This window comes from Micromonospora acroterricola (assembly GCF_003172955.1).
In the GTDB taxonomy this organism is placed as follows: domain Bacteria; phylum Actinomycetota; class Actinomycetes; order Mycobacteriales; family Micromonosporaceae; genus Micromonospora; species Micromonospora acroterricola.
Map to the genome: position 1 here is coordinate 1 of NZ_QGKR01000182.1, position 56103 is coordinate 56103.

General features: G+C 73.3%; 54 protein-coding genes and 1 riboswitch (1 of these 55 only partly in view). Of the genes, 28 read left to right on the forward strand and 26 right to left on the reverse strand.

Features of this window, described 5'->3' with window-relative positions:
• On the forward strand, positions 1–209 hold a 209-nt coding region (locus DKT68_RS31165; RefSeq protein WP_236646859.1), incomplete at its 5' end, for a hypothetical protein.
• A gap of 103 nt (positions 210–312) precedes the next feature.
• On the opposite strand, the gene mycP is transcribed toward DKT68_RS31165, so the two are convergent.
• Both mycP and DKT68_RS12735 read right to left on the reverse strand, forming a co-directional pair.
• Entirely contained in the window at positions 313–1557 is a 1245-nt protein-coding gene (gene mycP, locus DKT68_RS12730; protein WP_236646860.1) for a type VII secretion-associated serine protease mycosin, read from the reverse strand.
• A 52-nt stretch (positions 1558–1609) separates the two neighbouring features.
• A complete protein-coding gene (locus DKT68_RS12735) occupies positions 1610–1948 on the reverse strand; it encodes a helix-turn-helix transcriptional regulator (RefSeq protein ID WP_109817626.1) in 339 nt (112 codons plus the stop codon).
• 202 nt (positions 1949–2150) lie between these two features.
• Here DKT68_RS12735 and DKT68_RS12740 point away from each other — a divergent pair, with 202 nt between their 5' ends.
• Positions 2151–2876 (forward strand): carbonic anhydrase, encoded by a 726-nt coding sequence (locus tag DKT68_RS12740; RefSeq protein ID WP_109817627.1) that lies wholly within the window; start codon positions 2151–2153, stop codon positions 2874–2876.
• Positions 2877–2933: 57 nt separating this feature from the next.
• On the opposite strand, the gene DKT68_RS12745 is transcribed toward DKT68_RS12740, so the two are convergent.
• Both DKT68_RS12745 and DKT68_RS12750 read right to left on the reverse strand, forming a co-directional pair.
• Positions 2934–3953: a coiled-coil domain-containing protein gene (locus tag DKT68_RS12745; protein ID WP_109817628.1), complete on the reverse strand. Its 1020-nt coding sequence runs from the start codon at positions 3951–3953 to the stop codon at positions 2934–2936.
• A gap of 4 nt (positions 3954–3957) precedes the next feature.
• Positions 3958–4088, reverse strand: a riboswitch (cyclic di-AMP (ydaO/yuaA leader).
• Between the two features lie 166 nt (positions 4089–4254).
• Entirely contained in the window at positions 4255–5628 is a 1374-nt protein-coding gene (locus DKT68_RS12750) for a YibE/F family protein (RefSeq protein ID WP_109817629.1), read from the reverse strand.
• 311 nt (positions 5629–5939) lie between these two features.
• On the opposite strand from DKT68_RS12750, the gene DKT68_RS12755 reads away from it, so the two are divergent.
• Entirely contained in the window at positions 5940–8078 is a 2139-nt protein-coding gene (locus DKT68_RS12755) for a heavy metal translocating P-type ATPase (RefSeq protein ID WP_109817630.1), read from the forward strand.
• Between the two features lie 17 nt (positions 8079–8095).
• Here the strand turns inward: DKT68_RS12755 and DKT68_RS12760 are convergent, their stop codons facing one another.
• A complete protein-coding gene (locus DKT68_RS12760; RefSeq protein ID WP_030329541.1) occupies positions 8096–8392 on the reverse strand; it encodes a metal-sensitive transcriptional regulator in 297 nt (98 codons plus the stop codon).
• Between the two features lie 153 nt (positions 8393–8545).
• On the opposite strand from DKT68_RS12760, the gene DKT68_RS12765 reads away from it, so the two are divergent.
• The 7 genes from DKT68_RS12765 to DKT68_RS12795 all read left to right on the forward strand — a co-directional run bounded on the left by DKT68_RS12765 (position 8546) and on the right by DKT68_RS12795 (position 14673).
• Positions 8546–8773, forward strand: coding sequence for a heavy-metal-associated domain-containing protein (locus DKT68_RS12765; RefSeq protein ID WP_109817631.1), 228 nt, complete (start codon positions 8546–8548; stop codon positions 8771–8773).
• Entirely contained in the window at positions 8770–9747 is a 978-nt protein-coding gene (locus DKT68_RS12770; RefSeq protein ID WP_109817632.1) for a hypothetical protein, read from the forward strand. Before DKT68_RS12765 ends, DKT68_RS12770 begins: the two co-directional genes overlap by 4 nt.
• 12 nt (positions 9748–9759) lie before the next feature.
• On the forward strand, positions 9760–12000 hold the full coding sequence (locus DKT68_RS12775) for a heavy metal translocating P-type ATPase (RefSeq protein ID WP_109817691.1): 2241 nt from the start codon (positions 9760–9762) through the stop codon (positions 11998–12000).
• A gap of 119 nt (positions 12001–12119) precedes the next feature.
• On the forward strand, positions 12120–12293 hold the full coding sequence (locus DKT68_RS12780; RefSeq protein ID WP_109817633.1) for a CsbD family protein: 174 nt from the start codon (positions 12120–12122) through the stop codon (positions 12291–12293).
• 159 nt (positions 12294–12452) lie between these two features.
• The gene (locus DKT68_RS12785; protein WP_074316342.1) at positions 12453–12800 is read left to right on the forward strand and encodes an ArsR/SmtB family transcription factor; all 348 of its coding nucleotides are present in this window, start codon (positions 12453–12455) and stop codon (positions 12798–12800) included.
• The gene (locus tag DKT68_RS12790) at positions 12797–13075 is read left to right on the forward strand and encodes a hypothetical protein (protein ID WP_201749006.1); all 279 of its coding nucleotides are present in this window, start codon (positions 12797–12799) and stop codon (positions 13073–13075) included. Before DKT68_RS12785 ends, DKT68_RS12790 begins: the two co-directional genes overlap by 4 nt.
• Positions 13076–13197: 122 nt before the next feature.
• Complete coding sequence (locus DKT68_RS12795) at positions 13198–14673, forward strand: alpha/beta hydrolase (protein WP_109817634.1); 1476 nt, start codon at positions 13198–13200, stop codon at positions 14671–14673.
• Positions 14674–14833: 160 nt separating this feature from the next.
• Here the strand turns inward: DKT68_RS12795 and DKT68_RS12800 are convergent, their stop codons facing one another.
• The 3 genes from DKT68_RS12800 to DKT68_RS12810 all read right to left on the reverse strand — a co-directional run bounded on the left by DKT68_RS12800 (position 14834) and on the right by DKT68_RS12810 (position 17840).
• Complete coding sequence (locus tag DKT68_RS12800; RefSeq protein ID WP_109817635.1) at positions 14834–16087, reverse strand: RNA polymerase sigma factor; 1254 nt, start codon at positions 16085–16087, stop codon at positions 14834–14836.
• Complete coding sequence (locus DKT68_RS12805) at positions 16084–16440, reverse strand: YciI family protein (protein ID WP_236646865.1); 357 nt, start codon at positions 16438–16440, stop codon at positions 16084–16086. Before DKT68_RS12805 ends, DKT68_RS12800 begins: the two co-directional genes overlap by 4 nt.
• Before the next feature lie 146 nt (positions 16441–16586).
• Positions 16587–17840: a DUF2786 domain-containing protein gene (locus DKT68_RS12810; RefSeq protein WP_109817637.1), complete on the reverse strand. Its 1254-nt coding sequence runs from the start codon at positions 17838–17840 to the stop codon at positions 16587–16589.
• Positions 17841–18049: 209 nt separating this feature from the next.
• On the opposite strand from DKT68_RS12810, the gene DKT68_RS12815 reads away from it, so the two are divergent.
• Positions 18050–18532: a DUF2243 domain-containing protein gene (locus DKT68_RS12815; RefSeq protein ID WP_201749007.1), complete on the forward strand. Its 483-nt coding sequence runs from the start codon at positions 18050–18052 to the stop codon at positions 18530–18532.
• Positions 18529–19395 carry a cytochrome c oxidase assembly protein gene (locus DKT68_RS12820; protein WP_201749008.1) on the forward strand — a complete coding sequence of 289 codons (867 nt, stop codon included), beginning with the start codon at positions 18529–18531 and terminating at the stop codon, positions 19393–19395. Before DKT68_RS12815 ends, DKT68_RS12820 begins: the two co-directional genes overlap by 4 nt.
• A 34-nt stretch (positions 19396–19429) precedes the next feature.
• Here the strand turns inward: DKT68_RS12820 and DKT68_RS12825 are convergent, their stop codons facing one another.
• The 6 genes from DKT68_RS12825 to DKT68_RS12850 all read right to left on the reverse strand — a co-directional run bounded on the left by DKT68_RS12825 (position 19430) and on the right by DKT68_RS12850 (position 24096).
• The gene (locus tag DKT68_RS12825; protein ID WP_109817639.1) at positions 19430–19699 is read right to left on the reverse strand and encodes a hypothetical protein; all 270 of its coding nucleotides are present in this window, start codon (positions 19697–19699) and stop codon (positions 19430–19432) included.
• A gap of 15 nt (positions 19700–19714) precedes the next feature.
• Positions 19715–20794: a WXG100-like domain-containing protein gene (locus DKT68_RS12830; RefSeq protein WP_109817640.1), complete on the reverse strand. Its 1080-nt coding sequence runs from the start codon at positions 20792–20794 to the stop codon at positions 19715–19717.
• On the reverse strand, positions 20778–21119 hold the full coding sequence (locus DKT68_RS12835; RefSeq protein ID WP_109817641.1) for a WXG100 family type VII secretion target: 342 nt from the start codon (positions 21117–21119) through the stop codon (positions 20778–20780). The genes DKT68_RS12830 and DKT68_RS12835 overlap by 17 nt, the downstream gene beginning before the upstream one ends.
• Before the next feature lie 4 nt (positions 21120–21123).
• On the reverse strand, positions 21124–21573 hold the full coding sequence (locus DKT68_RS12840) for a YbaB/EbfC family nucleoid-associated protein (protein WP_146218348.1): 450 nt from the start codon (positions 21571–21573) through the stop codon (positions 21124–21126).
• 155 nt (positions 21574–21728) lie between these two features.
• On the reverse strand, positions 21729–22880 hold the full coding sequence (locus tag DKT68_RS12845; protein WP_109817643.1) for a CaiB/BaiF CoA transferase family protein: 1152 nt from the start codon (positions 22878–22880) through the stop codon (positions 21729–21731).
• A 49-nt stretch (positions 22881–22929) separates the two neighbouring features.
• On the reverse strand, positions 22930–24096 hold the full coding sequence (locus tag DKT68_RS12850) for an acyl-CoA dehydrogenase family protein (RefSeq protein WP_109817694.1): 1167 nt from the start codon (positions 24094–24096) through the stop codon (positions 22930–22932).
• Between the two features lie 443 nt (positions 24097–24539).
• Between DKT68_RS12850 and DKT68_RS12855 the strand changes: the two genes are divergently transcribed.
• Positions 24540–25202 carry a TetR/AcrR family transcriptional regulator gene (locus tag DKT68_RS12855; RefSeq protein WP_109817644.1) on the forward strand — a complete coding sequence of 221 codons (663 nt, stop codon included), beginning with the start codon at positions 24540–24542 and terminating at the stop codon, positions 25200–25202.
• Here the strand turns inward: DKT68_RS12855 and DKT68_RS12860 are convergent.
• Complete coding sequence (locus tag DKT68_RS12860; protein ID WP_109817645.1) at positions 25166–25930, reverse strand: zf-HC2 domain-containing protein; 765 nt, start codon at positions 25928–25930, stop codon at positions 25166–25168. The genes DKT68_RS12855 and DKT68_RS12860 overlap by 37 nt on opposite strands.
• Positions 25931–26002: 72 nt before the next feature.
• Between DKT68_RS12860 and DKT68_RS12865 the strand changes: the two genes are divergently transcribed.
• The 9 genes from DKT68_RS12865 (at position 26003) to DKT68_RS12910 (ending at position 38520) form a co-directional block, all read left to right on the forward strand.
• Positions 26003–27043 carry a TRM11 family SAM-dependent methyltransferase gene (locus DKT68_RS12865; protein ID WP_109817646.1) on the forward strand — a complete coding sequence of 347 codons (1041 nt, stop codon included), beginning with the start codon at positions 26003–26005 and terminating at the stop codon, positions 27041–27043.
• A gap of 323 nt (positions 27044–27366) precedes the next feature.
• Positions 27367–27456 (forward strand): K(+)-transporting ATPase subunit F, encoded by a 90-nt coding sequence (kdpF, locus tag DKT68_RS12875; protein ID WP_089017935.1) that lies wholly within the window; start codon positions 27367–27369, stop codon positions 27454–27456.
• Complete coding sequence (gene kdpA / locus DKT68_RS12880; RefSeq protein WP_109817648.1) at positions 27456–29111, forward strand: potassium-transporting ATPase subunit KdpA; 1656 nt, start codon at positions 27456–27458, stop codon at positions 29109–29111. The genes kdpF and kdpA overlap by 1 nt, the downstream gene beginning before the upstream one ends.
• Before the next feature lie 20 nt (positions 29112–29131).
• Positions 29132–31339: a potassium-transporting ATPase subunit KdpB gene (gene kdpB / locus DKT68_RS12885; RefSeq protein ID WP_109817695.1), complete on the forward strand. Its 2208-nt coding sequence runs from the start codon at positions 29132–29134 to the stop codon at positions 31337–31339.
• A complete protein-coding gene (locus tag DKT68_RS12890) occupies positions 31339–32220 on the forward strand; it encodes a potassium-transporting ATPase subunit C (RefSeq protein ID WP_109817649.1) in 882 nt (293 codons plus the stop codon). Before kdpB ends, DKT68_RS12890 begins: the two co-directional genes overlap by 1 nt.
• 71 nt (positions 32221–32291) lie before the next feature.
• Complete coding sequence (locus DKT68_RS12895) at positions 32292–34844, forward strand: sensor histidine kinase (protein WP_109817650.1); 2553 nt, start codon at positions 32292–32294, stop codon at positions 34842–34844.
• Positions 34841–35521 carry a response regulator gene (locus DKT68_RS12900; RefSeq protein ID WP_109817651.1) on the forward strand — a complete coding sequence of 227 codons (681 nt, stop codon included), beginning with the start codon at positions 34841–34843 and terminating at the stop codon, positions 35519–35521. Before DKT68_RS12895 ends, DKT68_RS12900 begins: the two co-directional genes overlap by 4 nt.
• Before the next feature lie 116 nt (positions 35522–35637).
• Entirely contained in the window at positions 35638–37647 is a 2010-nt protein-coding gene (locus DKT68_RS12905) for an FAD-dependent oxidoreductase (protein WP_201749009.1), read from the forward strand.
• A 117-nt stretch (positions 37648–37764) separates the two neighbouring features.
• Positions 37765–38520, forward strand: a complete 756-nt coding sequence (locus tag DKT68_RS12910) for a dienelactone hydrolase family protein (protein ID WP_109817652.1) — start codon at positions 37765–37767, stop codon at positions 38518–38520.
• A 26-nt stretch (positions 38521–38546) separates the two neighbouring features.
• On the opposite strand, the gene DKT68_RS12915 is transcribed toward DKT68_RS12910, so the two are convergent.
• The 3 genes from DKT68_RS12915 to DKT68_RS12925 form a co-directional block, all read right to left on the reverse strand.
• On the reverse strand, positions 38547–39074 hold the full coding sequence (locus tag DKT68_RS12915) for a DUF421 domain-containing protein (RefSeq protein WP_109817653.1): 528 nt from the start codon (positions 39072–39074) through the stop codon (positions 38547–38549).
• Positions 39075–39142: 68 nt separating this feature from the next.
• Positions 39143–40246 carry an L-dopachrome tautomerase-related protein gene (locus tag DKT68_RS12920; protein WP_109817654.1) on the reverse strand — a complete coding sequence of 368 codons (1104 nt, stop codon included), beginning with the start codon at positions 40244–40246 and terminating at the stop codon, positions 39143–39145.
• 64 nt (positions 40247–40310) lie between these two features.
• Positions 40311–41096 carry a GAF and ANTAR domain-containing protein gene (locus tag DKT68_RS12925; RefSeq protein ID WP_109817655.1) on the reverse strand — a complete coding sequence of 262 codons (786 nt, stop codon included), beginning with the start codon at positions 41094–41096 and terminating at the stop codon, positions 40311–40313.
• 459 nt (positions 41097–41555) lie between these two features.
• Between DKT68_RS12925 and DKT68_RS12930 the strand changes: the two genes are divergently transcribed.
• Positions 41556–41942: an ATP-binding protein gene (locus DKT68_RS12930; RefSeq protein WP_161556652.1), complete on the forward strand. Its 387-nt coding sequence runs from the start codon at positions 41556–41558 to the stop codon at positions 41940–41942.
• A 14-nt stretch (positions 41943–41956) separates the two neighbouring features.
• On the opposite strand, the gene DKT68_RS12935 is transcribed toward DKT68_RS12930, so the two are convergent.
• The 8 genes from DKT68_RS12935 to DKT68_RS12970 form a co-directional block, all read right to left on the reverse strand.
• Entirely contained in the window at positions 41957–42496 is a 540-nt protein-coding gene (locus DKT68_RS12935) for an STAS domain-containing protein (RefSeq protein WP_109817657.1), read from the reverse strand.
• A gap of 161 nt (positions 42497–42657) precedes the next feature.
• Positions 42658–43536: an SMP-30/gluconolactonase/LRE family protein gene (locus DKT68_RS12940; protein ID WP_109817658.1), complete on the reverse strand. Its 879-nt coding sequence runs from the start codon at positions 43534–43536 to the stop codon at positions 42658–42660.
• Between the two features lie 45 nt (positions 43537–43581).
• Positions 43582–44523 (reverse strand): sugar kinase, encoded by a 942-nt coding sequence (locus DKT68_RS12945; RefSeq protein ID WP_109817659.1) that lies wholly within the window; start codon positions 44521–44523, stop codon positions 43582–43584.
• Positions 44520–45140 (reverse strand): bifunctional 4-hydroxy-2-oxoglutarate aldolase/2-dehydro-3-deoxy-phosphogluconate aldolase, encoded by a 621-nt coding sequence (locus tag DKT68_RS12950; protein WP_109817660.1) that lies wholly within the window; start codon positions 45138–45140, stop codon positions 44520–44522. The genes DKT68_RS12945 and DKT68_RS12950 overlap by 4 nt, the downstream gene beginning before the upstream one ends.
• The gene (locus DKT68_RS12955) at positions 45137–46000 is read right to left on the reverse strand and encodes a hypothetical protein (protein ID WP_109817661.1); all 864 of its coding nucleotides are present in this window, start codon (positions 45998–46000) and stop codon (positions 45137–45139) included. Before DKT68_RS12955 ends, DKT68_RS12950 begins: the two co-directional genes overlap by 4 nt.
• Complete coding sequence (gene dgoD, locus DKT68_RS12960) at positions 45994–47139, reverse strand: galactonate dehydratase (RefSeq protein WP_109817662.1); 1146 nt, start codon at positions 47137–47139, stop codon at positions 45994–45996. Before dgoD ends, DKT68_RS12955 begins: the two co-directional genes overlap by 7 nt.
• Entirely contained in the window at positions 47136–47846 is a 711-nt protein-coding gene (locus DKT68_RS12965) for a FadR/GntR family transcriptional regulator (protein WP_109817663.1), read from the reverse strand. The genes dgoD and DKT68_RS12965 overlap by 4 nt, the downstream gene beginning before the upstream one ends.
• 37 nt (positions 47847–47883) lie before the next feature.
• Positions 47884–48630, reverse strand: coding sequence for an SDR family NAD(P)-dependent oxidoreductase (locus DKT68_RS12970; RefSeq protein WP_109817664.1), 747 nt, complete (start codon positions 48628–48630; stop codon positions 47884–47886).
• A gap of 158 nt (positions 48631–48788) precedes the next feature.
• On the opposite strand from DKT68_RS12970, the gene DKT68_RS12975 reads away from it, so the two are divergent.
• The 5 genes in view from DKT68_RS12975 to DKT68_RS12995 are tightly spaced (at most 48 nt apart) and all read left to right on the forward strand, a layout consistent with a single transcriptional unit that may run on beyond the window.
• Positions 48789–50084, forward strand: a complete 1296-nt coding sequence (locus DKT68_RS12975) for an ABC transporter substrate-binding protein (RefSeq protein ID WP_109817665.1) — start codon at positions 48789–48791, stop codon at positions 50082–50084.
• A gap of 1 nt (position 50085) precedes the next feature.
• On the forward strand, positions 50086–51003 hold the full coding sequence (locus DKT68_RS12980; RefSeq protein WP_109817666.1) for a carbohydrate ABC transporter permease: 918 nt from the start codon (positions 50086–50088) through the stop codon (positions 51001–51003).
• Positions 51003–51824 (forward strand): carbohydrate ABC transporter permease, encoded by an 822-nt coding sequence (locus DKT68_RS12985; protein WP_109817667.1) that lies wholly within the window; start codon positions 51003–51005, stop codon positions 51822–51824. Before DKT68_RS12980 ends, DKT68_RS12985 begins: the two co-directional genes overlap by 1 nt.
• A complete protein-coding gene (locus DKT68_RS12990; RefSeq protein WP_109817668.1) occupies positions 51821–53914 on the forward strand; it encodes an alpha-galactosidase in 2094 nt (697 codons plus the stop codon). The genes DKT68_RS12985 and DKT68_RS12990 overlap by 4 nt, the downstream gene beginning before the upstream one ends.
• 48 nt (positions 53915–53962) lie before the next feature.
• Positions 53963–56103, forward strand: partial view of a glycoside hydrolase family 27 protein gene (locus DKT68_RS12995; protein WP_109817669.1) — the 5' portion only. The gene runs 76 nt beyond the window's last position; only the first 2141 of its 2217 coding nucleotides appear in the window; the start codon lies at positions 53963–53965; the stop codon falls past the right edge of the window.

Here is a 56103-nt window from a genome sequence, read left to right on the forward strand (position 1 = left end):
AATACGGCATACGAGATTACTACGCGTCTCGTGGGCTCGGAGATGTGTATAAGGGACAGGGTGCGCGAGGCGCCGGCGGGATGGCCGGGATGGGCGCCGGCGCCGGCGCCGGCTACGGCGAGGAGGAAACTCCCCGCAACACGTGGCTGGAGGAGGACGAGGACGTGTGGGGCGCGGACGGCGGCGGCACCTCCGGCGTCCTGCGCTGAACGTGAGCACACCACGGCGCCGACGGGTCGACCCCGTCGGCGCCGTGGTGTACGACCACTGAGGCTGTGCCCGGCGGGACCAACCGGTGCCGCGCGGTGCCGCTCAGCCGGTGATCGGTGAGTCGGTGCGCCGGCCCGGCCGCCAGCCACGACGGCGACCCCGGATGAGGATCGGCCGGGCTGCGAGCAGCAACGCGGCGAGCAGCCCACCGACGGCGGCCGCCCAGACCGCGGCGGTGCGTTGCCAGCTCAGGGGGTCTTCCGACGCGGCGCGCGCGGGGAGGGCGCCGGCGGGCGGGTCGGTGCGGGTGCCCAGCAGGCTCGACACCGCACGGTACGGGTTGACCACGCCGTAGCCGACGTCCGCGTTGTGCCCGTCCGGAGGGTTGTCCGCCGTCCGTTCCAGCCGCTCGGCGACCTGCGCGGGGTCCAGGTTCGGGTAGGCGGCCCGGACCAGTGCGGCGACTCCCGAGACGTACGCGGCGGCGAAGCTCGTGCCGCCGGTCGGCTCGGCGCGGTAGCCGCTTCCGCCCGGGGCCGGGCCGACGATGTCCAGCCCCGGCGCGGCGACGTCGACGTAGGCCCCACTGACCGAGGTGCCGACGTGGCCGCCCTGCTCGTCCACGCCAGCGACCGCGATCACGCCCGGGTACGCGGCCGGGTAGCCGACCTTCTCCTGCTGCTGCTCCTGCCGGTTGCCGGCGGCGGCAACGAGCACGACCCGCTTCGCGAGCGCGTTCTTGACCGCCGCCTCCAGCTCGGGGCGGGGCAGGGTCACCAGGGACAGGTTGATGACGTCGGCACCGCTGTCCACCGCGTAGTTGATGGCCGCCGCGATCTGTCCGGGCAGCCCCTCGTCATTGGTGCCCTTCTCGTTGGGCAGCACCCGGATGGGCAGGATGCGGGCCGCCGGTGCGATGCCGGTGAACGGTACGCCCGTGCCCTCCTTGCCGGCGATGATGCCGGCCACCATCGTGCCGTGCCCGGCCAGGTCGCACTGGCCCTGGTTGGCCGGCAGCCCGTTGAAGTCGCGACCCTCGACCACCTGGCCCTTGAGCAGCGGGTGGATCGCGGACACCCCGGAGTCGATCACCGCCACGGTCACCCCGGCGCCCCGGGACAGCGGCCAGGCCGAGGCCGGGTCCAGCCGGCGCAGCGCCCACGGCATCTCGACCAGACCGTCCTCGCCAGCGGGGCCGCAGGTGGGCGCCGCCGCGACCGCCGGGGAGGGGACGACCACCAGGGCGGTGCCGAGCAGGATCGCCAGAGCTCCACTGAGGACGCCACGGACGGCGCGCCCGGCGCGGCGGGATGGCTCGGTCGCGCTCAACGGCAGGTATTCGCGCACCCGCAGAGATTACCGCTGCGTTCGGTCCGGCAGCTGTCCGGAGATGGCACGGTCAGGGGCGGCGCGTGGCCTCCGGGGCGCGCGTCTCGGCGAAGAGCGCGAGCAGATCGCCGACCTGGCGGTAGGCCTCGGCGGGGTGCCGGAACCGGCCGGCCGGGTTGAGGGTGTACTCGTTGCGCCGCCCGACGCGGGTGCGGTGCAGGTAGCCGCCGGCCTCCAGGTCGGCGACGATCGCCTGGGCGGCCCGCTCGGTCACGCCGACCTCGGCCGCCACGTCTCGCAGCCGTGCGGTGGGGTCGCGGGCGATGGACAGCAGGACATGCCCGTGGTTGGTGAGGAACGTCCAGTTCCGGCCGCCGGTGCCGCCGGCCGCTGTCGCCGTGCCCGCCATCGTGGGACCGCCTCTCCCGTTGTCGACCCCGCCCTCGGAGCGTCGCCCGATGACCGGCCCGGGGCAACGTATGAAATCTATATCACGCATATCTTGACGCATCTTGTGGTGCGTGTGACCGTGGAGCCCGAGCCAGCGCCCGTCGCCGGCCCCGGTGAAGAGCCGGTTGAGCAGGCCAAACGCGTGGAGACGAGGTGCGGGGATGAGCAGTCCCGGTACGCCCGGCGGGCAGCCGGGTCCGCAGCGGACCACCGACCGGGTCCCGGTGCCCGTCGAGCCCGCCCAGGCATACGCCGAACTGGCCGCCGGCAACCGCCGCTTCGTCAGCGGCGCCCCGCGCCACCCCAACCAGGACGCCGGGCACCGCGCCGCGGTGGCCGACGGGCAGCACCCGTTCGCGGTGATCGTCGGCTGCTCGGACTCCCGGTTGGCCGCCGAGATCATCTTCGATCGGGGGCTTGGCGACCTCTTCGTGGTCCGCACCGCCGGCCACACCGCCGGCCCCGAGGTGCTGGGCAGCGTGGAGTACGCGGTGACCGTGCTCGGCACCCCGCTGGTGGTGGTGCTCGGTCACGACTCGTGCGGCGCGGTGCAGGCGGCCCGGGAGGTGGTCACCACCGGCGCCCCGCCCGTGGGGCACCTGGGCGCCGTCGTCGACGCCGTGCTGCCGAGCCTGCGTCGTGCCGAGGCCGAGGGGGTCGACGACATCGACGGCATCGTGGACATCCACATCGCACAGACCGTCGAGACGCTGCTCGGGCAGTCACCCGTGCTGGCCGCCGCGGTGGCGCAGGGGCGGTGCGCGGTGGTGGGGGTGTCCTACCGGCTCGCCGCCGGAGTGGTGCGCCCGGTGACCGCCGTGCCGACCGGCGCCGCGACGCTCGACGTGCCGACCGGTCCCGGCGCGCCCGCACCCGCCGCCGCCTGACGCGACGAGGGCCGCCCCGCGTGACGCGGAACGGCCCTCGGACGGTGAGCGTGCGGGTCAGAGCAGCGACATGTGGACGTGGTCGGTGTGGTTCGACGGCCCGCTGTACGACTTCCAGCCGGTCGCCGGGAACCAGATCTGCCGGTTCCAGATCACGTAGTAGATGCCGAGCCGGTCGGCGTTGCGGATGAGGAATGCGGCGACGTTGTTGCCGTACGTCCGGGTGTCCTCGTTGTGCCACGGGCTGAACCCGCTCTTCTGCAGCGACCAGTCGCAGGCGCGGCCCTTCGGGTGCTCCCACGGCCCGCCCGGGCGGTAGCAGCCGACGAACCGGGTGAAGCCGGCCCGCCTAACCTCCTTGTAGGCGTGCAGCGTGCGCGGGGTGATGCAACCCGAGGTGGTCGGGTCGTCCGCGCTGCACGACTCGGACTTCCAGTCGCCGTCGGCGGTCCGCCCCGGGGCGAGCCGGGCGACCGGCGAGGTGGCCGACACCAGCCCGCCGGTGAAGCCCTTTCCACCGACGAGAGCGAGCGCCTTGTCCGCGTCGCGCTTCTCCTTCGCCATCAGGGCGGCCTGCTTCTGCTGCTCCCGGACCTCCGCGTCGAGGGCCAGCTTGGCCTGCTCGGCGCGGGCCTTCACGGCGTTGACCTCGGCGAGCTTCTTCTCGTTGACCATGTTCATCTCGTCGAGCGCCGCGGCCCGCCGGACGAACGAGTCGGGGGCGCCGCTCTCCAGCAGCATCGCCATCGGGCCGATCCGGCCGGTGCGGTACGACTGGGCGGCGATCTGCCCGACCTGGGGGGCCAGTGCGTCCAGGTCGGCCTTGGCGCGGTCGACCTCCAGCGCCAGCTCCAGCTGCTTCTTCTTGGACTTGTCCAACTTGGACTTGGCCGCCGAGTATTTGCGGTTGGTCTGCTCGATGACGTCGTTGAGGAGCTGGGGCTCGCCGTCCTCCTCGTGCCCGGACGGTGTGGGGTTGGCTGGGGCGGCCTGCGCCGGGAGGGGCCCGGCGAGCACGGTCAGTGCGGCGATCACGGCCACCACGGGTGTCAACCAGCGGCGTAGGGGTGCCGTCACGATGTTCCCTTCCGTCGACCGCCGACCGGGTTAGCTGACGGGTTCGGGGCGGAAGTGGCCCCTACCGCTGACGCGGATTCACCCCACGAACCTGGGTTCCCGGCTCGCCGGTTGGCGATTGGGCGGTGGCACCGCAGGCGCCGCTTCGCGCCTTCGTCGGTGACCGGCAGCGAGGTTACCCGAGAGCCCACCGGCAGAGCTACGTCCAGATGCCGACTAAAAGCGTCATTTCGCCATGGCGTTGAGTGACCAGTGACGCGGTTCTCAGGGCGGGGGCCCCACCTGGTCACGCTGAGGAGTGTCACCATGCCGTATCCGTGCTCCTGTCCGGCTCCGGCCACCGGTCGGTGGCGGTGGATGGGGGTGTGGCGCGCGCCGGGTCGGGCGACGTGCTGTCGGGTCGACCCGTGCGTGGGGAGATCAGTGCGGCCAGTGCCTCCGCCCGGTCCGGCTGCGGTCGTGGGCCGGACGCGTCGGACGTGGACCCCCCGCCCTGACGGCCGGCCGCGGTCACCAGCGCGGCCAGCCCGGTGGTCAGGGGGACGGCGGCGATCAGCCCGAGCGTGGCGACCGCGCTGCGGACGATCTCCTGAGCGAGGAACTCGCTGGTCAGGATCTGCCCGATCGGCCGCGAGTCGGCGGTGAGCAGGAGCAGCAGCGGCAGGGAGGCGCCCGCGTACGCCAGCACGATCGTGTTGACGGTGGAGGCGATGTGCGCCCGGCCGACCCGGGTCGCCGCCCGGTAGAGCTGCAACCGGGTCAGCCCGGGGTTGGCGTTGGCCAGCTCGGTGACGGTGGCCGCCTGGGTGACGGTCACGTCGTCGAGCACCCCGAGCGAGCCGATGATGATCCCGGCGAGCAACAGGCCGTGCAGGTCCACGTTGGCCTGGAACATCGACAGCGTGGTGGCGTCCTCGCTGCCGAACCCGGTGAGGTGGGTGGCGGCGGTGGCGATGGTGGCGAGCACGCCGGTGAGCACCAGGCTGCCCAGTGTGCCGAGCACCGCGACCGAGGTCTGCGCGGTGACCCCGTGCGTCAGGTAGAGCACCACGAACATGATCAGGGCGGCGCCGACCACCGCCACCAGCAGCGGTGAGCGACCGGCGGCGATCCCCGGCAGCACGAACGTGAGCAGGATGGCGAAGCTGGCGGCCAGCCCGGCCAGCGCGGCCAGGCCCCGCCACCGGCCGAACGCGACGATCGCGGCGGCGAAGACCACCGCCAGCCACAGCAGCGGGGTGCCGCGCTGGTGCTCGGCGATGTTCCAGCTGCTGGCGGCCGGATCGGTCGGATCGGTCAGCTCGACCAGGATGACCTCGTCGTCGACCTCCACCCGGGGGGCGCCGGGGCCGGCCGGCACCGGCGTCTGGACCTGCTGGCCGGAGGCCGGCCCGTCGTGCACCCGGACGTCCACCGTGCCGCACGGCCCGTCCGCGGCGCCCGGCGTGCCCTCCGGGCTCTGCGTGGGTGGGCAGGGTTCGGTCACCACCCGGGTCACCGTGCCGTGGTAGCGCGCCAGGTTCGCGCCGCCGTCGGTCTGCGGCGAGCCGTCGCGCGGCCAGAGCACCAGAGCGGCCACGACGGTGGCGACGAAGAGCGGCACCACCGTCGCGACGAGGATCCGTCGCACCCGGGGCGGGGCGGACGGAGCGGAGCGGGTGTGGTCGGAACCCAATGCGAGAACTCCCAACGATCCGATGCGGGATACGTGCCGGCGGGCCGGTCGGTTCAGCGCCGTCGCGGGAATGCGGCGACGGGCGCGCCAGATCGCTGGATCGCGACTGCGCGATCGCAGACGGTGAGTGATCGGCCGATTCGGCCGGAGGCGACGCCACACCGTGGCGGCGCCGGTGCCGGACTGGGCAGCGGGATCCGGAGGGCCATCGTCGGAATGCTAACGACCCCGACTGGGGGATGCAGGTCGTGCCGGAGTGTCGGGTGGTCGAACGACCCGCGTGGCGGTCTCCGGACCGGCATGTTGGAGTCATGTCCGCTCCGTCACCGCCCGGCCCCGACCGCCCTGCCGGGGACCAGCGCCACGCCGGGCCCGCCGACCACCAGCGGCAGCCCGGCGACCGCCCGGACCCGGACGCCGGGCACGCCGGGCACGACAGGCACGACAGGCACGCCCGGCACGACAAGCACGCCGGGCACCACCCGGCGATGTTCCGCCGCCGGTTCTGGGTCTGCCTGGTGCTCACCGTGCCGGTGGTGCTGACCAGCCACCTGGTGTGGGACCGGCTCGGCCTCCGGCTGGACGCCCCGGGACGGTCCTGGGTCGGGCCGGTGCTCGGCTCGGTGGTGTTCTGGTGGGGCGGCTGGCCGTTCCTGGTCGGCGCGGTCCGGGAGGTCCGCGACCGTGCACCGGGCATGATGCTGCTGGTCGCGATGGCCATCACCGTCGCGTACACCGCGTCGCTGGCAACCAGCGTGGGCGCCTTCGACCTGGACTTCTGGTGGGAGCTGGCCGCGCTGGTCACCATCATGCTGCTCGGGCACTGGCAGGAGATGAAGGCCATCGGGCAGGCCAGGGGCGCGCTGGCGGCGCTGGCGGCGTTGCTGCCCGACGAGGCCGAGCGGGTGACGAGCGACGGGCGGGTCGAGCCGGTGCCGGTGACCGGGCTGCGGCTCGGCGACGTGGTGCTGGTGCGGCCGGGTGGCCGCGTTCCGGCGGACGGCCGGATCGTCGATGGCGACGCCGCGCTGGACGAATCCATGATCACCGGCGAGTCGCGACCGGTCGCCCGCTCGGCGGGGGAACCGGTGGTCGCCGGCACCGTCGCCACCGACTCGGCGATCCGGGTCCGCGTCGAGGCGCTGGGCGAGCAGACCGCGCTCGCCGGCATCCAGCGGATGGTCGCCCAGGCGCAGCGCACCGGAGGGCGGGCCCAGCTGCTGGCCGACCGGTTCGCCGCCGCGCTGTTCTACCTGGCCACCGGCACCGCCGTGCTGACCGTGCTGGTCTGGACCGCGCTCGGCCGGCCCGACGAGGCGGTGGTCCGCGCGGTCACCGTCCTGGTGATCGCCTGCCCGCACGCGCTTGGTCTGGCCATCCCGCTGGTCGTCGCGCTCTCCACCGCGCTGGCCGCGCGGTCGGGAATCCTGGTGAAGGACCGGTTGGCGCTGGAGCGGATGCGGACCGTCGACGCGGTGCTCTTTGACAAAACCGGCACCCTGACCCGGGGCGAGCACGCGGTCACGGACCTGGTGACCGCACCCGGCGTACAACGGGACGAGGTGCTGCGGCTCGCCGCCGGCGTGGAGTCCGACAGTGAGCATCCGCTGGCCCGGGCGATCGTGGCGGCGGCCGGGAACGCCGGGCCGGCACCGGCCGGCGGGTTCCGGTCGCTGCCGGGCCGCGGGGCGCAGGCCACCATCGACGGTACGGAGTACGCGGTGGGCGGGCCGGCGCTGCTGCGGGAGCTGGGGCTGTCGCCCCCGGCCGAGCTGGACGCGGCGATCGAGAAGTGGTCGGCGCGGGGCGCCGCGGTGCTGTTCCTGGTGCGGCCGCCGGACGGCGTGCTCGGCGCGTTCGCGCTGAGCGACGAGGTGCGACCGGAGGCCCGGAGGGCCGTCGTCGAGTTGCGCGCCGAGGGCGTCCGGACGATCGCCATGATCACCGGTGACGCCCGGCCGGTGGCCGAGGCCGTCGCCGCGGAACTCGGCTTCCGGCCCGGCGTCGACGAGGTCTTCGCCGAGGTGCTGCCGGCGGACAAGGACGGCCGGGTGGCGGAGCTCCAGCGGCGGGGGCTGACCGTGGCGATGGTTGGCGACGGCGTGAACGACGCGCCGGCGTTGGCACGCGCCGACGTCGGCATCGCGATCGGTGCGGGCACCGACGTGGCGATCGAGTCGGCCGGGGTGGTGCTGGCCTCGTCGGACCCGCGCGGGGTTGGTGCCGTGGTCCGGCTCTCCCGGGCGTCGTACCGGAAGATGCGGCAGAACCTGGCCTGGGCGGCGGGCTACAACGTGGTGGCGCTGCCGCTGGCGGCCGGCGTGCTGGCCTGGGCCGGGGTGGCGTTGAGCCCGGCGCTGGCCGCTGTGCTGATGTCCGCGTCCACCATCGTGGTGGCGCTCAACGCCCAGTTGCTGCGCCGGGTGCGCCTCGACCCAGAGCCCGACTGACGGGCCGACGATCGTGCTCAGCCGCGCTTCATGAGCCGCCCGACCGCCGCCATCATCTCGGTGGCCATCTCGTCGGCCCGGCCCTCGGCCGCGCCCTCGTGCATGCAGTGCCGGGCGTGCCCGTCGAGCAGCCCGAGCGCCACCTTGTCCAGCGCGGCCTGGATCGCCGAGATCTGGGTGAGCACGTCGATGCAGTAGCGGTCGTCGTCGACCATCTTCTCGATGCCCCGGACCTGCCCTTCCACGCGGCGAAGCCGCGCGAGCAGCTGGTCCTTGCTGGCGGTGTATCCGCGGATCGGAGTGGGTGCGGTCATGCCGACCAGGATAGCGTACCCCTAGGGGGTATGGTACTGTCCCCTTCTGTCGGGATACCCCCACCGGGTACCGGTAGAAGACAAGGGCAGAGGTCCGCCTTCGAACTACCCCTGGGGGGTATACGCTCGGAGGCGGCGGAGGGAGACGGTCTGATGATCAACACGACGTACCAGGTGCAGGGCATGACCTGTGGGCACTGCGTCAGCTCGGTCAGCGCCGAGGTGGGCGCCATCGCCGGCGTGCGCGACGTCCAGGTCGACCTCGCCACCGGCCAGGTCACCGTCAGCAGCGACCAGCCGCTGGCCGTGGAGGTCGTCCGGGCCGCCGTCGACGAGGCCGGCTACGACCTCGTCGATGCCGGATCGGAGGGATCGGTGTGAACACGGTGACCAGGCTCGGCGGCTTCGCACTCGGTCTCGTGGCGGTCTTCGGCGCGGCGTACGGGGTCGGTCAGGTGGCCGACCCCGCCGCCCCGGCGGCCGAGAGCGGGCACGACGGCGGCGCCGCCCACGAGTCGAGCCCGACCGGCGACGGGGAGCACGACGAGGCGGTCGACCGGCTCCCCGGCGGTCTGCTCGTCTCCGACCGCGGCTACACCCTCGAACCGGTCGCGGCACCCGCCGGTGAGTTCGCCTTCCGGATCGGCGGCCCGGACGGGCAACCGGTGACCCGGTACGACGTGGCGCACGACAAGCGGATGCACCTCATCGTCGCCCGGCGCGACCTCTCCGGGTTCCGCCACGTGCACCCCGACCTGTCCCCGGACGGCACCTGGCGGGTCGCCACCCCGCTGGCCGGCCCCGGGCAGTGGCGGGCGTTCGCCGACTTCGCCCCGACCGGGGGAGAGCCGCTGACCCTCGGTGTGGACGTGACCGTCCCCGGCCCGCTGACCGAGCGGCCGCTGCCCGCACCGGCGACCAGCACGACCGTCGACGGCTACACGGTCACCCTGACCGGCGAAGTGCAGCCCGGCGGCACCTCACCGCTCACCCTGACCGTCAGCCGGGACGGGCAGCCGGTCACCGACCTGGAGCCCTACCTGGGCGCGTACGGCCATCTCGTGGCGCTGCGCCGGGGCGACCTGGCGTACCTGCACGTGCACCCGGAGGGCACACCCGGCGACGGGCGCACCCCACCCGGTCCGGCCGTCACCTTCCTCGCCGAGGTGCCCTCGGCCGGCAGCTACCGGCTCTACCTCGACTTCCGGCACGGCGGCGCCGTGCACACCGCAGAGTTCACCGTCGTCGCCGGCGCGCCGCCGGCCGGAGCACCGGAGACCGACGACCCCACCCCGAGCGGACCCGCACCGACCGGGGGCGCCGACCACGGCACCCCCGGGCACGGGCACAACTGACGGGACCAGATGATGACCACCACCAGCAGAGCCCTGCCCGAGGCGCCGAACCGGATCGAGTTGGCGATCAGCGGAATGACCTGCGCCGCCTGTGCCGCCCGGATCGAGAAGAAGCTGAACCGGATGGACGGGGTCAGCGCGACCGTCAACTACGCCACCGAGAAGGCCACCGTCCGGTACGTCGACGGCGTCACGCCGGACGACCTGATCGACACGGTGCAGAAGACCGGCTACACGGCCGCTCTGCCGTCCCCGCCGGCCACCACCGAGGAGCCGGTGGACCCGCTGCGCGGCCCGCGTACCCGGCTCTGGGTGTCGGTGGCGCTCAGCGTGCCGGTGATCCTGCTGGCCATGGTGCCGGCCTGGCAGTTCGACTACTGGCAGTGGCTGTCGTTGACCCTGGCCGCCCCGGTGGTGATCTGGGGCGGGCTGCCGTTCCACCGGGCCGCCTGGACCAACCTGCGGCACGGCGCGGCGACCATGGACACCCTGGTCTCGCTCGGCACCCTCGCCGCGTTCGGGTGGTCACTCTGGGCGCTCTTCCTCGGCGACGCCGGGATGCCGGGGATGACGCACCCGTTCCGTTTCGACATCACCCGCAGTGACGGTGCCGGCAACATCTACCTGGAGGCGGCCGCCGGGGTGACGGTCTTCATCCTCGCCGGCCGCTACTTCGAGGCCCGCTCCAAGCGGACCGCCGGCGCGGCCCTGCGCGCCCTGCTGGAACTGGGCGCCAAGGAGGTGGCGGTGCTCCGCGACGGGGTGGAGACCCGGATCCCGGTGGACCGGCTCACCGTCGGCGACCGGTTCGTGGTCCGTCCCGGCGAGAAGATCGCGACCGACGGCGTCGTGGACGAGGGCACCTCGGCCGTCGACGCGAGCATGCTCACCGGCGAGTCGGTGCCCGTCGAGGTCGGTCCGGGCGACGGCGTCGTCGGCGCCACGATCAACGCGGGCGGCCGGCTCGTCGTCACCGCCACCCGGGTCGGCGGGGACACCCAGCTCGCCCGGATGGCCGACCTGGTCGAGCAGGCGCAGAGCGGCAAGGCGGCCGTGCAGCGGCTGGCGGACCGGATCTCCGGCGTGTTCGTGCCGATCGTCATCACGCTCGCGGTGGGCACCCTCGGCTGGTGGCTCGGCAGCGGTGCAGGACCGACGGCCGCGTTCACCGCCGCGGTCGCCGTGCTGATCATCGCCTGCCCCTGCGCGCTCGGTCTGGCCACGCCGACCGCGCTCCTGGTCGGCACGGGCCGGGGCGCCCAGCTCGGCGTGCTGATCAAGGGGCCGGAGGTGCTGGAGTCGACCCGGCGGGTGGACACCGTGGTGCTGGACAAGACCGGCACCGTGACGACCGGCCGGATGACCCTGGTGGACGTGGTGCCGGCCGCCGGTGCGGACCGCGCGGAGCTGCTCCGGCTCGCCGGGGCGGTCGAGGCCGCCTCCGAGCACCCGATCGCCCGGGCGGTCGCCGCCGGCGCCGCCGAGGCCGGGTCCCTGCCCGCGGTGACCGGCTTCGTCAACGTCGAGGGGCTGGGCGTCACCGCCACGGTCGACGGGCGGGCCGTGCTGGTCGGTCGGCTCCGGCTGCTGCGCGAGCGCGGGCTCGACGTACCCCCGGAGGTCCAGCAGGCGGTCACCGACGCGGAGGCTGCCGGCCGGACGGCGATCGTCGCCGGCTGGGAGGGGCGGGCCCGGGGTGTGCTCGCGGTCGCCGACGTGGTCCGGCCGACCAGCCGGGCGGCGGTGGCCCGGCTGCGCGCCCTGGGGCTCACCCCGGTCCTGCTGACCGGGGACAACGCCACCGTGGCCAGGGCCGTCGCGGCCGAGGTGGGCGTGGACGAGGTGATCTCCGAGGTGCTGCCGGCGGGCAAGGTCGAGGTGGTCAAGCGGCTCCAGGCCGAGGGGCGGTCGGTCGCGATGGTCGGTGACGGGGTCAACGACGCACCGGCACTGGCGCAGGCCGACCTGGGCCTGGCCATGGGCACCGGCACCGACGTGGCGATCGAGGCGTCCGACCTCACCCTGGTCCGGGGTGACCTGGACGCGGCCGTGGACGCCATCCGGCTGTCCCGGCGCACGTTGGGCATCATCCGGGGCAACCTGTTCTGGGCCTTCGGGTACAACGTGGCGGCCCTGCCGCTGGCCGCCGCCGGCCTGCTCAACCCGATGATCGCCGGTGCCACGATGGCCCTCTCGTCGGTCTTCGTGGTGGCGAACAGTCTGCGCCTGCGGCGGTTCCGCTCGGCCGTCTGACGTTCCGTACCCGGCCGGCATGGTGACCCTCGGTGAGAGGGGCCGTGACGAGATGGTTGGAGGGCCGACTGTGGGGGTACTGCTGAGGACGTAGCGACGCTCGCAATGGAGGTTGGCACATGGGTATCGACGACAAGCTCAACAACGCCACCGAGGACGCGACCGGCAAGCTGAAGGAAGGCGCCGGTCGGGCCACCGACAACGAGCAGCTCGAGGCTGAGGGCCGCAACGACCAGGCCGGGGCCAAGCTCAAGCAGGCGGGCGAGAAGATCAAGGACGCCTTCAAGAGCTGACGTACGACGCACTCCGCACGCCGGGCCGGTGATCTCACCGGCCCGGCGTGCTGTCTGTCCGGCCCTCCGGAGACCCTGAGATCCCCCTGATTCCGCTCCCGATCCGGTCGCCGCGCACCGGAACCTGCTAACTTCTCTTGGCATGTGCAAGGGCTGCTTATGAGTGCCGCTCCGCCGCCGACCGGCGACGACCTGGTCCGGGTGCTGGCCACCCTGGCCAACCCGCACCGGCTGCGGGTCGTCGCCGCTCTGGCCCGGGAGCGCGCCTACGTGAGCCGGCTGGCCCGGCAACTGGGCATCAGCCGGGCGCTGTTGCAGGTCCACCTACGGAAGCTGGCGGCGGCCGGGCTGGTCACCGCCCGCCTGGAGTTGTCGGAGGACGGGAAGGCCATGAACTACTACGAGGTGGAGCCGTTCGTGCTCACACTCACCCCCGAGATCATCGCGGCGGCGGTCGAGACGCTGACCGTGCCCGAGTCGGCCGAGCAGCCCGGAGCGGAGCGATGACCGGGATGAGCGACCACGACTGGACCGAGGTGGTCGGTGCGATCGGCATCTTCGCCCTGCTGATCACCGTGTTCGCGGTGACCGTCGTCCAGATCGCCAAGACCCGGCGGGCCCGGTACGACGGGGCCCGCTCGGACGACTACCGCCGGCTGGCGGAGACGGCCGCCCGCGCCCAGGAGGAGAACGCCCGCCTGCTGGCCTCGCTCGACGGCCGGCTGGGCGGAATGGAGACCCGGATGGGCGCGCTGGAACGCGTCCTGCGCGAGGTCGACTGAACCCGGTGGACGAAAGGCCCGGGCCGTCGAGCGGCTACTCGACGGCCCGGTGAAAGCAGCACCACCTCGCCCGATGGGCGAGTTTCTCCCGTGACGCTCCTTCGAGGAGAGGACAGCACTCCATGCTGCGCGTACGCAAATCGGCCGTCGGTTGGGCGGTCGCCCTGGCCCTCACGGCCACCGGCCTGGCCCCGGTCAGCCCGGCCGCCGCTCGACCACAACCAGGCCCCGCCATCGACTGGCGGCCCTGCCCCAGGGACGCCACCGCCGAGTGCGGCACGCTGTCCCTGCCGGTGGACTGGCGCCGCCCCGGGGGCGAGCGGTTCGACCTGGCGTTGGCCCGTCGGACGGCCACCGACCCGTCCGCCCGGACCGGTGTGCTGGTGTTCGGCCCCGGCGGGCCGGGCGACAGCGGGGTCGACCGGGTGGTGACCGGCAGCTCCCGGTTCAGCGCCGAGCTGCGCCGCCGCTTCGACATCGTCAGCTTCGACCCGCGCGGCACCGGGCGCAGCCACCCGGTGGTCTGCTCGACCGACCTGCTCGCCCGGCAACCGCAACTGCTGGCCGACCAGGCTCAGTTCGACGCCACGCTGGCCGGCAACGCGTTGCTGCGGGCCGACTGTCGGGCCCGCACCGGGCCGCTCTACGACCACGTGGACACCACCAGCGCGGCCCGCGACCTCGACGCGGTCCGCGCCGCGCTCGGCGAGCGGCAGCTGACCTTCCACGGCAGCTCGTACGGCACGCTGCTCGGGCAGCGGTACGCGGAGCTGTTCCCGCACCGGGTCCGGGCCATGGTGCTGGAGGCCGCGATGGATCACAGCCTCGGCATCCGCGCCTTCCTCGACACCCAGGCCGTCACCGCGGAAGGCGCGTTCGACGAATTCGTCGACTGGTGCGCGCGGTCCACCGGCTGCGTGCTCAAGGGGCGGGACATCCGGGAGCTCTGGGCCGAGCTGCACGGCCGGGCCGCGGGCGGGACGCTGACCGACCCGGACCGGCCCGCGGTGGCGCTCACCCCGTTCGAGCTGAGCCGGCTCGCCCACAAGAAGCTCTACGAGACGCACTGGTGGCCGGAGCTGGCCGGGTGGATCGCCAGAATGGACCCCGCCACCACGCCCAAAACGGCATCGTCGGCCGACGACAGGTCGACGGGCGACGCCGTCGCGCCGTACCCGTTCGCGGTCTTCTGCCAGGACTGGAGCCTGCCCGTCCGCGACTACCGCGAGTACGCCGGGCACCTGCGCCGGATGGCGCGGCTCGCGCCCGACCTGCGCTACCCGCCGGCGGTGTTCGCTCCCGTGACCTGCCTGGGCACGCCGGCGCCGGTCGCCAACCCGCAGCATCGGCTGCGGGTCCGCACCGATGTGCCGCTGCTGCTCGCCGCCACCGTGCACGACCCGGCCAGCGGGTACAACTGGGCCACCAACGTGGCCCGGCAGTTGGGCGGGCACGGCGTGCTGCTCACCTACCAGGGCTGGGGGCACGGCAGCTACACCACCAGCCCGTGCGTGGGCGGCGCTGTCGACCGCTACCTGACCAGCCTGGTGGTGCCCCGCCCGGGCGCCAGCTGCCCGGCCATCGAACCGCCGTCGTGACCGACCCGCCGGTCTGACCGGGCCGGCCGGCAACCCGGGCCGGTCGACCCTCCGGTCGCCGTGCGGCAGGATCCGCGCGGCGACCGGAGCCGGCGCCCCGCTCGCCGCCGGTCAGCGCTCACCGTTCCCATGCCAGGTCGACTCCGACCCCCGCTGGAACTCATCGCTGCGCGGCCAGTCGCGCGGCCCGCAGCTCCAGGTAACGCTGCTCGGGCAGACTGGTGGTGCCCCGGGCCGCCGCCAGGTACGCGTCCCGCGCCGCGCCGATCTCCCCGGCCAGCTCCAGCAGGTGGGCCCGGACGGCGGCGAGCCGGTGGTGCCCGGCGGTGCGCTCGTCGGTGTCCAGCGGCGCGAGCAGGGCGAGGCCGGCCCGCGGACCGTCCACCATGGCCACCGCCACCGCCTGGTTGAGGGTGACCATCGGGTTCGGCGCGATCCGGGCGAGCAGCCGGTAGAGCGCGGCGATCTGCGGCCAGTCCGTCGCCGCCGCCGTCGGCGCCTCGGCGTGCACCGCGGCGATCGCCGCCTGGAGCTGGTACGGGCCCGGCGGCGACCAGGTCAGCGCCTCGGTGATCAGCGCGATCCCGGCCGCGATGTCCGTCCGGTCCCACCGGGTCCGGTCCTGCTCGGCCAGCGGCACCAGCTCCCCGTCCGGCCCCACCCGGGCCGCCCGGTGCGCGTCGGTGAGCAGCATCAACGCCAGCAGCCCCGCCACCTCGCCGTCGCCCGGCAGCAGCCCGTGCAGGACACGGGCCAGCCGGATCGCCTCCCCGGTCAGCTCGACCCGGTGCAGGTCCGGCCCGCTGGACGCCGTGTACCCCTCGTTGAAGATCAGGTAGAGCACCCGGAGGACCGTTCGCAGGCGCTCCTCCCGCTCGCCCGGCGCGGGCATGCCGAACCGGGCGCCGGCCGCCTCGATCCGCTGCTTGGCCCGACGGATCCGTTGGCTCATCGTCGCCTCGGGCACCAGGTGCGCCCGGGCGATCTGCGCGGTGTTGAGCCCGCCGACGGCGCGCAGCGTGAGCGCCACCTGCGCCGAGGGCGCCAGCGCAGGGTGGCAGCAGAGGAAGAGCAGCGTCAGGGTGTCGTCGGCGTCCGTCACCGTGGGCTCCGCGTCGGCCGCCGGCGCCACCCCGGCGTACGCCGGCTCGCGCAGCGCCACGGCCACCTCGCGGTCCCGGCGGGCGCGCTCGCTGCGCCACTCGTCGGTGAGTCGGCGGGTGGCCACGGTCAGCAGCCAGGCGCGGGGATTGTCCGGCACGCCCTGCCCGGGCCACTGCGTCGCGGCGGCGAGCAACGCCTCCTGGACGGCGTCCTCACAGCGGTCGAACTGCCCGTGCCGGCGGACCAGCAGGCCGAGGACCTGCGGCGCGAGGGTGCGCAGCAGGTCCTCGACCGCCCGGTCGTCGGTCACATCTCCGTCCCGGCCTCATCCATGATCGGGCGGACCTCCAGTGCGCCGCCGAAACGCACGTCCGGCCAGCGGGCGGCGATCTCGGCGGCCCGTTGCGGCCTGTCGCAGTCGACGGTCAGGTAGCCGGCGAACTGCTCCTTGCTCTCCATGAACGGCCCGTCGACGACCTCCGGATGGCCGCCGGCGAGCCGGACCGTCCGCGTCTGCGACGGGTCGGCGAGCGCCTGGCCGCCGACCAGCTCCCCGGACTCGGTCAGCTCCTTCATGATCTCGTCGACCTCGCCGAACAGGGCGGTGCGCTCCCGCTCGGTCAGTTCCTCGGTGAAGCCGGGCCGGTTCCAGATCAGCAGCATGTACTTCACGGTGATGCTCCTCGGTTGCTGGTCGCACCCCGGCGGGGCGCGGCTCACCGGAGGGTCGGAGCCGTCACCCCGTTCCCTACCGCGTACCGAAGAAAATCGCAGAAATCTCCGGCGGTGGCGATCCCACGCCGAATCGATCAGCGCGGGTCGGGCCGTCCCCGTACCTGTCGGGGCGACCGCCCGCCGCCGACGTCCAGGGATGCCCGATCGGCGGCCGAGGTGCCCGACGACCAGCCCTCGGCGTCCCGGACGCTCAGCCGGTGACGGGTGACGCCGGGGAAGAGGGTGTCCAACCGTTCCCGGACCGCCTCGCCGCGCGCCGCGAGCACCGGGAGCAGCCGCTCCGGCCCGGCCGTCTCGGCCGCCGCCCGGTCGGCCGCCTCGGTGGTCGCGCGCAGCCGTTCGCCGATCCGCAGCGCGAACGCGTTGAGGAACGACTCGTCCCAGACGCGGGTCCGTCGCCCGGCCCCCGGCCGCCGCTCGGCACGCCCCCGCAGCATCGCGGCGGTGGCCTGGACCAGCAGCGAGGTGTAGAGCAGCTCCACCGCCACGAGGTCGGCCGGCCAGCCGAGCACGGTGGCGAAACCGAGGTCGTCGGACCAGACCGCCTCACAGCGGTTCGCCGCCGCGACCTCCTGCACCAGCAGAGCCTTCGCCCCCGCGTACGGGGCGTCGGTGCCGAGCCGCACCCCGCCGGGCAGGTCCCCGCGCTCCGACCCGGCGGCGAGCAGCGCCTCGTCGATGCTGTGCCGGGCGATCAACTCCTGCGCCTTGCCGGTCAACGCCTCCGCCTCGGCCGGGAAGGTGGTCGACTCCGCCTTGGCCAGCAGCGCCCGTACCCGGTCCAGCATTGGCGACCCGCTGCGTCCCGTACCGGCCGGTCGGGCGGTCGCCGCGCCGGTTGTGCCCGGTGGTGGGCGCAGCACCGCGATCGGCGGCAGGCTCTCCACCAGCGCGAGGATGTCCACGGCCGCGCGCAGCGCGTCGGCCCGGTCCAGCCCGACCCGCGCAGACCAGCCGGCCAGCACGCCCCGGTCGTCGTCCCACCGCACCTCGGCGGCCAGCTCGTGCAGCTGCTCGTCCCACCAGGCCGGGACCGGCTCTGCCTGTTCGCGCCGTTGGACGGCCATCGCGTCGCGAACCAACTGGGCCGAGCGGGCGTCGAGCCGCCGGCTGGTTATCCGGTCCACGTCGACCGGTTGCCAACCGCGCGGCCAGAGCCGACCCAGGCCGCGGACCAGGCGACGCAGCAGCGCCGCGTCCACCGCCGTGGTGCCGTCCGCCGCGCCGGTGCCGACCATCAGGTGGTCCAGCTGCCGTTCGGCCTGCCGTACGTCGGTGCCGCGCACCGCCGCGAGTGCGTTGGCGACGAGTTCGTCCGCGTCCGGCATGGGCACCTCCTTCTCGCGTTCCGCTGCCTTTTCGGGCTCCGCTGCCCCTTCAGGCTCCATGATCATGCCGTTGGTCGTGCCGGAGTCGTGAAACGGGGAGGTCGCCGCGCGCCGGGACGTGTCCGGGGATGCCCGCGGTGACTCCGGCGGCATGGTCCGTCCAGTTCCGGGTAGTTCCGCCCTGACCCGGCATGGATGCGAGGTGTGTGGTGGCCGATCGGAGTCTGCCGAGCGCACGCAGCGTGGACCTGCGCTCCTCCACGCTCGTCGGCGTCCTGATCGGCATCGCGATCATGGCCGGGGTGGACGAGATCGTCTTCCACCAGCTGCTCGGCTGGCACCACTTCTACGACCGGTCCACCCCGTCGGTGGCCCTGCTCTCCGACGGGCTGCTGCACGCCGCCGAGCTGATCGCCCTGGTCGGTGGCTTCTTCTGGTTCGCCGACCTGCGCCGCCGGGGCGTCCTGTCGGCCCGGCTGGCCTGGGGCGGCTTCCTGCTCGGCGCCGGAGGGTTCCAGGTCTTCGACGGGCTGGTCGACCACAAGGTGCTCCGGCTGCACCAGATCCGTTACGGCGTCCACCTGGTGCCGTACGACGTGCTCTGGAACGTGGGGGGCGCCGTGCTGCTGCTCGCGGGCGCGGCCCTGGTCTGGCGGGCGCGGTCCCGACGGTCACGCGACGGCCAGCGGTGACGGCGACGCTCGCCCCGGCGTGGTACCCGTCGCCCGCGGTCGCGCACGGGGGGCACGCGGTGGACGGCCCGTCCTGGTTCCCGCTGGCGGCGGTCGGCCTGCTGGCCGGTGGCTACCTCGTGGCAGCCGCGGCCGACACCCGGGGCTGGGACCACCGGCGCAGCGCCGCCTGGCTGGCCGGGTGTGCCGTGCTGGCGGTCGCGGTCGGTCCGCTGGCGCAACTCCCCGACGACCCGCGCGGACACATGGCGCAGCACCTGCTGCTCGGCATGGTGGCCCCGCTCGGGCTGGTGCTCGGCGCCCCGGTGACCCTGCTGCTGCGGATCTCGTCCACGCCCACGCGCCGGTTGATCGGCCGGCTGCTGCGCGCCCGCCCGGTGCACCTGCTCGCCCACCCGGTCACCGCCGCGCTGCTCAGCACGGGCGGGCTCGCCCTGGTGCTGCTCACCCCGCTGTATGCGGCGGCGGAGCGCCAACCCGCCCTGCACAACGCCCTGCACCTGCACTACCTGGCCGCCGGGTACCTGTTCGCCTGGGCGCTGGCCGGCCCCGACCCGGCACCCCACCGCCCCGGGCTGGCGGTGCGGCTCGGCGCGCTGCTCGGCGCGGCGGCCGTGCACGCCGCGCTCGCCAAGTACCTCTACGCGTACGCCGGCACCCTGCCGCCCGGGCTGACCGACCCCGACCCGGCGGCGTTCCGGTCGGCCGCCCAGCTCATGTACTACGGCGGCGACGTCGCCGAGCTGCTGCTCGCCGTCGCCCTCTTCGCCACCTGGTACCACCGCCGGGCACCGCGCACCCTCCGCCCGGCCGTGCGGGGCGGCACTCTCCGCCCGGAGCCGACCCCGCCCGCGCAGGCCTGATCCCGCTCACCGCGGGCGCTGGTGCGCTCGTCGCTCAGCCGCGCGCCGCGAGGGCGGTGGAGAGCCGGCCGAGGAACGCGCGGATGCTCTCCTCGCTGTGGTGCGTCTCCGCCTGGTCGTTGAGGGGGCCCGTGTAGCGCAGCGCCTGGCCGAGCGCGTCCAACGTCTCGGCCCGGTCTCCGGGGTAGAGCCCGCCGACCACCCCGTCGGCGACCCGGGTCACCACCGTGTCGTCGAGCGTCCGGTCGAACTGGATCCCGTAGAGGATCCCGTTGACATGGCCCTTCCAGCTGTCCGTACCCATGCTCGTTCGACTCCCCTAGAAGATCTGGCTGCCGTCCCAGGCGTGGATCGGGACGCCACTGAGGCCGTTGCGCTTGAACTCGGCGTCGAGGTTGCCCATGTGGCTCACGTCGGGCTGGTAATGACCGCTGCGCGCCGTCGCGTACTGGACCCTACCGTCCTTGACGACCAGCTCGCCCGCGGCCGCGACCGGCTGCCCGTTGCCCAGCGTCGAGTGGTGGAAGTCGCCGACCTTCTGGTAGTTGGACGCGTAGAGGTTGCCGTTGCGGTCCATCACGAAGATCGCCTGGCCGTTGCCGCTGAACACGGTCTGGGCGCTCGAGGTGTCGAACGGCTCGCCGTTTCGTGCGCTGCGCAGGACACCGTTGCCGTCGAAGAACACCCGGTGCTGTTCGAGCTCCTCCGGGCTGAGCCGGCGCACAGCGGTCGGGAAGTGTCCGCCCGGCAGGTGTTCGTTGCGGTACTTGTCGAGCATCGGCTTCGTGTTGTGGTAGCGGGGCGTGGTGTGCGGGCCGGGCACACCGGGTCGTCCCCGGCCGCCCGGGCCCGCGCCCTTGCGGGTGAACCGCCGCAGCAGCGTCTTCGCCCGCTTCAGCAACCGCGGAATGATCTCCTTGACGACCCGCTCGACGACCTCCTTGACGATCCGTTGGATCGCCATCCGGGCCAGGCCGATCGAGACGGGGATCTGGGCCAGCGAGGCGCCGAGGCTGGGAGCCGCCGCCGCGAGCGCGATCGCCACCTGGACCACGAGGATCGTCAGCTGGATGATCACGAGGATCTTCTGCGTCAGCGTGATGAGGGCCATCACCAGCAACGCCATGGCGATCAGCTCGGCCGCCTGCGCGCCGTCCTCCATCCGGCGCGGCGCGCCCTCCTCGCCCCGCCAGGCCTGCTCGAACGCGCGGACGTCGGCCCCGCTGTTGGTCGCGCCGACCTTCGCCGCGCCGGCCTCCGCCTCCCCGACCGCCGTGCGCAACCGGCCAGCGAACGCGAACCACAGCTGCGACGCCTCGAACAGCAGCTCCTCGTCGGCGGTCGGCCAGGTGAACCCGACCCAGCCCAGTGCCTCGACGAGCTCAGGAGGTAGCTGCATACCCACGGGGCAGCTCCATCCTGGAGAAGAGGTCCGCGTTGGCGGTCTCGGTCGCCTCGTGCGCGTCGGCGCCCTGGTCGAGGTTGGCGGCGGCCTCCAACAACTGGTCGGCCATCGACCGGTACACGTCCAGCGCGTGCGTCAGCACCTCGACGTACACGGCGCCGAAGAGCGAACCCGCCTCGTCGGCGCCCCACGGACTACCCGCCCCGTTCACCGTCGACTCGAGGCTGGTGACCTCCGCGCCGAGCTGCTGGCCGGTGGCCGCGAGCGACCCCGCCGCGGCGTGGAGGGCGTCGAGGTCGACCTCAATCCCGTCAGACATCGGCTCAGCGTCGATCCATCCGGCGGGTGGCCGCGTCGAGGTCGCCGATCATCCGGTGGAAACCGCGGAACGCCTCCTCCGAGACACGTTCGAGCTGCTGGGTCAGGGCTGCGCTGTCGGCGGCGGCAGCGCCCGTCAGCTCGGCGCGCCGGGCGCGCTCGTCGGCCTGGGCCGCCTGGACCGCCTCCAGGACGTACTCGGCGATCGCGCTGGTGCCGGCCCGCGACAGGCTCGGGTCGATCACGAGGCTCCGCAGGCCCCCGAAGGCGGCGACCTCGGCCTCGACGAGACCGTCCCCACCGACGCCCCGCCCCACCATCTGCTCGGCGGTCGGTACGGCCTGCTCGTCGGCACCGTCCGGTTGTGTCGAGGTGGAAGCCGTGGCCTGGCTCAGCAGGCGCATCGCCTCTTCGAGCGAGCGACTCAGGCCGGACGGATCGATCCCACTCGCCATGCTCGTCCCCCTACGACTCGCGACCCTCTCGGCGAGCGACAGTACCAACGCGGCGCCCACGCTCGTGGCCCCAACGTCCGCTGTGGAGCGGCAGGCCGGTGACCGTGGCCGCCGGCGGTGCGGCAACTGCCGTTCAGCGAGCCGTTCCCGCCGGGTCAGGCCCGCTGCGGCCAGTCGGCGAGGACCGCCTCCACCGGCAGTAACCCGCGCGCCGGGTCGGGGGCCGGGGCCGGCGGGGCGGTCGGCGTCCGGTCGAAGCGGGGTGCCGGGGCGGGCTGGATCTCCCCGCCCACGTCGACGAACGTGCCCCGGGCCGCGTTGTGCGGGTGCCGGTGCGCCTCGCCCGGGGCGAGCACCGGGGCGACACAGGCGTCCAGGTCGGCGAAGACGGCCGTCCACTCGTCCCGGGTCCGCTCGGCGAACCGTTCCGTGAAACGTCGGCGCAGCTCGTCCCAGCCGTCCGGGTCGTACTGGGCGGGCAGGTCCGGGTCGTCGGCGAAACCGAGGCCGGTCAGCAGGGCGGCGTAGAAGGCCGGTTCCAGCGCGCCGACGGCCAGGTAGCCGCCGTCGGCGGTGCGGTACGTGTCGTAGAACGGCGCACCGCCGTCGAGCAGGTTGCGCCCGCGTGGCGCCGGCCACAGGCCGTTGCCGAGCATCCCGTGCAGGAACGCGGTGAGCAGCGCCGACCCGTCCACCATGGCCGCGTCGACGACCTGGCCGGCGCCGGAGCGTTCCCGTTCCAGCAGCGCGGCCAGCACCCCCACGGCGAGCAGCATTCCGCCGCCGGCGAAGTCACCGATCAGGTTCAGTGGCGCGTGGGGACGTTCACCGGCCCGGCCCAGCGGCTCCAGCGCGCCCGCCACCGCGATGTAGTCGATGTCGTGCCCGGCCCGGGAGGCCAGCGGGCCGTCCTGGCCCCAGCCGGTCATCCGCGCGTACACCAGTCGGGGGTTGCGGGCCCGGCACACGTCCGGACCGAAGCCCAGCCGCTCGGCCACCCCGGGCCGGTACGCCTCGACCAGGACGTCTGCCCGCTCCACCAGGCGCAGCAGGTCCGACACGCCCTCCGGGGACTTCAGGTCCAGCGCGGTGACCCGCCTACTCCGCTGCAACGGCCCGCCGGCCGGCGCGGCCAGCCGCCCCGCTCCCGGGCCGCCCGGCCGGTCCACCCGGAGCACGTCCGCGCCGAGGTCGGCGAGCACCATGCAGCCGAACGGCGCCGGGGCCAGGCTGGCCAGCTCGACCACCCGCACCCCGGCCAGCGGCCCGCCGCGGGGCGTTCCGCCCGGCCCGTCGGAGCCCGTCACAGGGCGCTCACCGGTTCGGCGGGGCGGGTGGCCGACGCGGCGAGCCGCCTCAGAGGGCACGGGCGATCAGCTCCTTCATGATTTCGTTGGTGCCGCCGTAGATCTTCTGGACGCGGGCGTCGGCGTACATCCGGGCGATCGGGTACTCGGTGGTGTAGCCGTAGCCGCCGAACAGTTGCAGGCACCTGTCGATGACCTCGCACTGGCCGTCGGTCAGCCACCACTTCGCCATCGCGGCGGTGGCCACGTCCAGTTCGCCCCGGGTGTGCCGGACGATGCAGTCGTCGAGGAAGACCCGGCTGACCCGGGCGCGGGTGGCGCACTCGGCCAGCACCATCCGGGTGTTCTGGTGACCCATCAGGGGCTTGCCGAAAGCCGCGCGCTCTTTGGTGTAGGCGACGGTCAGCTCGACCGCGCGTTCCATCGCGGCGACCGCGCCGACGCCGATCACCAGCCGTTCCTGCGGGAGCTGCCGCATGAGCTGGATGAAGCCCAGCCCTTCGGCGCCGCCGAGCAGGTTGGCCGCCGGCACCCGGAACTCGTCGAAGAAGAGCTCGGCGGTGTCGTTGGCGTGCAGCCCGATCTTGGACAGCAGCCGACCCCGGCGGAAGCCCACCGGGTCGCCGCCGACCTCGCAGACCAGCAGGGAGACACCGGCCGCCCGCTGCTCGGGGTCGGTCTTCACGGCCACGATGATCAGGTCGGCCAGGCCGCCGTTGGTGATGAACGTCTTCGCGCCGGTGACCAGGTAGTCGTCGCCGTCGCGGACCGCCCGGGTGCGCATCGCCTGGAGGTCCGAGCCGCCGTCCGGCTCGGTCATCGCGATCGCGCCGACCAGCTCACCGCTGCACAGGCCGGGCAGCCACCGCCGCTTCTGCTCCTCGCTGCCGTACGCCACCAGGTAACCGGTGATGATGCCACTGTGGACGGCCAGCCCGAGGCTGCTCTCCCCGGTGTACGCCTGCTCGTGCAGCATGACCGCCTCGTGCGTGAAGCCCCCGCCCCCGCCGCCGTACTCCTCCGGCACGGAGAGGCCGAGCAGCCCCAGCTCACCGGCGCGCCGGTAGTGCTCGCGGTCCGGATGGCCCTGTGCCAGCAGGCGCTCGGTGTGCGGCAGCACCTCCTTCGTGAAGAAGGTGCGGGCCAGGTCGGCCAGGTCGTCGTGCTCCGGCTCCCGCCAGGGCGAGGAGTGACCGTCGGATGCGGGCGTCGGCATGTGCACCACCCTCGCGCGCTGTTGACAGCATGTCAATAACTCCCGATCAACGGCCACGGCGTCGCCTCCCGTTCGTCCGTCAGGCACCTCGTCCCGCACGGGTCGCCATGCGCCGACGGCCGATCGACGGGCGTCACGTCTTTCGCCGGGCTTCCTCGCCTTCCCCTGGAGCGTCGGGCGGGTCTGGATATCGGCACCCAGCGCCTTTGGAGCTGATGTCGCAAGCGACTCACCGACGTGATGTCGTGTGCGACTCAGCTCCAAAGGGAGGCAGACCCGGGTCTGCCCTCGGCGCGCCCTCGATGAGGGCCAGCGGCGCCGTTGGTGCGCCGGCCTGTGACACAACGCCACGACGTGTGGGGCAGGTTGGCCGCCCCTGTCCGGGCCCTCTGCCTGCGCCCGAACCTGGGCCGCGACGGTGAGCTGCCGATAGGGTCGGGCAGATGAGTGTCGAGACCGCCCCGCGCCGCCGCCGGCTGGAGCCGGACGCCCGGCGTGGGCAGATCCTGGCCTGCGCGGTCCGGCTGTTCGGCGAGCGCGCATACCCGGACGTGTCGACCACCGACATCGCGCGGGAGGCCGGCGTCGCGCGCGGCCTGGTCAACCACTACTTCGGCACCAAGAAGGACCTCTACCTGGAGGTCGTCCGGGTCATGGTGACCATCCCCGAGGTAGCCCTGGAGCGGCTGCCCAAGGGCGACCTGGGTACCCGGGTCGACGCCAGCGTCTCCTGGTTCCTCGACGTGGTCTCCCGGCACAGCACCTCCTGGCTGGCGGCCGTCACCGCCCGCGGGATGGGCGGCGACGCCGACGTGGAGCGGGTGCTCGCCGAGGCCGAGGAGGTGGCCGCGGACCGGATTCTGGTCGCCGTCGGCCTGGCCGAGGAGGCGGAGCACCGCGAGGAGTTGCGCGGGATGGTCCGGGCGTACGGCGGGCTCGCGACCTCGACCGCGCGGGAGTGGCTCCAGCGCGGCGCGCTGACCCGGGCCCAGGTGCACGTACTGCTCACCACCACGCTGCTGACCATCGTCGAGCAGGTCATCCCGGCCGTCATCGCGGGCGCCAGCGCTCAGGCCGCGCGGCGGTCGGCCGCCTGCGCCGGGTAGGCCTCGGATCGGACCACCCGCAGCGGCCGGTCGACCTCGTCCGCCCGGAACCGCCACCGCGAGGGCACCGGCTGCCGCTGCGGCGCAGGGCCTCCGGGGCGCAGCCCGGGGCGGGACAGCAGCACGGTGATCAGGTAACCGACCACCAGGAAGCCGTGGCTGACCAGCCGCTCCCCGCCCACCGTGCCGGTGGCGAGGTCGTTGACCGAGAGCAGCAGCAGCGTGCCGACGAACGCGCTGAGCATCGGCAGCAGGCCGGCCGGTGGGCTGCGGCGGACCGCCACGAAGAGGAAGCCAGCGCCCACCGCCACGTTCCACGCGGCCGACTCGTGCCACAGGTGCTGGCCGGCGGGGTGCAGGTGATCGGCGGCAGCGCCCCGGCCCACCTGGGCCAGGCCGAGCACGAGCTGCACGGCGCCGAGCAGCCCGAGCGCCGCGCGGAGCCCGGCGACCAGGCGGCCACGCCGTACCGCGCCCGGCCGCCACCGCCACCGCCACCGCCGCCGGGCGGCTGGTGGCGCGGCGGCGGCGAGGATCGCCTCGGTTCGGTCGGGAGGTTCGGTGACCAACCGGGTACGCACCCGACGGGTCACCGCGGCCGCCACCGTGAACCAGGCCCGGCAGTCGGCACACCCGTCCAGGTGTCGCTGCGCCGTCTCCCGTTCCTCGGCGGTCTCCTCCCCGTCCAACTGCGCGGACAGGACCTCCCGCCACTGCTCACACCCCATGTACGGGTAGTCGGTCCAGCCGCCGCTCCGGTTCCCGGCGGCCCGGGACCGCTGTGGAATACTCGCCGGACCATGACGCGCTACGGCCTGCTGATCCTGCCCTCCACCAACCGGGTGTACGCCCGCTCCGCGATCGACCTCACCCAGGCCGAGCTGGAGATCTTCGGCCGTTCGGCGCTCGATGGCCGGATCGGCGACGTGGGCACGACGACGGTCGGCGGGGCCACCTACCTCACCTTCGCCGGTGACGGGCTGACCGAGCGGGACCTGTCCCTGCTGGGCAACCTCTCCGCCGGGTACGCGCTGTTCGAGGTCGTCGGCGAGCTGCTGCGCCCGGTCGACTGGAGCCGGCTGGACCGGTACGACGACGACCTGATCACCATCCAGAAGTACCCGGGCAAGACCAACGAGCAGTTCACGAAGCTGCTGCTCAACGTCACCCTGCTCGCCTCGGACTGGGCCGGTGAGCTGACCACCCGGCGCTTCCGGGTGCTCGACCCGCTCTGCGGTCGCGGCACGACCCTCAACCAGGCGCTGATGTACGGCTTCGACGCCGCCGGCGTGGAGCGCGACCAGAAGGACGTCGAGGCGTACCGGGCGTTCATCACCACCTGGCTGAAGCAGAAGCGGATCAAGCACCGGGTGCTGGAGTCGGGGCCGGTGCGGCGGGAGCGCAAGGTGGTCGGCCGGCGGGTGCGGATCGAGCTGGCGCCGACGCGCGAGGAGCACAAGGCGGGCCAGCTCCACCTGCTGGACGTGGTCAACGCCGACACGACCCGCGCCGCGGAGTTCTTCCGGCCGGAGACGTTCGACCTGGTCGTGGCCGACGCGCCGTACGGCGTACAGCATGGCAGCCGGACCGCCGAGCACGGCCTGACGCGGGACCCGCTGGCGCTGCTCGCGGACGCCGCGCCGGTCTGGGCGCGGTTGCTGCGACCCGGCGGGGCGCTCGGCATCTCCTGGAACACCCACGTCGCCGGGCGGGACGACGCGGCGGCGGCGCTGGAGGCGGCCGGCCTGACCGTGGTCGACGCGGAGCCGTACCGCGCGCTGCGGCACCGGGTGGACCAGTCGATCATGCGTGACGTGCTGGTGGCCCGCCGCGCGGCCTGACGCGGCCCGCCTCTTCTCCTTCCTTCCGCCCGCGCCCGGGCAGCCGCCGCACCCCGCCGTACCCGGGGGGTTTGTGCGGCATTTCACCTGTTCAGGGCGCGGGTGTGAAAACCGCGTCAAGAAATGGACCGCCGCCGTCATGGTCGCGTTATGACCCCTGTCGGCGGGGAGGCGACGGGGCTTTGATTGCCCCGCGCGACCGGGAGGCGGTCGCGACGAACCTTTCCGGTCTGAGGAGTCAGCGTGTCTGACGTGGTGTTCGTGCTCCTGACGGTGGCGCTGTTCGCAGTGCTCGCCCTGGTCGTGCGGGCGGTGGAGAAGCTGTGAGTGCCGTCAATGCCGTGGGCCTGGTGCTCGCGATCGTCCTGGGCGCGTTCCTGGTCTTCGCCCTGTTGTTTCCGGAGCGCTTCTGATGACCACGACAACAGCGGGCGTCATCTTCGTGCTGACGCTGGTGGCGGCCCTGGTCGCCGTCTACAAGCCGTTCGGCGACTACATGTTCCGGGCGGTGTCCGGCACCCGGCAGTCCCGGGTCGAGCGGGGCGTCTTCCGCCTGGTCGGGGTCAACCCGGCCGCCGAGCAGAGCTGGGGCGTGTACGCCCGCAGCGTGCTGGCGTTCTCGGCGGTCTCGATCCTGTTCCTGTACCTGTTCCAGCGGGTGCAGAACCACCTGTGGTTGTCCCTGGGCTTCGACCCGGTGGTGCCGCACGGCGCGTGGAACACCGCCGTGTCGTTCGTGACCAACACCAACTGGCAGTCGTACTCCGGTGAGTCGACGATGGGCCACCTGGTGCAGATGGCCGGCCTCGCGGTGCAGAACTTCGTCTCGGCGGCGGTCGGCATCGCGGTGGCAGTGGCGCTGCTCCGCGGCTTCGCCCGCAGCCGCACCGGCCAGCTGGGCAACTTCTGGGTCGACCTGACCCGGATCACGCTGCGGATCCTGCTGCCGGTCGCGGTGCTCGGCGCGATCGCGCTGATGATCGGCGGGGTGGTGCAGAACCTCTCCGCCGGCACCGACGTGACGACGCTGACTGGCGGCGCCCAGACCATCACCGGCGGCCCGGTGGCCAGCCAGGAAGTGGTCAAGCTGCTGGGCACCAACGGTGGCGGCTTCTACAACGTCAACAGCGCCCACCCGTTCGAGAACCCGACCACGTGGACGAACTGGCTGGAGATCTTCCTGATCCTCCTGATCCCGTTCAGCATGCCCCGGGTGTTCGGCCGGATGGTCGGCCAGAACCGCCAGGGCTACGCCATCGCCGCGGTGATGGCGATCCTGGCCGTCGCCAGCGTCGCCCTCACCAACATCTTCGAGCTGAGCGGCCACGGCACGGTGCCGCAGGCGGTCGGCGCGGCGCTGGAGGGCAAGGAGGTCCGGTTCGACGTGTCGAACTCGGCCACCTTCGCCGCCGCCACGACGCTGACCTCGACCGGCGCGGTGAACTCGTTCCACGACTCGTTCACCCCGCTCGGCGGCATGATGACGATGGTCAACATGATGCTCGGCGAGGTCGCCCCGGGCGGTACGGGTTCCGGCCTCTACGGCCTGCTCATCCTCGCGGTGATCACGGTTTTCGTGGCCGGGCTGATGGTGGGCCGGACGCCGGAGTACCTGGGCAAGAAGATCGGCTCGCGGGAGATCAAGTTCGCCTCGCTCTACTTCCTGATCACGCTGATCCTGGTGCTCGTCGGCACAGCGGCCGCGTTCGCCACCGGCAACAACTCCACCGCGCTCAACGTCGGGCCGCACGGCCTCTCCGAGGTCCTGTACGCGTTCACCTCGGCCAGCAACAACAACGGCTCGGCCTTCGGCGGCATCACCGTCAACACCACCTGGTGGGACACCGCGCTCGGGTTGTGCATGCTGCTCGGCCGCTTCCTGCCGATCATCTTCGTGCTCGCGTTGGCCGGCTCGCTGGCCCGCCAGGCACCCACCCCCGCGTCCGAGGGCACCCTGCCGACCCACCGACCGCTGTTCATCGGGATGGTCGTCGGCGTCACGGTGGTCCTCGTCGCGCTGACCTTCCTTCCCGCACTCGCGCTCGGCCCGCTGGCTGAGGGGCTGTGACCATCATGAGGAACGAGGACATGTCCGTCACCTCCGTGACATCCGGGGCCGGCGAGCAACCGACCGCCGGCACCCCGGCGACCCAGGGCAACCGGGTCGGCGGGGGCCTGCTCGACCCGAAGCAGCTGATCCGGTCCCTGCCGGACGCCGCGCGCAAGCTCAACCCGACCACCCTGTGGCGCAACCCGGTGATGCTGCTCGTCGAGGTCGGCGCGGCCTTCACCACCGTCCTGGCGGTGACCGACCCGTCGGTGTTCGCCTGGGCGATCACCATCTGGCTCTGGCTCACCGTGCTCTTCGCCAACCTGGCCGAGGCGGTCGCGGAGGGCCGGGGCAAGGCCCAGGCCGCCGCGCTGCGGCAGGCCAAGCAGGACACCATCGCCACCCGGCTGGTCGGCTGGACGCCGGGCGCCCGGGCCAACACCTACACCGACGAGGCGGTGCCCGCGCCGCAGCTACGCCAGGGCGACATCGTGCTGGTCGAGGCGGGCGGCATCATCCCCGGTGACGGCGACATCGTCGAAGGCATCGCCAGCGTCGACGAGTCGGCCATCACCGGCGAGTCGGCCCCGGTCATCCGGGAGTCCGGTGGCGACCGCAGCGCGGTCACGGGCGGCACCAAGGTGCTCTCCGACCGGATCGTCGTGAAGATCACCCAGAAGCCGGGGGAGAGCTTCATCGACCGGATGATCGCCCTGGTCGAGGGGGCGAACCGGCAGAAGACGCCGAACGAGATCGCGCTGAACATCCTGCTCGCCGCGCTCACGATCATCTTCCTGCTGGCCGTGGTCACGCTTCAGCCGCTAGCCATCTTCTCCAAGGCGTACCAGGCGGCGGCACCGGACAGCGGCGCGATCACCGACTCCGGTGTCACCGGGGTGGTCCTGATCTCGCTGCTGGTCTGCCTGATCCCCACCACCATCGGCGCGCTGCTCTCCGCCATCGGCATCGCCGGCATGGACCGGCTCGTGCAGCGCAACGTGCTGGCCATGAGCGGCCGGGCCGTCGAGGCGGCCGGCGACGTCAACACCCTGCTGCTGGACAAGACCGGCACCATCACGCTGGGCAACCGGCAGGCCGCCGAGTTCGTACCGGTCGAGGGCGTCACCGCCGCGACCGTGGCGGACGCCGCGCAACTGTCCAGCCTCGCCGACGAGACCCCGGAGGGTCGCTCGGTGGTGGTGCTGGCGAAGAACGAGTTCGGGCTGCGGGAGCGCGAGCCCGGCGTGATGCCGCACGCCACCTTCGTCCCGTTCACCGCCCAGACCCGGATGAGCGGCGTCGACCTGACCCCGGACGGCAGCGTCGACGGCGGCGCGGTCGGCACGGCGCGCCGGGTCCGCAAGGGCGCTGCCGCCGCGGTGATGAAGTGGGTCCGCGAGAACGGCGGGCACCCCACCGAGCAGGTCGGCGAGATCGTGGACGCGATCAGCGGCACCGGCGGGACTCCGCTGGTCGTGGCCGAGCACCTCGACGGCGAGCCGGCCCGCGCGTTGGGCGTCATCCACCTCAAGGACGTCGTCAAGTCCGGCATGCGGGAGCGGTTCGACGAGATGCGCCGGATGGGCATCCGGACCGTGATGATCACCGGTGACAACCCGCGTACCGCGAAGGCGATCGCGGACGAGGCCGGGGTGGACGACTTCCTGGCCGAGGCGACGCCCGAGGACAAGCTCGCGCTGATCAAGCGGGAGCAGGAGGGCGGTCGGCTGGTCGCGATGACCGGCGACGGCACCAACGACGCGCCGGCGCTCGCGCAGGCCGACGTCGGGGTGGCGATGAACACCGGCACGTCGGCCGCCAAGGAGGCCGGCAACATGGTCGACCTCGATTCCGACCCGACCAAGCTGATCGAGATCGTGGAGATCGGCAAGCAGTTGCTGATCACGCGGGGCGCGCTGACCACGTTCAGCATCGCCAACGACATCGCGAAGTACTTCGCGATCATCCCGGCCATGTTCGCCGGCCTCTACCCGAGCCTCGACGCGCTCAACATCATGCGGCTGTCCAGCCCGGAGTCGGCGATCCTGGCCGCCGTCATCTTCAACGCCCTGGTGATCATCGCGCTGATCCCGCTCGCCCTGCGCGGCGTGCGGTACCGGCCGGCCGCCGCGTCGAAGCTGCTCAGCCGCAACCTGTGGCTCTACGGACTGGGCGGCATCATCGTGCCGTTCGTCGGGATCAAGCTCATCGACCTGCTCATCCAGTTCATCCCGGGGATTTCGTGATGCGCCTACCCACCTGGCTCGCCCAACACCTCGCCGCCCTGCGCGCCCTGCTCGTCTTCACGGTGCTGCTCGGGTTGGTCTATCCGCTGGCCCTGGTCGCGCTCGGGCAGGTGCCCGGCCTCAACCACCGGACCGACGGCTCACTGATCGACGCCGGCGGCACGACGGTCGGCAGCTCGCTGATCGGCCAGTCCTTCACCGACGCCGACGGCAACCCCGTCCCGCGGTACTTCCAGTCCCGCCCCTCCGCCGCCGGCGACGGCTACGACCCCACCTCCACCTCGGCCAGCAACCTCGGCCCGGAGAGCGTGGTCGACACCATCGCCACCGACCCGGAGGAGTCCAGCGAGAGCCTGCTCACCCAGGTCTGCGGGCGCAGCAGGGACATCGGCGAGCTCAACGGCGTCGACGGCCGGCGGCCGTTCTGCACCGCCGACGGGGTGGGCGCCGTGCTCGCGGTCTTCCGCGCCGACGGTCTGACCGGCCCGGTGACCCGGGTGGTCAGCGTGAACCAGGCCGCCCCGTCCACCCCGTTCGTCCCCTCCTACGAGGGCGTGCCGGTGGAGCTGGCCCGGCCCGGCGAGGACTACGTGGCCGCCGGTGGCGTGGTCACCCCGATCCGGGGCGACGCCCCCGCCGACCCGGCCGTTCCCGCCGACGCGGTCACCGCCAGCGGCAGCGGCCTCGACCCGCAGATCAGCCCGGCGTACGCCGAGTTGCAGGTGAACCGGGTCGCGCGCGAGCGCGGCGCGGACCCGGCGGCGATCCGCAGGCTGGTGGACGAGCACACCAGCGGGCGAGGGCTCGGCTTCATGGGCCAGCCCGGGGTCAACGTGCTTGAGCTCAACATCGCGTTGGACGAGCAGTTCCCGGCACGCTGACCTCGTGCGGAAGGGCCCCTTCGAATCGTGAAGAAGGGGCCCTTCCTCTCTGATCGGAGAGGATTGTTCCCGTGGCACGCGGAGAACTGCGGATCTATCTCGGGGCCGCTCCCGGCGTCGGCAAGACGTACGCCATGTTGGAGGAGGCGCAGCGGCGGGCCGCGCGCGGCACCGACGTGGTGATCGGTTTCGTGGAGACCCACGGCCGCCAGCACACCGCGGCCATGCTCGGCGACCTGGAGCAGGTCTCCCGCCGCACGATGAGCTACCGGGGCGTCGAGTTCACCGAGATGGACCTCGACGCGATCCTGGCCCGCCGGCCGGAGGTCGCGGTCGTCGACGAGCTGGCGCACACCAACGTGCCCGGCTCCCGGCACGACAAGCGCTGGCAGGACATCCAGGAGCTGCTCGACGCGGGGATCGACGTGCTGTCCACGGTCAACGTGCAGCACCTGGAGTCGGTCAACGACGTCGTCGCCCAGATCACCGGCACCACCCAGCGGGAGACCGTGCCGGACGAGATCGTTCGCGCCGCCGAGCAGGTCGAGCTGGTCGACATGACCCCCGAGGCGCTGCGCCGGCGGATGGCGCACGGCAACATCTACCGCCCCGACAAGATCGACGCCGCGCTGGGCAACTACTTCCGGGTCGGCAACCTCACCGCCCTGCGTGAGCTGGCGCTGCTCTGGCTGGCCGACAAGGTCGACGAGCAACTCGACCGGTACCGCAGCCAGCAGGGCATCGAGGCCACCTGGGAGGCCCGCGAGCGGGTCGTCGTGGCGCTGACCGGTGGCCCCGAGGGCGAGACGCTGATCCGCCGGGCCGCCCGGGTCGCGGCCCGCAGCAAGGGCGCCGACCTGCTCGCCGTGCACGTCGGCCGCAGCGACGGCCTGGCCGGCGCGGACCCGGCCCAACTGGCCCGCCAGCGGGTGCTGGTGGAGAGCCTCGGCGGCACGTACCACCAGGTCCTCGGGACGGACGTGCCGGCCGCGCTGCTGGACTTCGCCCGCGGGGTGAACGCCACCCAGTTGGTGCTCGGCGCCAGCCGGCGGGGCCGCTTCGCGCAACTGTTCGCCAGAGGCGTCGGGGTGACCACCACCGCGCTCTCCGGCTCGATCGACGTACACCTGGTCACCCACACCGAGGCCGGTCGGGGACGCCGGGCGGCGGCCGTGCCGGCCGCGCTGTCCCGCCGCCGCCGGCTGCTCGGGTTCGCCCTGGCCGTGTTCGGCATGCCACTGCTCACGCTGCTGCTGAGGACGCTGCCCGACCTGACGCTGACCAACGACATCCTGCTCTTCCTCGCCGGGGTCGTCGGGGTCGCGCTGGTCGGCGGGCTGTGGCCGGCCCTGGTCGCCGCGCTCGGCGGCTCGCTGCTGCTCAACTGGTTCTTCACCCCGCCCTACCGGACGCTGACCATCGCCGAGGCGGACAACCTGCTCGCCCTGGCCGTCTTCGTCGGCGTGGCGCTGGCGGTGAGCTGGATCGTCGACGTCGCAGCGCGGCGGACCCGCGAGGCCGCGCGGGCCGCGGCCGACGCGCAGACCCTCGCCGCCGTCGCCGGCGGCGTGCTGCGCGGCGAACGCCCGCTGCCCGCGCTGCTGGACCAGCTCCGGGAGACCTTTGGGCTGCGCGCGGTGAGCGTGCTGGAGCTGGCCGAGGAGGCCGGTGGCCGACCGGAGCGGGCCCGCGAGGAGCACGCCTGGTGCGTGGTCGCCAGCGTCGGCGACCGGCCGGCCTGCACGCCCGACGGCGGGGAGACGGCGGTACCGGTCGACGAACGGATCACCGTCGTGCTCAGCGGCCGGCGGCTGGAGGCGGCGGACCGGCGGATCGTCGAGGCGTTCGCCGCCCAGGCCGCCGTCGCGCTGCGGCAGGAACGACTGGCCGAGGAGGCGGCCACCGCCCGGCCCCTCGCCGCGGCGGACCGGATGCGTACCGCGCTGCTCGCCGCGGTCAGCCACGACCTGCGTACCCCGTTGGCCTCGGCGAAGGCGGCCGTGACCAGCCTGCGCAGCCACGACATCGAGTTCGACGAGCAGGACCGCGAGGAGCTGCTGGAGACCGCCGAGGAGTCGTTGGACCGGCTCGCCCGGCTCGTCGGCAACCTGCTCGACATGAGCCGGCTCCAGGCCGGCGTCCTCGGCATCACGGCGAGCGCGATCGGCCTGGAGGACGCCGTACCCCGGGCGCTGGACGAACTCGGCCCGCCCGCCGCCGCCGTCGTGACCGACATCCCGGCCGACCTGCCCGCCGCCACCGCCGATCCTGGCCTGCTGGAGCGGGTGCTGGTCAACGTCATCGCGAACGCGTTGCGGTACAGCCCGCCCGGGCAGCCGCCCACCGTCACCGCGAGCGCGCACGCCGGGCAGGTCGAGCTGCGGATCATCGACCGTGGGCAGGGCATCCCGGAGGACCAGTGGGAGCACGTCTTCCTGCCGTTCCAACGCCTCGGCGACCGGGACAACCAGACCGGTGTCGGCCTCGGGCTTGCCCTGTCCCGGGGACTGGCCGAGGCGATGGGTGGCAGCATCACCCCCGAGACCACCCCCGGCGGTGGGCTCACGATGGTGCTGCGACTCCCCGCCGCCCCGCAGACCAGCTCGGAGGGGCCACAGGAATGACGCGCATCCTGGTCGTCGACGACGAACCCCAGATCCTGCGCGCCCTGCGGATCAACCTGCGCGCCCGCCGGTACGACGTGGACGTCGCCGGGACCGGGGCCGCCGCGCTGAAGGCTGCCGCCAGCCACCCGCCCGACCTGGTGGTGCTCGACCTCGGGCTGCCCGACATCGACGGCGTCGAGGTGATCCGCGGCCTGCGCGGCTGGACCGCCGTGCCGATCATCGTGCTCTCCGGCCGGGCCGGCAGCGAGGACAAGGTCGCGGCGCTCGACGCCGGCGCCGACGACTACGTCACCAAGCCGTTCGGGGTGGAGGAGCTGCTGGCCCGTATCCGCGCGGTGACCCGCCGCCTCGGCGCGCCCAGCGAGGCGGTGCCGGCGCTGCGGATCGGCCGGCACACCGTCGACCTCGCCGACCACCGCGTCTGGCGGGACGACGACACCGAGGTCAAGCTGACCCCCACCCAGTGGAGTGTGCTGGAGAAGCTGCTGCGCCACCCCGGCAAGCTGGTCAGCCAGCGCCAACTCCTCCAGGACGTGTGGGGGCCGGAGTACCAGAACGAGACCAACTACCTGCGGCAGTACCTGGCGCAACTGCGCCGCAAGCTGGAGGACGACCCGGCCCGACCCCGGCACCTCATCACCGAGCCCGGAATGGGCTACCGCTACCGACCCTGACCGGCGGGCTCCGGCCGGGTTGACACCCTCCGACAGAGATTGAAGAATTTCGCTCGCAGTCGCAGCGGCGTGCTTCTGTAACCGTCCCCGTTCCGGTTACCCCTCGGGAGCCCGCCGTGTCCCTGCCCCTGTCCCGCCGCCGCCTGCTGACGGCCGGCGGCGCCGGCCTCGTCCTGGCCGGCCTTGCCGACCCGTTCCGGGCCGGCCCCGCCCGGGCCGCCGTCACCACCGCCGACCTGGTCGTCTACGGCGCCACCTCCGGCGGGCTGGCCGCCGCGATCACCATGCGTCGCCTCGGCCGCACCGCCGTGGTGGTCGAGCCCACCAGCCACGTCGGCGGGCTGAGCACCGCCGGGCTGGGCGCCACCGACACCGGCGTACAGGCGTCCATCGGCGGCCTGGCCGCCGAGTTCTACCGCCGGGTGTACGTGAAGTACCACGGCGGGACCCCCACGCCGACCTCGCCGCTGCGGATGACCTTCGAACCGCACGTCGCCGCCGACGTCTTCGCCGACCTGCTCGCCGAGGCGGGCGTTCCGGTGGTCGTCGGCGCCCGACTGGCCGGCCTCGGCCGCACCGGCAACCGGATCACCGAGCTGCGCACCGAGGACGGGTCGATCTACCGGGGCGGCGTGTTCGTCGACGCCACCTACGAGGGTGACCTGCTGGCCATGGCCGGGGTGGGGTTCACCGTCGGGCGGGAGTCCAACGACACCTACGGCGAGACGATCAACGGGGTGCAGTCGCGCAACACCCACCAGTTCGCCTACCCGGTCGACCCGTACGTCACGGCCGGCTCGCCCTCCAGCGGTCTGCTGCCGGGCATCTCCGCCACCCCGCTCGCCCCGCAGGGCACCGGGGACGACCGGATCCAGGCGTACTGCTTCCGGATGTGCCTGACCCAGGCGTCCAACCGGATCCCCTTCGGCCGGCCGGCCGGCTACGACCCCATCCGGTACGAGTTGCTGCTGCGACACATCCAGGCCGGTTACGCCGGGCCGTACTTCACCACCCACTCGGTCGGGGGCGGCAAGACCGACTCCAACAACAACGGCGCGGTGTCCACCGACCACATCGGCTTCAACTACGCGTACCCGACGGCGAGCTGGGCGGCGCGGGAGAGCATCATCGCCGAGCACCGCAGCTACCAGCAGGGGCTGATGTGGTTCCTGGCCAACGACCCCCGGCTGCCGGCGTCGGTACGCGACTCGACCGCCCGCTGGGGTCTGCCGGTCGACGAGTTCACCAGCACGGGCGGCTGGCCGCCGCTGCTCTACATCCGCGAGGCGCGCCGCATGGTCTCCGCGTACGTGATGACCGAGCACGACTGTCGGGGCCGGGTGCGCGCCGCCGACTCGGTGGGGCTGGCCAGCTACACGATGGACTCGCACAACTGCCAGCGGGTGGTGGTCGACGGCAGGGTGCGCAACGAGGGGGACGTGCAGATCGGCGTGCCGGCGCCGTACCCGGTGAGCTACCGCGCGATCGTGCCGCACCAGGCCCAGTGCGCCAACCTGCTGGTGCCGGTCTGCCTCTCGGCGAGCCACATCGCGTACGGCTCGATCCGGATGGAACCGGTGTTCATGATCCTCGGGCAGGCCGCCGCCACCGCGGCGTCCCTGGCGCTCACCGGCAACCTCGCCGTGCAGGCGGTGTCCGTGTCCGCCCTGCAGGGTCGGCTGCGCCAGGACGGCGCGGTGCTCGACTGGGGGCCGACCGGTGAGGTGATCCTGGACAACGCGGCGGCCAGCGGCATCACCCGGGCCGGCACCTGGCTGCGCAGCACCGGCGTGGGCGGCTACTACGGCCCGGACTACGAGCACGACGGCAACGTCGGCAAGGGCGTGAACCGGCTGCGGTTCCGCCCGACGCTGCCCGCCTCGGGCTCGTGGACGGTGCAACTGCGCTGGACCGCGAATTCGAACCGGGCGACCAACGTGCCGGTGGACATCGCGTACTCCGGCGGGGTTGCCACCCGGACGGTCGACCAGCGGCAGTCCGGGGGGCAGTGGGTGCCGCTGGGCACCTACCCGTTCACCGCGGGCACCGAGGGCAGCGTGCTGATCCGCACGGAGGACACCGACGGCCACGTCGTCGCCGACGCGGTCCGCTTCGTGCGCGCCTGACCGGCGCGCCGGCTCCGGTGCCCCACCGCGATCGGGTCGGGGTGCTGCTCACGCCGGCCGTCGGAACGGCGGGTAGCGTTTCCGACGGACCGACGGCGGGCGTACGAGGAGGACCGGGTGCAGACGACGACGGTGGACATTCCGACCGGCGACGGGGTGGCGGACGCGTGCCTCACCCGTCCGGACGGGGACGGGCCGTTTCCGGCGGTGCTGCTCTTCCAGGACGCCTTCGGCCCGCGTCCGCGCCTGGTGGAGATGGCGGAGCGGATCGCCGCCCGCGGTTACCTCGTGCTGACGCCGCACCTGTTCTACCGGGCCGGCCGGGCGCCGCTGTTCGACCTGTCCCGATTCGGTGAGCCGGACCAGCGCGGCGCGATCTTCGAAAAGATCATGCCGTTGGTCGGTTCGCTGACCGCCGACGTGATCAGTCGGGACACCGCCGCGTACCTCGACTTCCTGGCGTCCCGTGACGACGTGCGGCCGGGACCGGTCGTGATCACCGGCTACTGCATGGGCGGCACGAACGCGCTCCGCGCCATCGAGGCAGACCCGGACCGGATCGCCGCGGTGGCCAGCTTCCACGGCGGGCGGATCGTCACCGACGCGTCGGACAGCCCACACCTGGGCGTGGGCTCGATCACCGGCGAGGTCTACTTCGGGCACGCCGACGCCGACAGGTCGATGACGCCCGAGCAGATCGCGACCCTGGAGAAGACACTGGACGCGGCCGGGGTCCGGTACCGCTCCGAGGTGTACGAGGGCGCGCACCACGGCTTCACGATGGCCGACTCCGCGGTCTACGACGAGCGGGCCACCGAGCGTCACTGGGCCGCGCTGTTCGACCTGCTGGACCGGACCCTGCCCACCGGCTGAGGCTCCGCCTGCTGGCGTTCCGCCCGTCAGCCGGGGCCGCCCCGCGCCTCCCGGTTGGTGGAGGACCGACCGGGCGTCCGGGTCGTGACGCTGAACCGCCCGTCGGCCTCCATCCGCACCTCCCGCACGTCGGCGAGGTTGTCGATGCCCTGCTCCCGCAGCTGGGTGTGCAGTTCCTCGTTGGTGATCAGCTCACGGCGCATGTTGCGCCGCAGGATCCTCCCGTCACGGACCAGCACCAGCGACCCGGGCCGGATCAGTCGGGCGGCGGCCTGCCAGCGGAAGGCGACGGCGTCCAGCACGTACGACCAGCCGATGATCACTGCGACCAGCAGCACCCCGTCCGTGATCGAGCTGTACCCGCCCGACATGCCGTTCTGCGCCGCGTCGGCGAGCAGCACGATCACCAGCAGGTCGGTGACGCCGGTGGTGCCGCTCTCCCGCTTGAGGATGATCCGCAGCAGCGCGAACAGCGCGAGGTACATGACGCTGCCCCGGACCACGATCTCCAGCAGCGGGATGCTCGGGACGAACAGCTCTCCCCAGTCGGCCACCTGACGGGCTACCCGCCGGTCGCTTCGTCATGCCTGCCGGCCGTGCCACCCCCGGGCTGTGCGGGCGGTCAGCGACGCAGCAGCACCGGCCCGGCGTCGATCCGGGTGCGGAACAGCGCGTACGGGCGCCGTCGTAGGTCCTCGCCCCGCTGGTACTGCGGCTGCCGGTGCAGCTGGTTGGCGGTCACGTAGAGGTACCCGTCCGTGGCCACCGACATGGTGTCCGGCCAGAGCAGGCGAGGATCGTGGACCAGCGTCTCGTACTCGCCGTCCGGCCGCCGCCGCAGCACCGCGTTGTGCTCGTACGAGGTGATGTAGAACCTGCTGGCGTCGTCGCTCTCCAGCCCGTCCGCCGCGGTGCCCTTGTCCCCCTCGTCGACGACGGTCGCCGCGACCGCCTCCTGGGTGACGGACGGGTCGGCCAGGGCCTCGGTGGCGACGCTGTACCACCGCCGGGACGCCAGCGGGCAGTAGTGCAGCCGGGCGCCGTCGGCGGAGATCGCGATCCCGTCGCAGCCCATCGACACCGGTTTCGGCGGCCCGTCCGCCGGCCGCTCCAGGAACGGCCGGCCCTCCACCACCGGGCGGAACGTCGTCAGCGGCTCCGCCTTCGTGGTCGGGTGGTCGTGCAGCCGCCGCCAGGAGGCACCGCTGGCCAGGTCCACCACGATGATCCCGTTCGGCCCCGAGTCCGCCGAGTCGGTGATGTACGCGACCCCCGCCTCGCCCCGCCGCAGGTCGAAGCGGACGTCGTTGAGGTACGTCGTGGGCAGCGCCACGTCCGCCGGGAAGGTGATCACCTGGGCCACCGTGTCGGTCTCCAGGTCGATCCGGACCAGCTTCGGCCCGCCCGGCTTCGTCGGCTGGAACATCGGGCTGCCGGTGTCCAGCACCCAGAGCCGGTCGGCCGGGTCCACCACGATGCTCTGCACCGAGACGAACGCGCCCGCGTCGTCGTCCCCGGACGGGTCGTTCCAGGGCTGGTCGGGGTAGGGCACCTCGCGACCGTCGCGCAGCTCGACCACGGTGGCCGGCACCTCGTCGCCCCACTTGGGGAAGTTGACGAAGATCCGACCCTGGTGCGAGACGCTCACCCCGGTCGGCATCGGGCCGGTGAACGTGTGCACCAGCTCCAACTCGCCGAGCGGCTCGTCACCGACCGGCCCGTTCACGCCGCCCGCCCCGCGTACGGCAGGACCTTCGCCGAGCCCTGGTTCATGTCCGTGCCCCTCCCGCTCAGGTGGCCCCTGCGGATGACCCCGGTGGCGGCTGTTCCCGCCCCGACATCCGGTATGCCTGGTCCGGCGAATTTCCCGCCGCCGGTCCGCTCACCGCCCGGTCGACGAGGGCCTCGGCCACCTCGCGGAGCTTGCGGTTCGAGTTCTGGGAGACCTGGGCCAGGATCGCGAACGCCTGGTCGGCCGTGCACCGGCGCTGGCCCATGATGATGCCCTTGGCCTGCTCGATCACCGCCCGGCCGCGCATCGCCGCCTGCATCTGCTGAGCGAGGGTGGCGGTGCTCTCGTACAGGTGGGCGTTCGCCAACGCGACGGCGGCGTACCCGGCGAGGGTCTGCGCGAGGTCGAGCACCTCGTCGAACGCTCCCGCGTCGGTGCCGTAGACGTTCAGTGCCCCGACCACGGCCTCCTGGATCGGCAGCCCGATCGACAGCGAGCTGGCGAGCCCGTGGCGGTGCGCCCGTGCGGCCCACTCCGGCCAGCGCTCCTCCACGGCCACATCCGGCACCAGCATGGCGGTGCCGGTGGTGGCGGCGTCCAGGCACGGGCCGCGCCCCAGCTCGTACTGCCAGAGGTCCAGCGTGAGCGCGAGCTCCCCGGTATAGGCGGCGGTGTGCGCGTCGCTGCCCTGGACCAGGGTCACCGACACCTCGTCGGCGCGGGGAATGGTGCCCTTGGCGACCTCGACGATCGTGGCGAGTACGACATCCAGGTCGCCTTCGTCGTGCTTGATCCGGCCAAGCCGAATGAGGGCTTCGGTGAGATCCAGGGGTGCCTGCGGCATGTGGTCTGACGTCCTCGTGGAACCGGCGCGGTCGACCTCGGAGAAGCTGGACAGCGCGTGGCGGGCGGCCCGCGTTCGCGAACCGCTGTACCGATCCGGGGGTGGATCGGGAACCGGCGCCGCTGCTTGACGCTTGCTCCAAACGCCCCGGCCGGGGCGTCACCTACAGGAGAAACACTCTACGACTCAGCGACGGTGGACGCGACGCGGCGTGCCCCCGGGGCGCCGCCTGTTCGTGCTGCGGCTGAACCGCGGTGCCGGCGGGCCGCCGGCGGCGCGACGCGGGCGGGGGCCTGCGGCCCGTGCCACACTTGAGGAGTGTGCCGCCGGTTGGTGGCAGGCCGGTGGGCGCCGTCGGGGCGTGCCGTTCACCGCGGTGTCCCGCCTCATGGACCGACGATGCCGCCAGCTCCTCTCCCGCAGCCGTCCGGAGGGTCGTCGGTCACTCGCGTGGCGGTTTTGTCCGAGCTGCCCCTCGCCAGCACCGCCTGCGCCGAGGGTCGCCGGTTCGTCGAGGAGCAGCTGTTCCGGTGGCAGGTGCCGATGCTCGTCGCCGACACCATGGTGCTGTTGGCCAGCGAGATCATCGCCAACGCGGTGCGACACGGTCCACCGCCCCGGCACCTGGAACTCTGCCTTCGGGCCGACACGGTCCGGCTGGAGGTGACCGACTCCAGCGGTGTCCCCCCGGTGCTCCGCCACCCCGACGTGCGCGAACTCGGCGGGCGCGGCCTGTGGCTGATCGACACGCTGGCCGCTCGGTGGGGCTGGTATCCCCGACCGCCGGGCAAGGTCGTCTGGTCCGAGATGCCGATCGGTGATCCGCTCCTGCCGGCGTCGGGCTGAGCCGGCGGGGGTGGTCACCCGCGCCAGACGGCGTTGCCGGTGTCGTCGCGCTGGCGCGGTGGCCGTTGGTCCGGGCGGCCGTACCGGTGCGCGCCGGAATTCGTCATCTCCCGCAGCGACGGCAGGTCCGCGGTGGCGAGACCGGCCAACGGGTGCGGGCTGAGGCCGACGGTGATCTCCAGGTGCCCCAGGACACCGGTGATGCCCAGCAGGCGAAGCAGGAACGGCGACGGGTCCCGGACGGTCATCCGACCCCCCGCGGCGCTCACCGCGTGGTCGGCCCGCAGCAGGGCGGCGATGCCGTGGGCGTCGAAGAAGGCAGCCCTCGACAGGTCCAGCTCGACCAGCGACGACGGTGGTCGGCACGCGAACGTCACCAGCTCGACGAGCAGTTGGGCGTTGCTCATGTCGACCTCGCCGTCGACGTTGACCAGCATCGCCGGCCCGTCGCGAGTGACACCCAACCTCAGCACCGCGTCCGGCAGGTGGGCGCTGACCGGTGGGCGCGACCGCCGGCAGCTCTGTGCCAAGGAGAAGAAGGTTTCGGTCGACATGACGCACCACCGCCTGGATCGGGGGAGGGTGGACCACTGGAGGGACCACCGGGAGCGGGCGCGCGTCTTGACCCGCCGTTCAGCCTACCCGGTTGGCGCGGTGGCAGGCAGGGGGATGCGGGGAGCCGGTGGGGTGCCAGCCGGTGACAGCGGGTCGTCGCTCAGCTCGGTGCGGAGGCGAACGCGGTGGGCAGGCCGGGAACCGGGACGTCCACCGCGAGCAGCGCGCCGTCCAGCGGTCCCGCCGCCTCGAGCCCGTGCCGGGCGGTGCCGATGAAGAGCCGGCGCAGGTCGGGCCCGCCCAGGCAGATGCCGGCCGGCTGGCTCGCCGGCAGCCGGATCTCCCGGTCCAGCGTGCCGTCCGGCCGGTAGCGGCGCACCGCCGAGCCGCCCCACAGCGCCACCCAGAGGTGCCCTGCCGCGTCGACCGTCATCCCGTCCGGGCCGCCCTCCTCGGCGGTCAACCGCAGAAACGGCTCCCGCCCGTGCAGGGCACCGGTGCGCGGGTCGACGCTGAACCGGTCGACCTCACCGCGCGGCGAGTCGGCCAGGTACATCGTGGTGCCGGCGGCGTCGAACGCCGGGCCGTTCGGCACCGTCAGCCCGGTCACGGCCGCCACCGGCGCCGCGCCCGGCACCAGCCGGTACAGCGCACCCCCACCGGGCACCCCGGCGTACGTCATGCTGCCCGCCCAGAACCGGCCGTGCGGGTCGGCGACCGCGTCGTTCATCCGGGCCGGCTCCGGCCCGTCGGCGACGAGGTCGGTGACCGGTCGGGGGTCGCCGGTGGCGGGCAGCAGCGCGACGCCGGTCCCGGCGGCGGCCAGCCAGTCACCGGAACCGCCGGCCACCGGGGCGACCGCGCCCAGCGGGACGTCCAGCCGGCGCAGCTCCCGCAGCGGGCCCGGCCGGTCGCCGGCGGTCTCCAGCAGCCGACCGGCCAGCAGGTCGACCAGGACGAGCCGCCCGGCCACCCAACGCAGCCCTTCGCCCAGCTCCAACCGGTCCGCGCTCCACACGGTCGGTTCGGTCAGCTCCATCTCGCTCCTCCAACGATCCTTCGCCACGCTCGTCCGCCGCGCTGGTCAGCGCACGGTCCCGCCGGGACCATGGTCGAGCAGCGCCAGCTCCGCCCGGTCGGGCAGCCCCTCCCAGTCGCCCCGGGTGGCCACCGCGAACGCGCCGGTGGTGACCGCCCGCTCCAGCCGGGCCGGTACGTCGGCGCCGTCCAGCCAACCGGAGAGCAGCCCGGCCACGAAGGCGTCCCCGGCGCCGACCGTGTCCACGACCGGCACCGACCGGGCGGGGCGGTGCACGGTGCCGACCGCGCTGTGGCTGGTCGCCCCACCGGCGCCGTGCTTGACCACGACCTCGGTCACGCCGGCGGCCCGCAGCGCCCCGACCGGGTCGGCGGCGTCGGTCAGCACGGCCAGCTCGTCGTCGGAGGCGACCACCAGGTCGATCGAGGGCAGCAGCGGCCGCAGTGCGTCGGCGGCATCGGCGACCGACCAGAGCCGGTGCCGGTGGTTGACGTCCAGGCAGACGGTGCTGCCCGCCGCGCGGGCGAGCCGGACCGCCGCCACCACGGCCTCGTACGGCTCGGCGCCGAGCGCGCAGGTGATGCCGGTGACGTGCAGCAGCCGGGGCGGCGCCCCGGGCTGGTCGAGGGCGGCCGTGACGTCGGCGGGGCGCAGCCGCGAGCCGGCCGACCCGGCGCGGTGGTAGGTGACGCGGCTGATGTCGGCGACTCGCGACTCGACGAGGATCAGCCCGGTGGGCGCCGTCGGGTCGACCCGGGACCAGCTCAGGTCGACGCCCTCGGCGCGCAGCGTGCGGCGGACCAGCTCGCCGGGCTCGTCGGCGCCGGTGACCCCGACCCAGGCGGCCCGGTGGCCGAGCCGGGCCAGGCCGATCGCCACCGTCGACTCGGACCCGGCGACGGAGATCCCGGCAGTGCCGCCCAACCGCAGCGGCCCGGTGGCGCGGAAGGCCGCCATCGTCTCGCCGAGGGTGAGCAGGTCGGTCACGGCCGTACCGCCGTGAGGAAGTGGGCGGCGCGCTCGCGCAGCGCCGCGGGGTCGCCGCCACGGACGGCGTCGCCGAGCAGCGGGGAGCCGACGCCGACCGCGACCGCTCCCCGGTCGAGGTAGCGCCGCGCGCCGTCGGCGTCGACCCCGCCGACCGGCACGAACGCCGTGCCGGGGAACGGGTCGCGCAGCGCCCCGAGGTAGTCGGGCCCGCCGAGGGAGGCCGGGAAGAGCTTGATCGCCGTGGCCCCGGCGCTGCCGGCCTGCACCACCTCGGTGGGGGTGAGCGCGCCGGCGAGCACCGGTAGCCCCAGCCGTCCGGCCTCGGCGAGACTCGGCGCCAGCGCCGGCGTGACCAGGAAGCCGGCACCGGCGTCGGCGGCCGCACGGGCGTCCTCGGCGCTGAGCACCGTGCCCGCGCCGAGGGCGAAGTCCGGTCCGAGGGCTGCACGGGCGCGCCGGATGGTGCCGAGCGCGTCGGTGCTGGTCAACGAGACCTCGACCAGCGCGATGCCGCTCTCGGCCAGGGTGAGCACCGCCGCCAGCGCGGCGGCCGGGTCGGGGCCGCGCACGATGGCCAGCAGTCGGTGGGTACGCAGCTCGTCGAGCAGGTTCATCGCGGGCGTCCTTGGTGGAGTCGGTGGGCGGAGAGGGTGAGCCGCCAGGCGACCTCGCCGGCGGGCGGGACGACGGCCGTGTCGGCCGGGCCGGCGTCGGCCAGGTCGAAGGCGGCGCCGAGCATCGGTTCGACGCCGACGCTGCGGTAGGGCGCGGCGGCGGGCCAGCCGCCGAGGTTGCGCCAGAGCGCGGTGCTGCGGGGCTGGCCGTCGCACTCCAGTTCCAGGGTCAGCCGGTCGGCGCCGTCGACCACCTCGACCCGGGGGCAGTCGACCAGCACCGCGCCGAGCGCGGTCCCGTCGTCCGGGCCGAGGGCGTCCAGCGTCAGCCCGGCCGGTGTCGGCCAGCGCCCGGTCAGCCACGGGCTCCCGGCGGGCCAGGCGCCCGGGGGCAGCAGGGCGGCGGCCTCCGGGTGCAGCCGGGTGGGTGTGCCGGCGGGCGCGTCGAGACGGGCCTCGGGGGAGAGGTCGAGGAGGGCGTGCGCCGCCCAGACGAACCGGTGGCCGGGGTCGGCGGCCAGCCGGTAGTCGGCCACCACCGTGCCGTTCCGGTCGGTGATCCGGCGGGTCAGTGTGAACGTCGGGCGCTCGATGGCCACGCTGCCGGGGCCGACCGGCCGCCACGGCCGGGACCACACCTCGCCGTGGTCGGGTCGACCGCGCACGGTGGGCAGGCACTCCTCCAGCCCACCGGCGTCGACGAACGCGCCGTCGGGGCGTACGTCGTGCCGGCCGTGTTCCGGCCCGCGCCAGAGCCACTCCCGGCCGCCGCCACGCAGGCTGGTCCACCGGCCACCGTGCGCCGCGTCGTACGCGACCCGCAGCGGCACCGGCTCGGGCCCGGCGGCCCCGGTCACCATTCGGCGAACGACCCGTCGCGGTGCTGCCAGACCGGGTTGCGCCAGGCGTGCGGGGTACGGGCGGCCCGACGCACCGCCGCCTCGTCGACCGTGATGCCCAGCCCCGGCCGGTCGGACCGGCCGATGTGCCCGTCCACGAAGCGGAACGGCTCCGGGTCGACCACATAGTCCAGCAGGTCGGAGCCGGAGTGGTAGTGGATGCCGATGCTCTGCTCCTGGATCAGGAAGTTCGGCGTCGCGAAGGCCACCTGGAGGCTGGCCGCCAGGGAGATCGGGCCCAGTGGGCAGTGCGGGGCGAGCAGCGCGCCGTACGTCTCGGCCAGCGTGGCGATCCGGCGGACCTCGGAGATCCCGCCGGCGTGCGACAGGTCCGGCTGGACCACCGCCACCCCGGCCTGCAACGGGCCGAGGAACTCGGAACGGCCGTAGAGCCGTTCGCCGGTGGCCACCGGGATGGGGGTGCCGGCCACGATGTCGCGCAGGTGGTGGGCCTGGTCGGGCAGGACCGGCTCCTCCACGAAGAACGGACGCAGGGGGGCCAGCTCGGGCAGGATCCGGCGGACCGCGGCCAGCCCGGCCCGGCCGTGGAAGTCCAGTGCGATGTCCCGGTCGGGGCCGAGCGCCTCCCGGGCGGCGGCCACCCGGCCGACCACCTCGTCGACCTCGGCGGAGGTGGGGATGGCGGAGAGTCGCCCGCAGGCGTTCATCTTGATCCCGGTGAGACCGGCGGCGGCCTGGGCGGCGGCGGCATCGGCCACCTCGTCGGGCTCGTCGCCGCCGATCCAGGAGTAGATCCGCACCCGGTCGCGGACGGCCCCACCGAGCAACGCGTGCACGGGTGCGCCGTACGCCTGGCCGGCGATGTCCCAGAGCGCCTGGTCGAGGCCGGCGACGGCGCTGGAGAGGATCGGGCCGCCCCGGTAGAAGCCGCCCTTGGTGAGCACCTGCCAGTGCTGCTCGATCCGGAGTGGATCCTCACCGATCAGGTATTCGGAGAGCACCTCGACCGCGCTGCGCACCACCTCGGCGCGCCCCTCGACCACCGGTTCGCCCCACCCGACCAGCCCGTCGTCGGTCTCCACCCGGCAGAACAACCACCGTGGCGCGACCAGGAAGGTCTCGATCCGCTCGATCTTCACCGACTGCCCCTCTGTCCCCGTGCCTTCTCGACGTCCCGGACGGCCTTGTCCAGCAGCTCGCGCATGGCGGTCTCGGCCGCCGTCTCGTCGCGCGCCCGCAGCGCGTCGACCACCGCGCGGTGGCTGGGCACCGGGTCGTCGTGCGCGTCGCCGCCGTGCACCAGCCGGTCCCGTTCGGCGAGCCCGGTCTCCATCACCACCTCCATCCGCTCCAGCAGCTCGTTGTGGGTGGCGGCGAGCAGCGCGCGGTGGAAGGAGAGGTCGGCGGCAACGGCGGCGGCGGGGTCACCGTTGGCCTCGGCCATCTCGGCGAGCGCCCGGTCGAGGGCAGCCAGGTCCTCCTCCGTGGCCCGGGTGGCGGCCAGCCGCGTGGCGGCGGGCTCGATGATGGCGCGTACCTCGTGCAGCTTCTCGAGCAGGTGCTCGTCGGCGCCCTCGGCGAACTGCCAGCGGATCACGTCGCCGTCGAGCAGGTTCCAGTCCGCGCGCGGCCGGACGAACGTGCCGCGCTTCTGCCGGGCGTCGACGATGCCCTTGGCCGAGAGCACCTTCAGCGCCTCGCGCAGCGCCGTCAGGCTGACGTCGAACTCCTCCTGCAACGCGACGATGTTCAGGGTCGCCCCGGCGGGGATCTCACCGGTGAGGATGCGACGGGCGATGGCTTCGACGGTCTGCCCGTGGACGCCGCGGCGTGCGTACTGTGCCAATGCTCTCCTGGCCTTCTCGCTGGTCGGTATCGATCTCTCAGGCCGAGGCTTTCACCGCGGTCCAGCCACCGTCCACCACCAGGCTCGCGCCGGTGACGTAGGCGGCGTCCGGTGAGGCGAGGAAGGCCACCGTCGCGGCCACCTCGTCCGGGGTGCCGAAGCGCTTCGCCACGGTCTCCGCGACGCTGCGCCGGCGGTCCTCTTCGGACACGTCGGCCCAGGCGCCGGTGAGGATCGGCCCGGGCAGCACGGTGTTGACGCGCACCTGTGGGCCGTACTCCACGGCGAGCTGGCGGCCGAGCGCGACGAGGCCGCCCTTGGCCGCGGCGTACGCGGGCCGGCCGGGCAGCCCGACCAGCGCGTGCACCGAGGAGACCAGCACCACCGCGCCCGCCCGCGCCCGCAGGTCGTCGAGGCAGGCTCGGACGCCGAGGAAGGAGCCGGTGAGGCTGACGGCGATCTGGTGGTCCCAGGACTGCCTGCTGGTTTCGTGCGCCGGCGCGACCTGCACCGCGTACGCGTTGCTGACCAGGATGTCCACAGGGCCGAGGCTGTCCCGCACCGCCGCCACGGCGGCCGTCCAGTCGGCCTCCTCGCTGACATCGGCCACTACGGACAGTGCTCGGGCGCCCTGGTTGGTCAGCTCCTCGGCCAGCGGGGTCGGGTCGGCCACGTCGAGCAGCGCCACGGCTGCTCCCTCGGCGGCGAGCCGTCGGGCGGTCGCGGCGCCGATGCCGCCCATCGCGCCAGTGACCAGCGCGTTCCTGCCTTCCAGCCGACGCATAGGCTGATTCACCTGCCCTCGCCTTGATCTCATCTAATCATTAATTACGAAGATATCTTGACAGTCGGCGACGGCCGATGCAACCTTCTCGTCACAGCATTCACATGGACGACACACTGCGCAGTGACGCTGCGTGTCGTAGAGGAAGGGATACCTCCGTGAGCGACTTCGACCCCGGTCGCCGGCGATTCCTTGGCCACCTCGGGCTCGCCGGCCTGGGCGCGCTCGGCGCCAGCTCGTTCCTCAGCGCGTGCGCCAGCTCGGCCAGCGGGCCGACGACGGGCAACGGCTCCGGAGCGGTCACCATCCAGTCCAACCTCTCCTCGCCGCAGGCCAAGGCGGCGATGGAGAAGCTGATCGCGAACTTCAACGCGCAGGGCAAGGGCACGGCGAGCCTCAACACGATCGCCTCGGAGACCTTCCGGACCCAGCTGCCCACCTACCTGACGTCGGCCAACCCGCCGGACCTCTACACCTGGTACGCGGGCTCGGTCGCCAACGACTACGCCAGCCGCAACCTGCTGCTCGACGTCTCCGACGTCTGGAAGTCGCTGGGCGACTACCCGCAGTCGCTGCGCACCCTCTCCACCGACGCCAGCGGCAAGCAGATCTTCGTGCCGATGAACAACTACTGGTGGGGCTTCTTCTACCGCAAGTCCAACTTCGCCAAGTGGGGCGTGCAGGAGCCGAAGACCTGGACCGAGTTCCTGGCCCTGTGCGAGACGCTGAAGGGCAAGGGCGTCCCGCCGATCGGCATCGGTCTCGGCGACACCCCGTGGGTGGCCTCGGCCTGGTTCGACTACCTCAACATCCGGATCAACGGCGCCCCGTTCCACCGCGAGCTGCTCGCCGGCAAGCAGCGCTTCGACGACCCCAAGGTCAAGGCGGTCTTCACCCGCTGGCGCGAGGCCCTGCCGTACTTCGACCCCAAGGGCAAGGCGTACCCGTTCCAGGAGGCGACCACCGCGCTGCTGGCCGGCAAGACCGGCATGTTCCTGATCGGCACGTTCTTCGCCGACGCGGCGCCCAAGGACGCCCTCGGCGACCTGGACTTCTTCCGGTTCCCGATCATCGACCCGGCGGTGCCGCTGGCCGAGGAGGCCCCGACCGACGGCTTCTTCGCCAGCGCGAAGACCGCCAACCCGACCGGCACCAGGGCCCTGCTCACCTACCTCTCCGGCGTCGAGGCGCAGGAGGCGTACGTCAAGGCCAGCTCCGGCATCGTGCTGCCGGCCAACCCCAAGGCCAAGGCGTCCGACTCGCCGCTGGTGGTCAAGGGCAAGGCGATGCTGGACGAGGCCAAGGAGCTGACCCAGTTCTTCAACCGCGACTCCAGCGACGCGCTCCAGCCGACCGCCGACACCGCGCTGACCAAGTTCATCGACAAGCCGGACCAGATCGACGCGATCCTGCGGGAGTGGCAGACCAGCGCCGAGAAGGTCTTCAAGGGCTGACGTGACAGCAACGATCTCCACGACTCCGGTCACCCCCACCCGGCGGCGGCGACGGTCGGCCCGACTGTCGCCGCTGCTGGTGGCGTTCGTCCTGGTGCCGTTCGCGGTCGAGAGCGTCTGGGTCTTCTGGCCGGCGCTCCAGGGCTTCTGGTTCTCCCTCACCCGCTGGGACGGCATGTCGCCGCCCACGTTCGTCGGCGTCGACAACTACGTCGAGATGGCCGGCGACGCGACCTTCCGGGGCGCTCTGCTCAACACGGTGATCTGGCTGGTCCTCTTCGGCGGCCTCTCCGTGCTGGGTGGTTTCGGCATGGCGCTGGTCCTGCAACGGGAGCGGCGCGGGGTCGGCTTCTACCGGGCCGCCCTGTTCACCCCGGTGGTCTTCTCGCTGGTGGTGACCGCGCTGGTCTGGCGGGTCTTCTACCAGCCCGACGGCATCGCCGACACGCTGCTGCGGGCCGTCGGCCTGGAGCAGCTGATCCGGCCCTGGCTCGCCGACCCGCAGACCGCCCTGTACGCGGTGATCCTGCCAGCGCTGTGGCGGCAGATCGGCTACGTCATGGTGCTGTTCCTGGCCGGGTTGAAGGCGATCGACCCGGCGTTGCACGAGGCGGCCCGGATGGACGGCGCCAACTCGTGGCAGCGGCTGCGGCACGTCACCATCCCCCAGCTCCGCGGGGTCAACGCCGTGGTGCTGTCCGTCATCGTGATCGACTCGCTGCGCTCGTTCGACATCGTCTGGTCGCTGACCAAGGGCGGGCCGTACCACTCGTCGGAGCTGCTCAGCACCTACATGTACTCGACCGCGTTCCAGAGCCTGCGGCTGGGCTACGCCTCCGCGATCGCCGTGGTGATCTTCGTGCTGGCACTGGCGGTCATCCTCGGCTACCTGGTCCGCGCGTTCCGGGAGGAAGCGTGATGAACAAGCTCCGCACCGGGGCCTTCCACACCGGCATGATCCTGCTCTCGCTGCTCTGGCTGGGGCCGGTGATCTGGGTCGTGGTGATGTCCACCCGGTCGTTCGACGACATCGCCGCGCACGGCGTCGGCAGCCTGCCCCGCTCGTTCACGCTGGACACCTACCGCCAGGCGTGGACCGACGGCGGCGAGCTGCGCGCACTGATCAACAGCATGCTCGTCACGGTCCCGTCGGTGGCGCTGAGCCTGGGTCTGGCCGCGGTGGCCGCGTTCGCGCTCAGCCGCTTCCGGATCCCCGGCCGGCGGACCATCCTGCTGCTGATGCTCGCCGGCAACCTGCTGCCACCGCAGATCCTGCTCATCCCGGTGGCCAAGTTCAGCGAGCTGACCGGCCTGTACGACACGCTCTGGGCGCTGATCGCCGTGCAGGTCGGCTTCGGGCTCGGCTTCTACACCTTCGTCCTGCACGGCTTCATGCGGGACCTGCCGGGCGAGATCCAGGAGGCGGCCACGATCGACGGCGCCGGCGTCGGGCAGATCTTCACGCGGGTGATGCTGCCGCTGACCCGGCCCGCCCTCGCCGCCCTCGGCGCACTCTCCTTCACCTGGATCTTCAACGACCTGCTCTGGGCGATCACCGTGCTGCGTACCGACGACAACATGCCGGTCACTCCCGCGCTGCTCGGCCTCCAGGGGCAGTTCGTCTCGTCCTGGAACGTCATCGCCGCCGGCACCGTCATCGCGGCCGTCCCGACGGTCGCGGTATTCCTGCGCTTCCAGCGGCACTTCGTCTCCGGCCTGGCGCTCGGGGCGGTCAAGTGACCGCCCCCGCCGCGACCGGGCAGCGCTGGACGCTGCGCGGCGCGCACACCGAGTACACCGTGACCGTGCCCGCGCACGGCCGCTGGCTGGAACTGGTCGCCTGGGGTCCACACGGCGTCTCCGACGGCCCGTCCCCGGTCGCCTACGACGGCCCGGTGCCGTTCCTCACCGCCGGGGACGCCGCCCCGATCGAGTACGCGACCGACGCCGACCGGCCGTTCACCGGCGCCGACCTGGTCGTGGAGACTGCCACCGGGGAGCGTCGGGTCGGCTTCGGCCACACCGGCGTGCGGGCCGACGCCGAGCAGCGGGAGTTGGCGGTCGATTTCACCGACCCGGTCACCGGGCTGCGCGCCACCGTGCACTACCGGGTGCCCGCCGGCACCGACGTCGTGCAGCGGTGGGTGGAGCTGACCAACGCCGGCACGGCTTCGCTGCGGGTCGTCCGGGCCGGGTCGGCCGGATTCTGCGTACCGACGCCGCACGGCGCGCTGCTCAGCCACCAGTGGGGGCAGTGGGCGCAGGAGTTCCAGCTCGCCCAGGTCGAGCTGGGCCACGGTTCGTTCGCCATCGGCAGCGCCCAGGGCGTACCGGGGCACCTGCACGTGCCCTGGCTGGCCGTCCGCGACGCCGCCGAGGCGGCCGGCCCCACGTGGGGGGTGGCGCTGGCCTGGACCGGCTCGTGGGAGATCAGCGCCGAACGGGACACCGGCGGCCTGACCCGGGTCCGGGTCGGCCGTCAGTTGGTCGACGGTCCACTGGAGCTGGCCCCCGGTGATGGACTGACCCTGCCGGTGGCCACCGGGGCGTACAGCTCGGACGGTTTGGACGGCCTGGCCCGCGTCTGGCACACCCACCAGCGGCTGCTCGCCGGGGAACGGCTCACCCCACGTCCGGTGCTCTACAACTCATGGGAGGCCACCTACTTCGCGGTCGAGGCGGAGAGCCAGTTGGCGCTCGCGGGGATCGCCGCCGAGCTGGGCGTGGAGACGTTCGTGGTGGACGACGGCTGGTTCGTCGGCCGCGACGACGACACCGCCGGGCTGGGCGACTGGACGCCCGATCCGGCGAAGTTCCCGGCCGGGTTCGACGCATTCATCGCCGACGTCCGCGCGCTCGGGCTGAACTTCGGGCTCTGGGTCGAGCCGGAGTGCGTCAACCCACGGTCCCGCCTCTACGCCGAGCACCCGGAGTGGGTGTACGCCGTCGACGGCCGGCCGATCACCCCGGTCCGCAACCAGTACCTGCTCGACCTGGGTCGGCCGGAGGTCGCCGAGTTCGTCCACTCCACGGTGGACGGACTGCTCCGCCGGTACGACATCGACTACCTGAAGTGGGACTTCAACCGGCCGCGTACCGAGCCGGGTCGGCCGGACGGCGTCGGCCCGCTCGACCTCGACGGCGCGCACGTGGCCAACCTGCACCGGATCTACGAGCGGTTGCGCCGGGACCACCCCGGCGTGCTCATCGAGGCGTGCGCCGGCGGGGGCGCGCGGACCGACCTGGCGATGGCCGCCCGGGCCGACGTGTTCTGGCCCAGCGACAACACCGGCCCGCTGGACCGGCTGGCCATCCAGTACGGCTTCCTGCACGCCAACGCCCCGCACCTGCTCAGCTCCTGGGTCACCGATGCGCCCGGCCTGTTCGACCCGCGCCCGCGAACGCTCGCGTTCCGGTTCGTCCTCGCGATGGCCGGCGTGCTCGGCATCGGCGCGGACATCCGGGCCTGGACCCCCGCCCAGCGGGCCGAGGCGGCCGGCTGGGTCGCCCGGTACAAGGAGATCCGGGACGTCGTCACGCACGGCGAGGCGCACCTGATCGGCGGTCCGGACCAGGCCCGCTGCGCGGTGCAGTACACCGCGCCGGACGAGCGTCGGGTGGTCGTGCTCGCCTGGCACACCGGCCGGCTCGACGGCGCCGGTCTGCTGCCGTCCCGCCCGGTGCGGCTGCCGCTGCGCGGCCTCGATCCCGCCGCCCGTTACCGGCACGGCGACCGGGACTACTCCGGCAGCCACCTCAGCGCGGTCGGCCTGCCGGTGCACTGGAGCCCGACCCACGACGCCGACCTCATCGTGCTGCGCCGCGACTGAGGCCGGAGCACCACCGCACCCCCACCCCCGAGGGACAGGAGTACCTCCATGCGCCTGATCCGACCGCTGACCGTCGCCCTGGCCGTGCTCGGCCTGGGCCTGGTCGGCCCGCTGCCGGCGACGGCCGGCCCACCGCACCCCAACCCGTCCCCGGCGGGCGGCCACGGCCACGGCCGACCCGGCCAGGCGCTTGCCGCCACCGGCGCCGAGGACCAGGGCGCGCCGACCTACTTCAACAGTGGTCTCGCCCCGACGCCCTACCAGGGCTGGAACACCTACTTCGGCCTCGGTGGCGATCCCACCGAGGCCGAAGTCCGGTCGGTCACCGACTTCATGGTCAGCAGCGGCCTGCGGGACGCCGGCTACACCTACGTCTGGATCGACGGCAACTGGGCCGCGCCCACCCCGCGTGACGAGGCCGGCCGGCTGGTCGCCGACCCGGCCCGGTTCCCCGGCGGGATGGCCGCGCTCGCCGCGTACATCCACAGCAAGGGGATGAAGGCCGGCATCTACACCGACGCCGGGCCGTACCTGCCCGGACAGTGCGGGCTGGGCAGCAACGGCCACTACCAGGCCGACGTCGCCCTGTTCGCCGGCTGGGGCTTCGACGCGCTCAAGGCCGACTGGCTCTGCGGGCGGGCCGCCGGCCTGGACCCGGAGACCACCTTCCGCGAGCTCGCCGACGCCGTACGGCAGTCGCCCCGGCCGATGCTGCTCAACATCTGCAACCCGGTCAGCTCCGACTGGGGCGGCGGGCCGTACACCCCGGAGCAGCTCTCCACCTGGACCTACACGTACGCGCCCACCGTCGCCGACTCCTGGCGGACGTACACCGACGTGGGGCTCACCGACCCGACGCCCCAGTGGGCGTTCCCGTGGGTGCTGCGCAACATGGACGTCAACGCGTACCACCCGGCGGCCACCGGCCCGGGGCACTACAACGACCCGGACTACCTGCTGCCGATGCGTCCGCTGCCCGGCGGCGGGTACGAGCTGAGCCTGGAGGAGTCCAAGACGCAGCTCGGCATGTGGTCCATCATGGCCGCGCCGCTGGTGATCGGCTCCGATCCCCGTGGCCTGCCCAGCGAGATGATCTCGGCGTTGACCAACCCGGAGATCATCGCGGTGAACCAGGACCAGCTGGTCCGGCAGGGCGTCAAGGTCGCCGACACCGGCGTCGACGCGCAGGTCTGGAGCAAGGTGCTCAGCGGCTCCGGCCGGCGGGCCGTCGCGCTGCTCAACCGGCACGACACCGCCCAGGAGATCACGGTGAACTTCGCCGACGTCGCGCTCGGCGGGGCGGTCACGGTCCGCGACCTGTGGGCCCGCGCCACCGTCGACGCCGCGCCGGGCACCGACGGCGTCCAGCCGTTCACCGGCTCGTACACCGTCCAGGTCCCGGCGCACGGTGTGGCCATGCTGGGCCTGACCGGCGCCGACCAGGTCGCCGGCGCCAACCTCGGCGGCACCGCCAGCGCCAGCCCGGCCCTGGTCCGCGTGGACGACACGCACGCCACCGCCTTCGTCCGTACGGCGCAGGGCGCGCTCGCGGTGAACACCCGCTCCGGCGCCACCTGGGGGACCGGCTGGACCTCCCTCGGCGGCCCGGTCGGCGGCCGGATCCTCGGCCAGCCAGCGGCGTACGGCTCCGCGGGCGGACGGATCGACGTCTTCGTGCGGGGCACCGACAACGCGGTCTGGCGGCGTAGCTATGTCGCCGGGTCGTGGGGGCCGTGGAGCAGCCTCGGCGGAGCGGTCACCGACGGGCCCACGGTGGCCTGGACCAGCCCGACGCAGTGGACGCTGATCGCCCGCGGCGCCGACGGCAAGCTCTGGTCGCGGACCGCGAGCAGCGGCTGGACGGGCATCGGCGCGCCCGAGGACCGGCCGGTCTACGGTCGGCCGAGCGCGGTCGTCGACGACGCCGGCGTGCTGCACGTCGCGGTCCGCAGCCGGACCGACGAGGTGTGGTGGCGCAGCCGGACCGGCACCACCTGGTCGGCCTGGACCAGCGTGGGCGGCACCACCAGCGGCAGCCCGACCCTGCTCGCCACCGCCGGCCGGGTCTACCTGTTCGCGCTGGCCGCCGACAACCGGCTCTGGCAGCGCAACCTGGTCGACGGGACGTGGGGTGGCTGGTTCCGTCGTGGCGAGTTCGCCACCGACGCGTTCCGGGGCGCACCGGGCGC

Excerpts from the sequence above, each read along its gene's own strand:
- DKT68_RS12810 (WP_109817637.1), bottom strand. The coding sequence starts at position 17,840 with ATGCCGGACGCGGACGAACTCGTCGCCAACGCACTCGCGGCGGTGCGC.
- DKT68_RS12760 (WP_030329541.1), bottom strand. The coding sequence starts at position 8,392 with ATGACCGCACCCACTCCGATCCGCGGATACACCGCCAGCAAGGACCAG.
- DKT68_RS12765 (WP_109817631.1), top strand. The coding sequence starts at position 8,546 with ATGATCAACACGACGTACCAGGTGCAGGGCATGACCTGTGGGCACTGC.
- DKT68_RS12985 (WP_109817667.1), top strand. The coding sequence starts at position 51,003 with ATGAACAAGCTCCGCACCGGGGCCTTCCACACCGGCATGATCCTGCTC.
- kdpB (WP_109817695.1), top strand. The coding sequence starts at position 29,132 with ATGTCCGTCACCTCCGTGACATCCGGGGCCGGCGAGCAACCGACCGCC.
- DKT68_RS12825 (WP_109817639.1), bottom strand. The coding sequence starts at position 19,699 with ATGGGTACGGACAGCTGGAAGGGCCATGTCAACGGGATCCTCTACGGG.
- DKT68_RS12785 (WP_074316342.1), top strand. The coding sequence starts at position 12,453 with ATGAGTGCCGCTCCGCCGCCGACCGGCGACGACCTGGTCCGGGTGCTG.
- DKT68_RS12950 (WP_109817660.1), bottom strand. The coding sequence starts at position 45,140 with ATGAACCTGCTCGACGAGCTGCGTACCCACCGACTGCTGGCCATCGTG.
- DKT68_RS12835 (WP_109817641.1), bottom strand. The coding sequence starts at position 21,119 with ATGTCTGACGGGATTGAGGTCGACCTCGACGCCCTCCACGCCGCGGCG.
- DKT68_RS12940 (WP_109817658.1), bottom strand. The coding sequence starts at position 43,536 with ATGGAGCTGACCGAACCGACCGTGTGGAGCGCGGACCGGTTGGAGCTG.
- DKT68_RS12780 (WP_109817633.1), top strand. The coding sequence starts at position 12,120 with ATGGGTATCGACGACAAGCTCAACAACGCCACCGAGGACGCGACCGGC.
- DKT68_RS12795 (WP_109817634.1), top strand. The coding sequence starts at position 13,198 with ATGCTGCGCGTACGCAAATCGGCCGTCGGTTGGGCGGTCGCCCTGGCC.
- DKT68_RS12860 (WP_109817645.1), bottom strand. The coding sequence starts at position 25,930 with ATGGGGTGTGAGCAGTGGCGGGAGGTCCTGTCCGCGCAGTTGGACGGG.
- DKT68_RS12840 (WP_146218348.1), bottom strand. The coding sequence starts at position 21,573 with ATGGCGAGTGGGATCGATCCGTCCGGCCTGAGTCGCTCGCTCGAAGAG.
- kdpA (WP_109817648.1), top strand. The coding sequence starts at position 27,456 with ATGACCACGACAACAGCGGGCGTCATCTTCGTGCTGACGCTGGTGGCG.
- DKT68_RS12935 (WP_109817657.1), bottom strand. The coding sequence starts at position 42,496 with ATGTCGACCGAAACCTTCTTCTCCTTGGCACAGAGCTGCCGGCGGTCG.
- DKT68_RS12775 (WP_109817691.1), top strand. The coding sequence starts at position 9,760 with ATGACCACCACCAGCAGAGCCCTGCCCGAGGCGCCGAACCGGATCGAG.
- DKT68_RS12735 (WP_109817626.1), bottom strand. The coding sequence starts at position 1,948 with ATGGCGGGCACGGCGACAGCGGCCGGCGGCACCGGCGGCCGGAACTGG.
- DKT68_RS12865 (WP_109817646.1), top strand. The coding sequence starts at position 26,003 with ATGACGCGCTACGGCCTGCTGATCCTGCCCTCCACCAACCGGGTGTAC.
- DKT68_RS12830 (WP_109817640.1), bottom strand. The coding sequence starts at position 20,794 with ATGCAGCTACCTCCTGAGCTCGTCGAGGCACTGGGCTGGGTCGGGTTC.
- DKT68_RS12790 (WP_201749006.1), top strand. The coding sequence starts at position 12,797 with ATGACCGGGATGAGCGACCACGACTGGACCGAGGTGGTCGGTGCGATC.
- DKT68_RS12855 (WP_109817644.1), top strand. The coding sequence starts at position 24,540 with ATGAGTGTCGAGACCGCCCCGCGCCGCCGCCGGCTGGAGCCGGACGCC.
- DKT68_RS12890 (WP_109817649.1), top strand. The coding sequence starts at position 31,339 with ATGCGCCTACCCACCTGGCTCGCCCAACACCTCGCCGCCCTGCGCGCC.
- DKT68_RS12805 (WP_236646865.1), bottom strand. The coding sequence starts at position 16,440 with ATGCTGCTGATCTGGAACCGGCCCGGCTTCACCGAGGAACTGACCGAG.
- DKT68_RS12970 (WP_109817664.1), bottom strand. The coding sequence starts at position 48,630 with ATGCGTCGGCTGGAAGGCAGGAACGCGCTGGTCACTGGCGCGATGGGC.
- DKT68_RS12850 (WP_109817694.1), bottom strand. The coding sequence starts at position 24,096 with ATGCCGACGCCCGCATCCGACGGTCACTCCTCGCCCTGGCGGGAGCCG.
- DKT68_RS12925 (WP_109817655.1), bottom strand. The coding sequence starts at position 41,096 with ATGCCGCAGGCACCCCTGGATCTCACCGAAGCCCTCATTCGGCTTGGC.
- DKT68_RS12955 (WP_109817661.1), bottom strand. The coding sequence starts at position 46,000 with ATGGTGACCGGGGCCGCCGGGCCCGAGCCGGTGCCGCTGCGGGTCGCG.
- DKT68_RS12900 (WP_109817651.1), top strand. The coding sequence starts at position 34,841 with ATGACGCGCATCCTGGTCGTCGACGACGAACCCCAGATCCTGCGCGCC.
- DKT68_RS12755 (WP_109817630.1), top strand. The coding sequence starts at position 5,940 with ATGTCCGCTCCGTCACCGCCCGGCCCCGACCGCCCTGCCGGGGACCAG.
- DKT68_RS12740 (WP_109817627.1), top strand. The coding sequence starts at position 2,151 with ATGAGCAGTCCCGGTACGCCCGGCGGGCAGCCGGGTCCGCAGCGGACC.